This is a genomic window from Streptomyces sp. NPDC085481 (assembly GCF_044541845.1).
Classification (GTDB): domain Bacteria; phylum Actinomycetota; class Actinomycetes; order Streptomycetales; family Streptomycetaceae; genus Streptomyces.
In genome coordinates this window covers 1-54172 of the sequence record NZ_JBITTJ010000001.1, presented here as the reverse complement: position 1 = coordinate 54172, position 54172 = coordinate 1, and the positions used below count along the sequence as shown (strand labels likewise).

Below are 54172 nucleotides of genomic sequence, written 5' to 3'. Positions count from 1 at the left end.
CAGATGTCGGGTGACTCAGCCATCCCGATCACTCCTCTCGATGTGACCTGGATCTCAGTCTCGCAGCCGCCGCCGACAAGTCACCGGAAGGTGTTGCACCGGGCCATGTCACCGGTGCTGTAGCCCTGGTAGAACCACTGCTGGCGCTGGGCGGCCGAGCCGTGCGTCCAGTTCTCCGGCGTCACCCGGCCCTGGAAGCGCTCCTGGATCCGGTCGTCGCCGACCGCCGCGGCCGCGTCCAGGCCGTCGCGGACGTCGTCGTCGGTGAGCCGGGTGAGCAGCGGCCTCCCGGTCTTCCCGTCCGGGGTGGTGGTCGCGTGCCGGGCCCACACGCCCGCGTAGCAGTCGGCCTGGAGCTCCACCCGCACCGCGTTGGAGTTCGCCCCCGTCCGCCCGTCCTGGGCCCTGCCCAGCGTCCCCAGCAGGTTCTGCACATGGTGGCCGTACTCGTGCGCCACCACGTACGCCCGCGCGAAGGGCCCGCCCGTCGAGCCGAACTTGGTGCGCAGCTCGTCGAAGAAGCCCAGGTCCAGATAGACCTGCCGGTCGAGGGGGCAGTAGAGCGGGCCGACCGCCGAGGTGACGTTGCCGCAGGCGGTGGGGACCCGCTGGGCGAACATCACGGTCGACGCGTCCGTGTACCGGCCGCCCCGCCGCGCGTACTCCGAGCGCCAGAAGTCCTGCACGCTGTTGACGACCGCGACGATCCGGCAGTCCTCGCGGGTGTTCGCGTCCCGGCCCTTCTTGCAGGCCGCGCCCACCTGGCCGGCAGGCGAGGAGGTCGCGACCGGCTCGTCGCCGCCGGAGGACAGGCCAAGCTGGTCGGGGCCCACCCCGAAGAGCAGGCCCAGGATCAGGGCGATGAAGCCGATGATCCCGCCGCCGACGGTGGCCCTGCCGCCCGGGATGCGGCTGCCCCGGACGTCCTTGACCTCCGAGGTGTCCAGGTCGGCATCGTCGTCGAACTGCATGGCCACCGCCCTTGGTGTCGCCGCCGCGGCAGTGACCGCCGCCCTGCGCCGAGTATCGAGCACGCCAGACGGATTCACCCCTTTTGAGAGGCATGCGAACGATCTGTGACATGTGACCCAGTTCGCCGCTCCTGTGATCTGTGGCCGAAAACCAGTTGCAAGCGCCCGTTAGACTGGCCGTATGGCCATTCTCCCCGTGCATTAGCGGCGTCGAAGCCCTCCTCAGCCGTCCTTCCGCCGTTCCCCATCGCCCTGGAGTCTGTCCGTGATCACCGCTTCCGGCATCGAGCTGCGCGCCGGCGCCCGCGTCCTCATCGAGTCCGCTTCCTTCCGTGTCGCCAAGGGCGACCGCATCGGCCTGGTCGGCCGCAACGGAGCGGGCAAGACCACGCTCACCAAGTGCCTCGCGGGCGAGGGACAGCCCGCCGGCGGCACCATCAGCCGCTCCGGCGAGGTCGGCTACCTCCCGCAGGACCCGCGCACCGGCGACCTCGACGTGCTGGCCCGCGACCGCATCCTGTCGGCCCGCGGCCTCGACGTCCTCATCCGCAAGATGCGGCAGAACGAGGAGCGCATCGCCACCGGCTCCGGCGGCACCCGGGAGAAGGCCCTCAAGCAGTACGAGCGCCAGGAGACCGAGTTCCTGACCAAGGGCGGCTACGCGGCCGAGGCGGAGGCCTCCACCATCGCCGCCGCCCTCGGCCTGCCCGACCGGGTCCTCGGCCAGCCGCTGCACACCCTCTCCGGCGGCCAGCGCCGCCGCATCGAGCTGGCCCGCATCCTCTTCTCGGACGCGGACACCCTCCTCCTGGACGAGCCGACCAACCACCTCGACGCCGACTCCATCGTCTGGCTGCGCGACTACCTGAAGACCTACCGCGGCGGCTTCATCGTCATCTCCCACGACGTCGACCTGGTCGAGACCGTCGTCAACAAGGTCTTCTACCTGGACGCCAACCGCTCCACCATCGACGTCTACAACATGGGGTGGAAGCTCTACCAGCAGCAGCGCGAGGCCGACGAGAAGCGCCGCAGGCGCGAGCGCCAGAACGCCGAGAAGAAGGCCGCGGCCCTCAACTCGCAGGCCGACAAGATGCGCGCCAAGGCCACCAAGACCGTCGCCGCGCAGAACATGGCCAAGCGCGCCGAGCGCCTGCTCGCCGGCCTGGACGCGGTCCGCGTCTCCGACAAGGTCGCCAAGCTCCGCTTCCCGGAGCCCGCGCCCTGCGGCAAGACCCCGCTCACGGCGGAGGGCCTGTCCAAGTCGTACGGCTCCCTCGAAATCTTCACCGACGTGAACCTCGCCATCGACAAGGGCTCGCGCGTCGTCATCCTCGGCCTCAACGGCGCCGGCAAGACGACCCTGCTCCGCCTCCTCGGCGGAGTCGAGCAGCCCGACACCGGCGAGGTCACCCCCGGCCACGGCCTCAAGCTCGGCTACTACGCCCAGGAGCACGAGACCCTGGACCCCGAGCGCACGGTCCTGGAGAACATGCGCTCCGCCGCCCCCGACCTCGACCTGGTCGAGGTGCGCAAGGTGCTCGGCTCCTTCCTCTTCTCCGGCGACGACGTCGACAAGCCCGCCGGGGTGCTCTCCGGCGGCGAGAAGACCCGGCTCGCGCTCGCGACCCTGGTCGTCTCCTCGGCGAACGTGCTGCTCCTGGACGAGCCCACCAACAACCTCGACCCCGCCAGCCGCGAGGAGATCCTCGGCGCGCTGCGCACGTACAAGGGCGCGGTCGTGCTCGTCACCCACGACGAGGGCGCCGTCGAGGCGCTCGACCCGGAGCGGATCATCCTGCTCCCGGACGGCGTCGAGGACCTGTGGGGCGCGGACTACGCGGACCTGGTCGCCCTGGCCTGACCGGGCGGACCCGGTGATCGTGCCGTGTGATCATGCCGGGCTGGATCATTCGGCTCATGGGTGATCCTTCATCTGAGTGAGTGCGTCTCGTACCCCCGGCGCGGGCCCTGCGGAATCCTTCCGCCTGGACCCGCGCCGTACTGGTGTTCCCCCCGCGCCGCTGACCTGGTACTTCCCGTCCGGGGCGGCTCCCGGCCGGCTTCCCGACCCACCGGAACGATCAATTCCGATCGTGACGGTCGCTTCCGTCCGGACCAAGCTCATGGCACAGACCTTGTCGAATGGGTGGCCAGGACGTCCGAGAGGGGTGATCATGAGAAGTCCAGAGCGCACTTCCCATGAGGAGGCACGGGTGGCCGAGACTCTGAAGAAGGGCAGCCGGGTGACCGGCGCCGCGCGCGACAAGCTCGCGGCAGACCTGAAGAAGAAGTACGACTCCGGTGCGAGCATCCGGGCACTGGCCGAGGAAACCGGCCGGTCCTACGGATTCGTCCACCGGATGCTCAGCGAGTCCGGAGTCGTGCTGCGCGGTCGCGGTGGCGCGACGCGCGGCAAGAAGGCGGCTTCGGCCTGACAGCGGGGCGGCTCGACCGGTCCACCGGATCTTTCGGTGGCCACCCGGTCGGCCGTGCGGCCGGCCGGGTGGTTACTGTGCAGTCACTTAGCATCGGATGCAGTGCTGCACCGGAACCGGAGGCGCCCCATGACTACGCTCGACGACTCCGAGCACATTGAGCTCGTTTTCGACAAGGACGGTGTACGGCTCACCGTCGAGGACGCCGTTGCCACGGTGACCCTGACCAATCCGGCGAAGCGCAACGCCCAGTCTCCCGCTCTGTGGCGGGCGTTGACGGAAGCCGGCCGGTCACTGCCGGGCAGCGTGCGGATCGTGGTCCTGCGCGGCGAGGGCAAGTCCTTCTCCGCGGGCCTCGACCGGCAGGCGTTCACGCCCGAGGGCTTCGACGGAGAGCCGTCCTTCCTCGACCTCGCACGCGGTTCCGACGAGGACCTCGACGCGGTCATCGCCGAGTACCAGGAGGCGTTCATCTGGTGGCGCCGCAGCGACATCGTGTCGATCGCGGCCGTCCAGGGGCACGCCATCGGCGCGGGCTTCCAGCTCGCGCTCGCCTGTGACCTGCGGGTCGTCGCGGACGACGTGCAGTTCGCCATGCGCGAGACCAGCCTGGGCCTGGTCCCGGACCTCACCGGCACGCACCCCCTGGTCTCCCTCGTCGGCTACGCCCGCGCGCTGGAGATCTGCGCCACCGGCCGGTTCGTCCACGCCGAGGAGGCCGAGCGCACCGGCCTGGCCAACATCGCCGTGCCCGCCGCCGAACTCGACGGTGCCGTACGGGACCTGAGCGCCGCCCTGCTCGCCGCGCCGCGCTCCGCGGTCATCGAGACCAAGGCCCTGCTCCAGGCCGCTTCGGGCCGCACGTACGAGGACCAGCGCACCGCCGAGCGGGCCGCCCAGGCCCGGCGCCTGCGCGACCTGGCGGGCCTCGGCGACTGACGGGGACCCGCCCCCGGGCGACCCGGCCGGCCCCGCCGGCCCCGCGGGCACCGGGCCGGCCCCTTCGGCGCAGTACGCGGCCCCCAGCGCAGTCCGGCCCCCTCAGTGTGGACCGGCCCCCCTCAGCGCAGCTCCGACACCAGCACCGTGACCGTCGTCGCCCCCGGGGCGGCGGCGGTCACCGCTGTCCGGACCGCGCGGCACACCTCCACGGCACGGTGGTCCGCGGTCACCGCGAGCTCGACGCGCAGCAGGCCCGGTGCGCGCCGGAGCGGCGCGCCGAACACATCGGTCAGGGCCGCCACGCCCGGCACCGCGAGCGCGGCCATAGCCGCCGGGTCGTCGGGCGTGGGCGGCGAGGTTCGCCCGGGCGGGGGAGCGGCGGGCGCCGGATCGCCCGGGGCGTCGTCGAGCAGCTCCGTCACCCGCAGGTCCACCCCGGCCACCACCAGGCCGAGGCCCTCCGCCGCCCCCAGCAGCGCCGCCCGCAGGGCGTCCGCGAGCTCCGGCAGCGGCCGCCCCGACACCACCGTGAGCCGGGCCGCGAACTCCAGGGCGATCCGCAGCTCCCCGGCCGGCAGTCCGCCGGGCGGCACCGGGAACCGCGGCCCGGCGGCGGCCCCGGCCTCGCCCGCGAGCCGGAACCGCGGCAGGGCCGGCACCACACCCCGTACCCCCCGCGCCGTCTCCGCCAGCAGCGCCCGTACCGCCCGCTCCGCGATCCACGCGCCGTCCGCCGGCCCGCCGAGCGGCAGCAGCCGGTCCGTCGTGCGCCACGCCTCAGCAGTCGTCATTGCTCCAGCCTGCCGCATCCCCGGCGCGAAACCGGGCAACCGCCCTTAATGTGGGCGAATAAGGCAAAACACCCAGGTGTGAGGGAAGGACGGATGGCGATGGCCGACAGCGCGCACTCCGACCAGCAGAACGCGGTGACCAGGCGCGGCGGCGGCGACCCCGCCCTGCGCGGCCGGACCACGATCGCCGACGGCGTCGTGGAGAAGATCGCCGGACTCGCCGCTCGCGATGTCGTCGGCGTCCACGCCATGGGCAGCGGCATCTCCCGCACCCTCGGCGCCGTCCGCGACCGCGTCCCCGGCGGGGGCGGCGGGAAGTCGGGCGTCACCCGCGGCGTCAAGGCCGAGGTCGGCGAGCTGCAGACCGCCCTCGACCTGGAGATCGTCGTCGACTACGGCGTCTCCATCGCCGATGTCGCCGGCGCCGTACGGGAGAACGTCATCGCCGCCGTCGAGCGCATGACCGGCCTGGAGGTCGTCGAGGTCAACATCGCCGTCAGCGACGTCAAGCTCCCGGAGGAAGAGGAAGAAGAGCCGGAGACGCGGCTCCAGTAGCCACGGGCGGCACGGCGGAAGCGGAAAGGGATCGGCATGAGCAACATGGCGGTGGTCGGCCTGGTGGCCGGCATGGCGCTCGGCTTCGCCGGGTACTTCGGCGGCTTCGGCGCGTTCGTCCTGGTGGCCGCGCTCGGCGCGATCGGCTTCGTCGCGGGCAGGTTCCTCGACGGGGACCTGGAACCCGGCGACCTCTTCCGGGGCCGCGACCGCGGCGACCGGCGGCGGTGACCCGGGGTGGCGGAGCTCGTACGCGACCGGGTGGGGGCGGCCGGCCGGGGAGCGACCACGGTCGCCGACCGGGTCGTCGCGAAGATCGCCGCCCAGGCGGCCCGCGAGGCCCTGACCGCCGTACCCAAGGGCGGCTCCGCCCCGCACGCCTCGGTGGTCGTGCACCGCGAGGCCGCCCGCGTCGCGGTGAGCCTCGAACTCGGCTACCCCTCCGACATCGGCCGCCAGTGCGGCGCCGTACGCGGCCGGGTACGCCACCGGGTCGAGGAACTCGCCGGGCTCGAGGTCCACGAGGTCACCGTCCACGTCGAGCGACTGCACTCCCCGCACACCGCACCCGACAAGGCCCGGGAGCGCCTGAGATGACCACCGAACCCGAACCGGAGTCCGCACCGCGACCCGCGCCGGAGACCGGGCCCGGGACCGCGCCCGTGCCGCCCCCCGAGGAGGCCCCGGCCCGGCCCGTACGCCGCTTCTGGTCCGTCCGGCGCATCCCCGCCGCCCTCCTCGCCGCCGTCGTCCTCGGCGGCGCCGGACTGCTCCTGTACGACGTGGCCGCTGTGCGCGCCGACCGCGGCGCCATGGCCTGGCGCCGCTCCCTCGCCGACGACCTCGCGACCCGGCCCCTCGACGACGTCCGGGTCCTCGCCGGCGCGAGCTTCGCCGTCGTCCTCGGCGCCTGGCTGCTGCTCCTCGCGCTCACCCCCGGTCTGCGCGCCGTCCTGCCGATGCGCCGCGAGCACGCCGACGTGCGTGCCGGACTCGACCGGGAGGCCGCCGCGCTCGCGCTGCGCGACCGCGCGATGGAGGTGTCCGGAGTCCGGTCCGTACGGGTCCGGGTGGGCCGGGCCAAGGTCGCGGCCCGCGCCGTCTCCCACTTCCGCGAACTCGACGAGGTCCGCTCCGACCTGGAGAACGTCCTCGCCGCCGGCATCGACGAACTCGGGCTCGCCCACCCGCCGGCCCTGACGGTCCGGGTGGCCAGGCCGCCCAGGAAGGGGTGACGGGGTGACCGTGGTGCTCCGGCGCGTCAACCGGATCGTGCTGGCCCTGGCCGGCCTGCTGCTCGTCGTGGGCGGCGGCGCCGTGCTCGCGGCCGGTTTCGACCTGCCCGTACCAGCCTGGTGGCCCTGGTCGGACCGCGACGACGTGCTGCTCACCCGCTCCCAGCGGCAGCACTGGCGCGCCGAGAGCTGGTGGTGGCCGGTGGTCATCGCCGTGCTCGGGCTCGTCGTGCTGCTCGCCCTGTGGTGGCTGATCGTCCAGTTCCGCCGGGCCCGGCTCCGCGAGGTGGTCGTCGACAGCGGCGACGGCGAGGAGGCCGTGGTGCGCGGCCGGGCCCTGGAGGCGGTCCTGGAGGCCGACGCGGGTGCCCAGGAGGGCGTCGCCCGGGCCCGGGTCTCGCTCACCGGCCGCCGCGCCGCACCCCGTACCCGCGTCGCGCTCCTCCTGGAGCCGTACGCCTCCCCGGCCGACACCCTGACCGCGCTGTCCGCCGAGGCCCTCGGCAACGCCCGTACCTCCGCCGGCCTGCGCGCCCTGCCGACGGAGGCCAGGCTGCGGGCGGTCAAGCACCGGGCCCGCCGGGTCACCTGAGCAGCCCGGGCCGGCGGGCGCGTCCGCGTCGCCTGAGCCGCGTTCAGAAGCCGCTGCGCGCCCCGCCGTCCACCGGCAGCATCACGCCCGTGAGATACGAGGCCGCCGGCGACAGCAGGAACGCGGCCGTGCGCCCGAACTCCTCCGGCGTGCCGTAGCGGCGCAGCGGGATCGCGGCCTCGTTCGCCGCACGGGCCGCGTCCGCGTCGCCGGACAGCGCGTCGAGCGAGCGGACCCGGTCGGTGTCGATCCGGCTCGGCAGCAGGCCCACCACCCGGATGCCGCGCGGGCCCAGGTCGTTGGCGAGGGACTTGGCGAAGCCGGCCAGGCCCGGCCGCAGTCCGTTGGAGATGGTCAGGCCCGGGATCGGCTCGTGCACCGAGCCGGACAGCACGAAGCCGATCACTCCGCCCTCCGGCAGCGTCTCCGCCGCCGCGCGGGCGAGCCGCACCGCGCCCAGGAACACCGTGTCGAAAGCGGCCGCCCACTGCTCGTCCGTGTTGTCCGCGGCGAAGCCCGGCGCCGGGCCGCCCACGCTGATCAGCACCCCGTCGAAGCCGCCGAACCGGGAGCGCGCCTCAGCGATCAGCCGCTGCGGGGTCCCGGGGTCGGTGTTGTCGGCGGCGACACCCGCCGCGTCCGGGCCGAGCGCGGCCGCCGCCTCCGCGACCGTCTTCTCCTCCCGCCCGGTGAGCAGCACCTTCGCGCCCTCCGCGAGCAGCGCCTCCGCCGAGGCCCGGCCGAGCCCCCGCGTCGCGCCGGTCACCACGTACACACGGTCCTTCAGTCCAAGATCCATGGACCTATCCTGCCGCCTCCTCCGCGGCGAGTGCGAGAGCGGTGTTCACCAGACCGATGTGGCTGAACGCCTGCGGGAAGTTCCCCAGCTGCCGGCCCGACACCGGGTCGTACTCCTCCGCGAGCAGCCCCACGTCACTGCACAGCCCGACCAGCCGCTCGAACAGCTCGCGCGCCTCCTTCACCCGCCCGGTCAGCCGGAGCGCGTCCGCCAGCCAGAACGAGCACACCAGGAACGTTCCTTCCTGCCCGGGCAGCCCGTCCACCGAGGTGCTCTGCGTCGAGTAGCGGCGCAGGAACCCGCCCTGCAGCAGCTCCGCCCGTACCGCGTCCACCGTCCCCACCACCCGCCGGTCGTCCGGCGGCAGGAAACCGACCTGCGGGATCAGCAGCGTCGCCGCGTCCAGCTCGAGCGAACCGTACGCCTGCGTGAAGGTGTTGCGCGCCGGGTCGTACCCCTTCTCGCACACCTCCGCGTGGATCTCGTCGCGCATCGCGCGCCAGCGCGCCGCGTCCCCCGGCAGCGACGGATCGGCCTCCAGGGTGCGCACCGCACGGTCCGCCGCCACCCACGCCATCACCTTGGAGTGCACGAAGTGGCGGCGCGGCCCGCGCACCTCCCACAGGCCCTCGTCCGGCTCGCGCCAGGTCGACTCCAGGAAGCCCAGCAGGCTCAACTGGAGGTTCCAGGCGTGCCGCCGCGCCGGGATCCCGGCCTCCCGGGCGCGGTACAGCGAGTCCATCACCTCGCCGTACACGTCGAGCTGGAACTGCTCCACGGCCGCGTTCCCCGTCCGCACCGGCGCGGAGTCCGCGTAGCCGCGCAGCCACGGCAGGGTCGTCTCGGGCAGCCTGCGCTCCCCGGCCGGCCCGTACATGATCTGCAGATCGGCCGGGTCGCCGGCCACCGCCCGCAGCAGCCAGTCGCGCCAGGCCGCCGCCTCCTCGACGTACCCCGCGGTGAGCAGCGCGCCGAGGGTGAGCGAGGAGTCGCGCAGCCAGCAGGCCCGGTAGTCCCAGTTGCGCACCCCGCCCAGCTCCTCCGGCAGCGAGGTGGTCGCGGCGGCGACGATGCCGCCCGTCGGGGCGTACGTGAGCGCCTTCAGGGTGATCAGGGAGCGCACCACGACGTCGCGGTAGGGCCCCTCGTGGGTGCAGCGGGCCGCCCACTCCCGCCAGTCGGCGAGCGACTGGTCGAGCGCCTCGAAGGGGTCGACGAGGTCCGGGCGCGGCTCGTGCGAGGGGTGCCAGGTGAGCACGAAGGCCACCTTCTCGCCCGCGCCGACGGTGAACGCCGAGCAGGTGGCGAACTGCTGGCCCCAGGTCTTCACCGGCGGCTCGCTGCGCAGCCACACCGAGTCGGGCCCGGCGACCGCCACCCGGTGGCCGTCGGCGCGGCGCATCCACGGCACGATCGAGCCGTAGTCGAAGCGCAGCCGCAGCGCCGCGCTCATCTCGACGCTTCCGCTGACGCCCTCCACGATCCGCACGACGTCGGGGGCCTTGTCGCGCTGCGGCATGAAGTCGACGACCTTGACGGTGCCCGTACGGGTCTCCCAGTAGGTCTCCAGGACCAGCGAGTCCTCGGCGTAGCCGCGTCTGGTGCAGCGGGTGGCGCCTTTGGGGGCGATCCGCCAGTGGCCGTTGTTCTCGTCGCCGAGGAGCGCGGCGAAACAGGCGGCCGAGTCGAAGCGGGGCAGACACAGCCAGTCGATCGACCCGTCACGGCCGACGAGCGCGGCGGTCTGGAGGTCCCCGATGAGGGCGTAGTCGTCGATACGTTGCGTCACGCTTTGGGCTGTTCCCGGAAGCGGCGACGGTCAATCAGAGGCGTGGACGCCGAAGGAGCCCTCAGGCCGTCGCACCCGCCGTCGCGGACGCCCCGTCCGTCCCGTCCGCGTCCTCTGGGTCCTCTGGGTCGTCTGCGTCGTCCGTGTCATCTGTGCCGTCTGTGTCTGCGGCGGAGCCCGCGCCGGCCGCTGCCTCCCGGTCGCGCTTCTCGCGCCGGACCAGGATCACCCAGCCGACGGGCACGCCGGCGGAGAACAGCCACCACTGCACGGCGTACGCCATGTGCGCGCCGATCGAGTCGTGGTCGGGCGCGGGGATCAGCTCGGGGGTGTCCCCGGCGGGTTCCGGCGCGGTCTGCTCGATGTACCCGCCGAGGACCGTACGGCCCAGCAGCGCCGCCTGCTGCGCGCTGTTGATCAGCATCACCTGACGGTCCGGCAGGCCCTTGAGGTCCTTGATGCCGCTGGCGCCGGTCGTCTCGTCGGCCATCAGCCGGCCCGTGACGGTGACCTCGCCCTTGGGGGCGGGCGGCACCTTCGGGAAGGAGTGCTGGTCGCCGGCGGCCGGCACCCAGCCGCGGTTGACCATGACGACCTTGCCGTCCGCCAGGACCAGCGGGGTCAGGACGTGCACGCCGACCTGCTCGTCGGAGGAGACGCGGCGCCGTACGACGACCTCGTGCGCGGTGTCGAAGGTGCCGGTGGCGGTCACCTGGCGCCAGTATTCGGCGCGCGGGACGGTGTGCCCGGGGGAGGTCAGCTCCTCGACCGGGACGGGCTTCGCCGCCAGGTTGTCCGCGATCAGGGTGTTCTGGGCGACCCGGCGCTCATGCCGGTGGAACTGCCAGAAGCCCAGCTCGATCATCACGGGGATGAGGACGAGGGCGAGCAGGGTGAGGATCACCCACTGCCGGGACAACAGGAAGCGGTACACCCCATGACCGTACAACTCGGGCCATGGGGTGCACGCACGGGGGTTCCGGTTCCCTCACCGCCCGAAAGGATCGTTTCGTCACACCTTGTCGACGATGCCCGCCTTTCCCTCCGCACGGGCGCAGTGCGCACCGCAGTACCAGTTCCCCTCCACCTCGACGCCCTGCCCGATGATCTGGACCCGGCAGTGCTCACAGATGGGCGCCATGCGGTGGATGGCGCAGGAGAAGCAGTCGAAGACGTGCACGGCGCCCTGCGCGTGCACCTCGAAGGACATGCCGTAGTCGTTTCCGCAGACCTCACAACGTGCCATGCGCCACAGGGTGGCGCCGCGGGCGCGCGAAGGCCGGGCGGCGCGCCCGGCCCGTCACTCGTCTGCCGGGGCCACGTCCCGCAGCAGCTGCGTGTAGGCCGCCTCGTCGACGACGGGCGTCCCGAACGACTTCGCCTTCAGGGTCTTGGAGGTGGCCGCGTCCGGGTCGTTGGTGACGAGCAGGCTGGTGAGCCTCGACACACTGGTCGCCACGTGCAGCCCGGCCTCGACCGTACGGTCCTCGAGGAGCTCGCGGTCGACCGACGTGTCGCCGGAGAACGCCACCCGCATGCCCTGCTTCAGCGGCCGGTCCACCGCGTAGCGCCCCGGGTTCGGGTACGGGCAGGGCGGCCGCTTGCGCGAGGGCCGCCAGCCGTTCGTACGGTACGAGGCCTGGTAGCCGATCCGCGGCTGCGCCGGAGCCGAGGCCCACTCCGTCAGCGGCCGGCACTCCAGGAGCGGCAGCCTTACCCCCCGCTCGGCGGCCGCGTGCAGGCTGGGCCGGAACGCCTCCGCGAGCACCCGGGCGTCGTCGAGCGCGTTGTGCGCCCGCTGCTGCACCACGCCGAAGTGCGCGGCCAGCGACTCCAGCTTGTGGTTGGGCAGCGGCAGCGACAGCTCCTTGGACAGGGCGATGGTGCACAGCCGCTGCCGCACCGGCGCGGTGCGCTCGGCCCGCGCGTACTCGCGGGCGATCATCTGCCAGTCGAACATCGCGTTGTGGGCGACGAGCACCCGCCCGTCGAGCCGCGCCGAGAACTCCTCGGCGATCTCCGGGAACAGCGGCGCGCCCTCCAGCAGGTCGCTGGTGAGCCCGTGGATCCACACCGGGCCCGGGTCCCGCTCCGGATTGACGAGCGTGTACCAGTGGTCCTCGACGTTGCCCTGGGCGTCGAGCCGGTAGACGGCAGCCGACACTATCCGGTCGTCGCGGGCGAGGCCGGTGGTCTCCACGTCGACGACCGCGTACCCCTGTGGGTAGGCGGCCGGCCACGTCACTGCTGTCGTACGGTCGTCGAGCATGGTCACTGAGAATACGGGCCCTCACTGACACCCCTGCTCCCGGTGCCCACTTCCCTGGCCGGAACCGTACGCCGCCGGCGAACGGCGAAGCGGGCCGCGGGCCCACCCGGGCCCGCCCGCACGGGAATTCGCAGGCGGAAGCTCAGCGGGCCCCGGCCGGTTCCGGTTCCTCCTCCCGCAGCAGCCCGGCCACCAAGGCCCGTACCGCCGTCGTGAAGAGCCGCTCCGTGTCGATCGGGGCGGCCAGAGCGCGGGCGAGGGGCGGGTCCGCCTCGGCGGGTCCGGGGGTCGTGTCCGTGGCCCAGAGCTCCGTCTCGGCGGGGGACTGGGCGGGGGCGCGTTCCCGGTTGCGTTCCACCAGGACGTGGCCGACGACCTGGAACTGGACGGCCCGCACCAGTTCCGCCGCCCGGGCGCCGCGCAGGCCTGCCGCGTGGGCCTCGTGGACGAGGGCGCGCTGGGCGGGCAGGAACATGCGCTCGGTCAGGCCCCGTTCGTGGACCATCGCGACCAGATGGGGGCGGTCACGCAGGGCGCCGCGAAGGAGGCGGGCCACCGAGACGATGCGCTCGGCCGGGTCCCCGCCGCTCGGGCGGAGGGTGCCGAGGTCGGCGACGGTGCGTTCGACGAGGGCGTCGAGCAGCGACTCGCGGTTGCCGACGTGCCAGTAGATCGAGGTCACGGCGGTGCCGAGCTCGGCGGCGAGCCGGCGCATGGTGAGCGCCGCCGGGCCGTGTTCCCTGACCAGGGCGGCGGCGGTGTCAAGGACCTGGTCCCGGGTCAGCGCGGTGCGTGCCATCGGATCCCCCAACTCCCGTGCGTGCACGGCTCTTTACCCTTCCGGGCCGTCGGTGTAACTGTGTTACAGGCCGATACGTTCCCGAAAGGTGGTACGTCATGGCACGAGTACGGTACGGGGCGCGCACCGAGGCGGAGATCGCCGCGACGCGCGCCAGGAGCGCCGGGCTTCCCGACATCTGGTCCACCGGAGTCGTCGCCGTCTGGGAGACCGCCCCCGACGTCGTGGCGGCCGTCCTGCCGCCGCCGCTCAAACCCACCGGGCGCCCGCTCGTCCGCGTCAACATCAGCAAGGTCGACCTGCCCGGCTACCCCCTCGGCGCCGGATCCGTCGCCGTCGCCGCCGCCCACGGCGACCAGGAGGGCTGGTATCCGCTGGTCATGCCGATGACCCACGAGCGCGCCCTGACCGGCGGCCGCGAGGTCTTCGGCGAGCCCAAGAAGCTCGGCGAGGTCCTCGTCGAGCGCGACGGCCTCGTCGTCACCGCCTCGCTCGCCCGGCACGGCATCGCCTTCGTCGAGGTGCGCGGCGCCGTCTCCGGCACGCTGCCGCTGCCCGAGCCCGCCGTGAAGACCGACTTCTACTTCAAGTTCCTGCCCTCCGTCGACGGCGCCGGTTCGGGCTTCGACGGCGACCCGGTCCTCGTGCACTGCGTCCGCAACGAGAAGGTGCGCCGCCTGGAGCGGATCACCGGCGACGTCGTCCTGCGCGAGTCGATGTACGACCCGGTCGCCGACCTGCCGGTCCGCCGGCTCGTCGAGATCACCATCGGCGAGAAGACCACCGACCAGCAGGGCCGGGTCGTCGAACGCGTCAGCGCCCAGGACCTGCTGCCCTACCTCCACCAGCGCTACGACGACCCGCAGCAGGCCCTCGACGCGCCGCCCGAAGGAAGTGTCTGATGGAACTGCGTGACGGACAGGTCGCCGTCGTCACCGGCGCGGCGAGCGGCATCGGCCTCGCCATGGCCCGCCGCTTCGCCGCCGAGGGGCTCGCCGTCGTCCTCGGCGACGTCGAGGAGGCCCCGCTCGCCAAGGCCGCCGAGGAGCTGATGGCCGAGGGGGCGCAGATCCTCGCCCGTACCGTCGACGTCAGCGACGCAGGATCCGTACGGGCCTTCGCGGACGCCGCGTACGAGACCTTCGGCGCCGTCCACGTGCTGTGCAACAACGCGGGCGTCGGCTCCGGCGCCGAGGGCCGCATGTGGGAGCACGAGCCGAACGACTGGAAATGGGCCTTCGCCGTCAACGTGTGGGGCGTCTTCCACGGCATCCAGGCCTTCGTCCCGCGCATGCTCGCCGGCGGCGGACCCGGCCATGTCGTCAACACCTCCTCCGGCGACGGCGGCATCGCCCCGCTGCCCACCGCCTCCGTCTACGCCGTCACCAAGTCCGCCGTCGTCACCATGACCGAGTCGCTCTACGCCCACTTGAAGGCGGAACGCGCCGCGGTCGGCGCCTCCGTCCTGTTCCCCGGCCCGCACATGCTGCGCACCGGCCTGTGGGAGTCGCACCGCAACCGGCCCGAGCGGTACGCCAAGCAGCGCCCCCGCAAGACCCCGTACCGCAGCCTCGACCAGTGGGAGTCCGCCATGAAGGAGGCCGGGCACGAGGTCGCCTTCACCCCGGTCGAGGAGGTCGCAGGGCACGTCGTCGACGGCATCCGGGCCGACCGCTTCTGGATGCTGCCCGCGAGCGAGCACAGCGACCGGCAGATCAGGGCGCGCTCGCAGTCGATGCTCGAGCGGGCCAACCCGTCGTACCTGGAGAGCTTCATCCTCGACTGACCCCACGGAGGAGGCTGCACCATGAGCCATGAGGATCCGTATCTGATCATCTCGTCCGACTGCCACGCCGGGCTTCCCACGGAGGAGTACCGGCCCTATCTCGACTCCCGCTTCCACCGCGCCTTCGACGACTTCCTCGCCGGGCGCGACGCCCGCCGCGAGGCCATGACCCGGCTCGGGGTGCGCAACGAGGCCTTCGCGAACAAGTGGTTCAGCGACAACGAGGAGGGGCTGCGGGGCGGCTGGGACGCCGCGCAGCGGATCAAGGAGCTCGACGGCGACGGGGTGGCCGGCGAGGTCGTCTTCCCCGACGCGGACGCCGTCGACAGCCAGACCGCCGCGCCCTTCGGCGTCGGTCTCGGGCTCTCCGGCGACCAGGACCCGGAGCTCGGGATGGCGGGTGCGCGGGCGCACAACCGGTGGCTCGCCGACTTCGTCTCGCAGCACCCCGAACGGCACCGCGGGGTCGCCCTCCTGCCCGTCACCGCCGAGGTCGGCGAGGTCGTCGCCGAGATCCACCGCGCCAGGGAGTCCGGGCTCGGCGCGCTGATGATCCCCTCCATGTGGGTCGACAAGGAGCCCTACCACGACCGGCGTTACGACCCGGTGTGGGCGGCCGCCGCCGAGACCGGGATGCCGGTGGTCACCCACTCGGGCGCCGCACCGCGCGAGGAGTACGGCGATCACCTCGGGATCTACGTCTCCGAGGTCACCTGGTGGCCGGCCCGGCCGCTGTGGTTCCTGCTCTGGTCGGGGGTCTTCGAGCGCCACCCGGGGCTGCGGTTCGGCGTCGCCGAGTCCGGCTGCTGGTGGCTGCCGAACCTGCTGTGGTTCATGGACCGGCTCTATCTGGGGGCGCACGGCGGCAAGAAACTCTCCCCCTTCGCCGAGTTGAAGCGTCCGCCCAGTGAGTACCTGGACCGGCAGATGTTCATCTGCGCCACCAACACCAAGCGGCGCGAACTGGCGCAGCGTTACGAGATCGGCGTCGACAACATCCTGTGGGGATCCGATTTCCCGCACCCTGAGGGGACCTGGCCCAACACCCGGGCGTGGCTGCGGAACACCTTCCACGACATCCCGGTGGGGGAGACCCGGCGGATGCTGGGTCTGGCGGCGGCGGACGTCTTCGGATTCGATGTCCAGAAGTTGGATCCAATATCCCGTCGCATCGGGCCCACCCCCGCGGAGCTCGGCCAGCCGGCCGACCAGTCCGCGGTCGAGGCGTCCTGGGCCCGCTCCCGGGAGGTCGGCCGCCACTGGCTGACGGACCACGACTTCCCGGTCCTGGGGGTCACGCCGTGACCCTCGACGCGACGGACCGCTACACGGTCGTCTCCGCCGACTGCCACGCCGGCGCCGACCTGCTCGACTACAAGCCGTACCTGGAGAAGAAGCACCACGACGACTTCGACGCCTGGGCGGCGACCTACGTCAACCCGTACGAGGACCTGCTCGCCGACACCGCCGACCGCAACTGGAACTCACAGCGCCGGCTGCGCGAACTGGAGGCGGACGGCATCGTCGCCGAGGTCGTCTTCCCCAACACCATCCCGCCGTTCTTCCCCAAGGCCTCCCTGATGGCCCAGCCGCCCACCCGGGCCGAGTACGAGCAGCGCTGGGCCGGCCTCCAGGCGCACAACCGCTGGCTGGCCGACTTCTGCGCGGACGCGCCGGGCCGCCGCGCGGGAGTGGCGCAGATCCTGCTCAACGACGTGGACGCGGCGGTCGCGGAGATCCGCCGCACCCGCGAGGCCGGCCTGACCGGGGGCATCCTGCTGCCCGGGGTCCCGCCCGGCTCGCCGGTGCCCGAACTGTACTCGGAGACGTACGACCCGATCTGGGCGGTCTGCGACGAGCTCGGCGTCCCCGTCAACCACCATGGCGGCTCCGCGTCGCCGCCGCTCGGCGACGAACCGGCCGCCCGGGCGGTGTTCATGGTGGAGACGACCTGGTTCTCGCACCGCGCTCTGTGGCACCTGATGTTCGGCGGTGTCTTCCGCCGCCACCCCGGCCTCAACCTGGTCCTCACGGAACAGGGCTCGGGCTGGATCCCCGGCGTCCTGGAGATGCTGGACTACTACCACCGCCGCCTGGTGGCGGCCTCCGCCAAGGCGAGCACCGCGGAGTCGAAGTTCGGCGCCGGCCTCGCCGAGTCCATGGGCAAGGGCCCGCGCGAGGTGTGGCGCGACAACTGCTTCGTCGGCGCGAGCTTCATGCGCCCGCACGAGGTGCCGCTGCGCGACCGGATCGGCCTCGACAAGATCATGTGGGGCAGCGACTACCCGCACGACGAGGGCACCACCCCGTACTCCCGCGAGGGCCTCCGCATCGCCTACGCGGGCCTGCCACGGGACGAGGTCGCGGCCATGGTGGGCGGCAACGCGGCCCGCGTCTACGGCTTCGACCTGACCCGCCTCGACGCCCTGGCCGCCGTCCACGGCCCGGCCGTCGAGGAGATCGCCGAGCCCCTGAAGGAGGTCCCCGCGGGCGCGACGAGCCCCGCGTTCGCACCGGGCGGGTCGGTCCGCGTGTGGTGACGCGCGGGGTGCGACCCTCCTGGGGTGACTGAAGCCCCCGTACACGACGAGGCCCACGGCGGCGGCCTCGGCACCCGGCTCAACTGGCTCCGGGCCGCCGTGCTCGGAGCCAACGACGGGGTCGTCTCGACCGCGGGCCTCGTCGTCGGCGTCGCCGGGGCCACCGAGTCCCAGGCCGCCCTGCTCACCGCGGGCCTCGCGGGGCTGCTCGCCGGCTCCATGTCCATGGCGGCGGGGGAGTACGTCTCCGTCTCCACCCAGCGCGACTCCGAGAAGGCCGCCCTCGCCCAGGAACGGCGCGAACTGCGCGAACAGCCCGAGGCCGAGCTGGCCGAACTGACCGAGCTCCTCTCGGCCCGCGGCCTGTCCGCGGACGTCGCCCGCGAGGCCGCCGAACAGCTCACCGAACGCGACGCCCTGCGCGCCCACGCCCGCGTGGAACTGGGCATCGACCCGGACGCCCTCACCAACCCGTGGCACGCCGCCGGCGCCAGCTTCCTCGCCTTCACCGTGGGCGCCCTGCTCCCCCTCCTGGCGATCGTCCTGCCCCCACCCTCCTCCCGCCTGTGGATCACGGTCCTCTCCGTCCTCGCCGCCCTCACCCTCACCGGCTGGTGGAGCGCCCGCCTCGGCACCGCGCCCGCCGCCCCCGCGATCCTCCGCAACGTGTGCGGCGGCGCCCTGGCGATGGCCGTGACCTACGGGGCGGGATCGCTGCTGGGTGCGGCCGGGGTCTAGGCCGGATGCGGCGGGGCGCCGCCCTGCTCGCCACCGGCGTCGCCGGTCGGCCCCAGCTGCCCGTCCCGGACCTCTGGCTCATGCTGACCGGGGGAGCCCTGCGCGCGATGTACGGTGAATGTCGTACAAACGTCTGAGCACAGCAAGGAAAGTCCGCCATGCGCGCCACCACCATCCACGCCCCCTTCGACATGCGCGTGGAGGACGTGCCCGACCCCGTCGTCCAGGACGCCACGGACGTCGTCGTCCGGGTGGTGCGTGCCTGCATCTGCGGCAGCGACCTGTGGGCCTACCGCGGCGAGTCCGACCGCCGCCCCGGCCAGCGCATCGGCCACGAGTTCCTCGGGATCGTCGAGGCGGCCGGCTCCGAGGTGACCGGCTTCGCGGCCGGCGACCTCGTCGTCGCCCCGTTCGTCTGGTCCGACGGCACCTGCGCCTACTGCGCCGAGGGCCTGCACACCTCCTGCCCCAACGGCGGCTTCTGGGGCTCGGTCGGCTCCGACGGCGGCCAGGGCGAGGCCGTCCGGGTCCCCTTCGCCGACGGCACCCTCGTCAAGCTGCCGGCCGACGCCGCCTCCGACGACCACCTGCTCACCGCCCTGCTCGCGCTCTCCGACGTCATGGGCACCGGCCACCACGCCGCCCTCGGCGCCGGCGTGCGCAAGGGCTCCACCGTCGCCGTCGTGGGTGACGGCGCCGTCGGCCTGTGCGGCGTCCTCGCCGCCAGGCGGCTCGGCGCCGAGCGGATCATCGCGCTCGGCCGCCACACCGCCCGTACCGACATCGCCCGCGCCTTCGGAGCCACCGACGTCGTCGCCGAGCGCGGCGAGGCCGCCGAGGCCGCCGTACGCGAGCTCACCGGCGGCCACGGCGCGCACGCCGTCATCGAGGCCGTCGGCACCGAGCAGTCCATGCGCACCGCCGTCGCCATCACCCGCGACGGCGGCGCCATCGGCTACGTCGGCGTCCCGCACGGCAGCGGCACCGGCCTCGACCTGTCCGTCATGTTCGACCGGAACATCGCCCTGCGCGGCGGCGTCGCGCCCGTCCGCGCGTACATCCCCGAGCTGCTCCCGGACGTCCTCGACGGCACGATCGACCCCTCCCCGGTCTTCGACCTGACCGTGGGCCTGGACGGCGTGCCCGGCGGCTACCAGGCGATGGACGAGCGCACCGCCCTCAAGGTCCTCGTCAAGCCGTGACCCAGGTCAGGCCGTGACCCGGGCCAGGCCGTGACCCGGGTAAGGCCGTGACCCGGGTCAGGCCGTGACCCAGGCGGGGTCGTCCCCGCCCGGTACGCCCGGCGGGCGCGACCAGCCCGCCGGGCCGCCCTCGTACGCCACCGGCGACAGCGCGTGCCGCAGCCGCCCCAGGGGGCCCTCCGTCTCCGTCAGGTAGCGCTCCGGGTCGTACCGGGGCAGCGCGTGCGTGAGCCAGTGCCCGGTCTGCGCCAGGGCGAGGCGTACGCGGCGGGTGCCGCCGTCGCGGTCCTGCTCGGTCAGCGAGCGCAGCACCGCCGCCGCGAGGAGGTAGCCGGTGCCGTGGTCCAGGGCCTGCGCCGGCAGCGCCCCCGGCTCATCGGCCGAGCCCTCCACGGCCGCGATCCCCGTCGCCACCTGCACCAGGCTGTCGAAGCCGCGCCGGCCGCCCCACGGCCCGTAGTCGCCCCAGGCCGACAGCCGGGCCACCACGAGCCCCGGCCGGTCCAGGCCGAAGCGGTCCAGGGCGCCCGGCCGGTACCCGGTCACCAGCACGTCCGCCGCGTCGAGCAGTTCGCCGAAGGTACGCCGGTCCGACGGCCGCTCCAGATCCAGTGCGGCCGTCCGCTTCCCGACGTCGGTGTCGGCGTGCTGGTCCGGCAGCTCCGGGTTGCCCGGCGGGTCGATCCGCAGCACGTCCGCGCCGAGCAGCGCGAGCGTCCGGGTGGCGACCGGGCCCGCGATGACCCGCGTCAGGTCCAGGACCCGCAGCCGGCCCGAACGCTTCCTCGGCGCGGCCTCGTCGAGCCGCTCCCGGGTCAGCAGCGGGCGCGCCGCCACCTCGCGGCCCTGCTCGCTCGCCGCCCACTCCTCGGGGGTGCGCAGGGCGACGGCGAGGCCCCCAGCCCCGTACACGGCCGTCTCGGCCTCCTGCGCCGTCCGCTCGGCGATGGCGGCGGCCACCGCCTCCACCGACCCGGACGGCACGCCGAGCGCGGCGAGCAACGCTTCCCTGTGGTGCGGATAGTTGGCGTGGGTGCGCACCCAGCCGTCGGCGGCGCGCCAGAACCGCGACAACGGGGCGAAGCTCACCGGGGCCCGCCCGTCCACCCGCAGATGACGCTCGCTCACGAAGGCGGTGGCCACCGCCCCGTCGTCGACCCGCACCGGCCCCGTGAGCCCGGCTCGCTCCACCGCGGCGAGCCCTGCCACGGCGACGGTCGCCCGGGCCAGGTCCATCACCGGCAGCCGGGCCGGGAGCAGCCCCGACGGGCCGCCGTAGGCCACCCGGTGGACCAGGGCGGGATCGCCGCCCAGGGCCGACCACAACAACTCCGTAGCCGAACGCACTGTGTTGTCCATGGACGCATGATGGCACTCGGTGCCACGCGGAAGGGCCCTGGTGTGGCCGACCACACCAGGGCCCCTCGGGCGAATCGGTTACCGGCGGACGGCGGCGAGCGCGTCCACGATGCCGGCCCCGTAGAAGCCGTTCTTGTTCTTGCCGCCCTCGCACACCGCGTCGACCTTGCCGTCGGCGTTGATGTCGTACGGGTTGGTGCACGCGTGCTCGTCCGCCTGCGCGTACAGCAGCGCCTTCAGGGCCGCCGCGCTCGCGTGCGGGTGCGTCGACTTCAGCAGCGCGAGGACGCCCGCCACGTGCGGCGAGGCCATCGAGGTGCCGGCCTTGTAGTTGTAGCCGCCGTTGACCGTGGTCGACAGGATGCGGCCGTTGACCGCGGGGGCGTCCGGGGTCTGGTACTCGGTGCGGTCGCCGCCGGGCGCCGCCACGTCGATGACGCCGAGGCCGTAGTTGGAGTAGGACGCCTTCAGGCCCTTGGCGCCGGTCGCGGAGACCGTCACCACGCCCGGCAGCATCGCCGGGTAGTCGAAGCACTGCTTCGGGTCGATGACGCGGTCGCCCGGAGTGGTGTCGTTCGGGCTGCTGTTGTCGAGGATCGAGTCGGCCGCCAGGTCGAACGTCGAGTTGCCGGCCGCCGCCACGTTGACCGTGCCCCTGCGCTCCGCGTAGCGGGTCGCGCGGGTGACCGCCTCGATGAGGGCCTTCTGGTCCGCGTCGTTCTTGCAGGCGAACATCCACGGGTCGGTGTAGTAGCTGTTGTTGGTGACGTCGATGCCGTGCTCGGCCGCCCACATGAAGCCGCAGACCACGGCCTCGGTGTAGAAGAAGCCGTCGGGCGTCGACACCTTGATGCCGGCGAGCTTCACGCCCGGCGCGACACCGGTGACGCCGATGCCGTTCTTGGCGGCGCCGATGGTGCCGGCGACGTGCGTGCCGTGGTCGCTCTCGCCCGGGTTGGGGCGCCACGAGCCGGGGGTCGTGTCGGCCTTGCCGCTCACGCAGTTGGCGGAGGCCTTGGCGTCGAAGTTCGGCGCCAGGTCGGGGTGGGTGTCGTCCACGCCGGTGTCGATGATGCCGACGGTGACGCGCTTGCTGCCGAGCGTCTTCTCATGCGCCTTGTCGGCCTTGATGGCCGGCAGGTCCCACTGCAGGGGCTCCAGCGGGTCCTGGTCGTCCGCGGCGGCGGCCGTGGCGGCCTTGACCTCGGCGGGGGTCAGCGCCTGGGCGCCCTCGCCCACCGAGTCGTCGGACTGCACGGTCAGCGGAGCCGTACGGGTCGCGCCGGCGGACACCACGCCGCGCGCCGTACGGATCGTCTGCGCGAAGGCGGGGTTCTGCGAGTGGACGACGATCACGCCGATCCGGTCGTAGGTCACGACCACCTCGCCGCCCGCGGCGGCTATCGCCTTCTTCACCGAGGCGGCCGTCCAGCGGCCCCCTTCGATGTTGACGACGTACGACAGCTTCGGGCCGTCGGTCGCCACGGCGGCGGCCGGGGCGTCGCTCAGCTCCGCGGCCGAGGCGGCGCCGGAGGGAAGGAAGCCGAGCGAGGCCGTGAGCGCGAGACCGGCCGGCAGAGCGAGTACTCGGCCGCGCCTCGATCCCAGATGAGCCATGGGTTCTCCACATCATCCGTATGTACTGTCGGCGCGCCGATTGCGCGCCGACAGGTGCATGACGAGTGAAGCTATCGCCGATCTTCCCCGGTCATCAATGAGTTGAGAAGACTTCATGAAGATCCGGAGAAAGAAAACCACCCGCGTGAACCACTTCCCGCCGCGCTCCGTGCCGTTGGGCAGGGGAGGGGCTCCGTCCGGCGGCCCCGTCTCCCCACCCCCAGTGAGGCCCCCTTGTCCATGCCCGCCGTACCCGCGTCACGAGGAGATTCCGTGGCTACCGACGCAGCGCCGCCGCCCCGAAGCGGCACGGCTCCCGCCGCCCCCGCCCAGCCCACGACGGAGGAGTTCGTCGAGGTCCAGGAGAGTGAGGAGTTCGGCGAACTGCGCCGTACCTACCGCTCCTTCGCCTTCCCCCTGACGGTCGCCTTCATCGCCTGGTACCTGCTGTACGTCCTGCTGTCCAACTACGCCGGCGGCTTCATGGGCACCAAGGTCTTCGGCAACGTCAACGTGGCCCTCGTCCTCGGCCTCGGCCAGTTCGCGACCACCTTCCTCATCGCCTGGCTGTACTCGCGGCACGCGGCGAACCGGCTCGACCCGCAGGCCGAGGCCATCAAGAAGCGCATGGAGGCCGACGCATGAGCACTCCCGTCCTGCTGGCCGCCGGCAGCGCCACCAGCGAGCACCGCACCCTGATCGTTACCCTCTTCGCGGCCTTCGTCGTCGCCACCCTCGTCATCACCGTCTGGGCCGGCCGCCAGACCCGCAGCGCCGCCGACTTCTACGCCGGCGGACGGCAGTTCACCGGCTTCCAGAACGGCCTGGCGATCTCCGGCGACTACATGTCCGCCGCGTCCTTCCTCGGCATCGCCGGCGCCATCGCCCTCTTCGGCTACGACGGCTTCCTCTACTCGATCGGCTTCCTCGTCGCCTGGCTGGTCGCCCTGCTCCTGGTCGCCGAACCGCTGCGCAACTCCGGCCGGTTCACCATGGGCGACGTGCTCGCGTACCGGATGCGCCAGCGGCCCGTCCGCACCGCGGCCGGCACCTCCACGATCGTCGTCTCGATCTTCTACCTGCTCGCGCAGATGGCCGGCGCCGGCGTCCTCGTCTCCCTGCTGCTCGGCATCACCAGCGACGGCGGGAAGATCGCGATCGTCGCCCTCGTCGGCATCCTCATGATCGTGTACGTGACGATCGGCGGCATGAAGGGCACCACCTGGGTGCAGATGGTCAAGGCCGTGCTGCTCATCGCGGGCACGCTCCTGATCACCTTCCTCATCCTGTGGAAGTTCCACTTCAACGTCTCCGAGCTGCTCGGCGCGGCCGCCACCAACAGCGGCAAGGGCGACGCCTTCCTGGAGCCCGGCCTCAAGTACGGCGCCACCGGCACCTCGAAGCTGGACTTCCTCTCGCTCGGCATCGCGCTCGTCCTCGGCACGGCCGGCCTGCCGCACATCCTCATCCGCTTCTACACCGTGCCGACCGCCAAGGCCGCCCGTAAGTCCGTCAACTGGGCCATCGGCATCATCGGCGCCTTCTACCTGATGACGATCGTGCTCGGCTTCGGCGCCGCCGCCCTGCTCAAGAACAGCGACATCATCGCCTCCAACAAGGCCGGCAACACCGCGGCCCCGCTCGCCGCCCTGGAGATCGGCGGCGGTGCCGGCTCGACCGGCGGCGCGCTCCTGCTCGCCGTCATCTCCGCCGTCGCCTTCGCCACCATCCTCGCCGTCGTCGCCGGACTCACCCTCGCCTCGTCCTCGTCGTTCGCGCACGACATCTACGCCAACGTCATCCGGCGCGGCCAGGCCACCGAGAAGGAGGAGGTACGGGCCGCCCGCTGGGCCACCGTCCTCATCGGCGTCGTCTCCATCGCGCTCGGCGCCCTCGCCCGCGACCTCAACGTCGCCGGCCTGGTCGCCCTCGCCTTCGCCGTCGCCGCCTCGGCCAACCTGCCGACGATCCTCTACAGCCTCTTCTGGAAGCGGTTCACCACCCAGGGAGCGCTCTGGTCGATCTACGGCGGCCTGATCTCCTCGGTGGTCCTGGTCCTGTTCTCGCCGGTCGTCTCCGGCAAGCCGACCTCGATGTTCAAGACCGTGGACTTCTACTGGTTCCCGCTGGAGAACCCGGGCATCGTCTCCATCCCGCTCGGCTTCCTGCTGGGCTGGCTCGGCTCGCTGCTGTCGAAGGAGGAGCCGGACAAGGGCAAGTACGCGGAGCTGGAGGTCAAGTCCCTCACCGGTGTCGGAGCGCACTGATTCGTATACGTTCCGCTGTGAACCATCGGCCGCGTCGTAGAGTTCTACGACGCGGCCGTCCCGGTCCTCGTGACAATCGGGCCGTGCCCGATGTCGGAGGGGTCACGTAGGCTCGAACGAGAAGCGAACCGGAAGAAGGGGAGGGGCACGAGTGCTCATCGACACGTACGGCCGAGTCGCCACCGACCTGCGCGTTTCCCTCACCGACCGGTGCAATCTGCGCTGTACGTACTGCATGCCGGAGGAAGGCCTGCAGTGGCTGGCCAAGCCCGACCTGCTCACCGACGACGAGATCGTCCGCCTGGTCCGGATCGCCGTCACCGAGCTCGGCGTCACCGAGGTCCGCTTCACCGGCGGCGAGCCGCTGCTCCGCCCCGGCCTCGTCGGCATCGTCGAGCGCTGCGCCGCCCTCGAGCCGCGCCCCCGGATGTCCCTCACCACCAACGGCATCGGCCTCAAGCGCACCGCGGCCGCCCTCAAGGCGGCCGGCCTGGACCGGGTCAACGTCTCGCTCGACACCCTGCGGCCGGAGGTCTTCAAGACCCTCACCCGCCGCGACCGCCACCACGACGTCCTCGACGGCATGGCCGCCGCCCGCGACGCGGGCCTGACCCCGGTCAAGGTCAACGCCGTCCTGATGCCCGGGCTCAACGACGACGAGGCCCCCGACCTGCTGGCCTGGGCCGTGGCGAACGACTACGAGCTCCGCTTCATCGAGCAGATGCCCCTCGACGCCCAGCACGGCTGGAAGCGCGACGGCATGATCACCGCCGGGGACATCCTGGAGTCGCTGCGCACCCGCTTCGAGCTGACCCCCGAGGGCGAGGTCGAGCGCGGCTCCGCTCCCGCCGAGCGCTGGGTCGTCGACGGCGGCCCGCACACCGTGGGCGTCATCGCCTCCGTGACCCGTCCGTTCTGCCGGGCCTGCGACCGCACCCGGCTCACCGCCGACGGCCAGGTGCGCACCTGCCTGTTCGCCACCGAGGAGACCGACCTGCGGGCGGCGCTCCGGTCGGACGCCGAGGACCTGGAGATCGCGGAGATCTGGAAGAAGGCGATGTGGGGCAAGAAGGCCGGCTCGGGCCTCGACGACCCGAGCTTCCTTCAGCCCGACCGCCCGATGTCGGCGATCGGCGGCTGAGGCGGATCAGCCGCCGGAACCCCCGGCCTCGCCGGAACCCCCGGCCTCGCCGGAACCCCCGGCGTCGCCGGACTCCCAGTCGGTCAGCAGGACGACGTCCTTGAGGAAACCCCGTACACCCAGGAACTGGGAGAGGTGCTCGCGGTGCTCCTCGCACGCGAGCCAGGTCTTGCGCCGCTCGGGCGTGTGCAGCTTGGGGTTGTTCCAGGCGAGCACCCAGACGGCGTCGGCCCGGCAGCCCTTGGCGGAACAGATCGGCTTCTCTTCGCTCACCTGATCATTGTCCAGCAAGGGCGATGCCGGGCAGCCACGGGGGGAGCTGCCCGGCATCGGTCCGTCGCTCCGACGGGGGATGCGGAGCGCGTAGGCAGTATGTCACGGCCCATGGGGTGCGGTGCACCGGAACTTCATGATTGATCTGAGCAGTTCTTGAGCTTCGAGCGAGGGCGTGCTCACGGTGCGTGATCAACTCCGGGTGGGCGGAGGTTCCGCTCCGGTCTCCGTCGTGGACTCGCCGGGGGAGAGTTCCGGCCGCGTCGGCGCGGGGACGAAGGTGGCGAGAGGGGGCGGCGCGGACTCCCTACCCGCGTTGGCGATCACGACCGCGATATAGGGGAGCACCGCCCCGAGCACCAGCGCCACGATGGCCACGTGCCGCTCCACGTTCCACAGCACCGCGGCCGCGATGACGGCCAGCGTGCGCACGGTCATCGACACGACGTACCGCCGCTGCCGGCCGCGGACGTCGTCCGCGAGGCCCTGCCGGGCACCGGTGATCCGGAAGACCTCGGCCCCGCCATGCTTCCGCATCACATCCACCACCCGCTTGCCTCACCGGACCCTCCCTGGTCCGGACCTCCTTCCACGGTACGCCCGGCGTGCCATGCCGAGGAGACCGGGGCACGTATGGCGTCGTCCGACATGCGCCGTATGGCCGACGGGCCGAGACTGGGCACACATCCGCACGAGGAGGCGACGATGGGTTGGTTGTGGGCGATCATCGTGGGCTTCGTCCTGGGCCTGATCGCGAAGGCGATCCTGCCGGGCAAGCAGCAGATCCCACTGTGGCTGACGACCGTGTTCGGCATTCTCGGCAGCGTGCTGGGCAACGCGGTCGCCACGTGGATCGGAGTCAACGACACCAGGGGCATCGACTGGACCCGTCACCTGTTCCAGCTCATCGGCGCGGTGGCCGTGGTGGGGGTCGGGGACATGCTCTGGGCCTCGATCAAGGGCGGCAGGCAACGGGCGTGACGCCCCCTGACACGACCGGAGGCCCGGTACGGCGCACAGCGCGCGTACCGGGCCTCCGGTCATGAGCCGGCCGACGCCGGCCGGTCGGTGTCGGCCGCTCGGCGTCGGGCGAGGCGGGCGTCAGCCGGTGACGACCTCGATCGCGGCCAGGTTCTTCTTGCCGCGGCGCAGCACCAGCCAGCGCCCGTGCAGCAGTTCGTCAGCCGACACCTCGGCGTCCTCGGCGGTCACCTTGACGTTGTTCACGTAGGCGCCGCCCTCCTTCACCGTGCGGCGGGCCGCCGACTTGCTCGGCGCGAGGCCGACCTCGGCGAACAGGTCCACCACCAGGCCGAGCTCCGGCACGCGCGCGTGCGGCAGCTCGGACAGGGCCGCGGCCAGGGTCGCCTCGTCGAGCCCGGCGAGCTCGCCCTGGCCGAACAGCGCCTTGGAGGCGTCGATGACGGCCTGGCACTGGTCCGCGCCGTGCACCAGCGTGGTGAGCTCCTCGGCGAGCGCCCGCTGGGCGGTACGGGCCTGCGGCCGCTCGGCCGTCAGCTTCTCCAGCTCCTCCAGCTCCTCGCGGGACTTGAAGGACAGGATCCGCATGTACGTGGAGATGTCACGGTCGTCGACGTTCAGCCAGAACTGGTAGAACGCGTACGGCGTGGTCATCTCCGGGTCCAGCCAGACGGCGCCGCTCTCGGTCTTGCCGAACTTGGTGCCGTCGGCCTTCACCATCAGCGGGGTCGCCAGCGCGTGGACCTGCGCCTCCGGCTCGAGCCGGTGGATCAGGTCGAGGCCGGCCACCAGGTTGCCCCACTGGTCGGAGCCGCCCTGCTGGAGGGTGCAGCCGTGGCGCCGGTACAGCTCCAGGAAGTCCATCCCCTGGAGCAACTGGTAGCTGAACTCGGTGTAGCTGATGCCCTGCTCGGACTCCAGGCGCCGGGCGACGGAGTCCTTGGTCAGCATCTTGTTGACCCGGAAGTGCTTGCCGATGTCCCGCAGGAACTCGATCGCCGACAGCCCGGCGGTCCAGTCCAGGTTGTTCACCATGACCGCGGCGTTCTCCCCCTCGAAGGAGAGGAACGGCTCGATCTGCGAGCGCAGCCGGTTCACCCAGTTCGCGACCGTCTCGGGGTCGTTCAGGGTGCGCTCGGCGGTCGGCCGCGGGTCACCGATCTGGCCGGTGGCCCCGCCGACCAGCGCCAGCGGCCGGTGCCCGGCCTGCTGGAGCCGGCGGACGGTGAGGACCTGGACCAGGTGGCCCACGTGGAGACTGGCCGCGGTCGGGTCGAAGCCGCAATAGAACGTCACGGGACCGTCCGCGAGAGCCTTGCGCAAAGCGTCTTCGTCGGTGGACTGGGCGAACAGCCCGCGCCACTTCAGCTCGTCGACGATGTCCGTCACGTCGTCCGTCTCCTTGTGATGAATGAGGGAGAGAGTTGTCCCGGTCAGTCTAGGCCGGTCAGACCCCCTTGCTGACCGAACTCATGTTGAAGTCCGGCACCCGCAGGGCGGGCATCGCGGCGCGGGTGAACCAGTCGCTCCACTCGCGCGGCAGTGTCTTCTCCGTCCGGCCCGCCTCGGCGGCCCGCGACAGCAGGTCGACCGGCGACTCGTTGAACCGGAAGTTGTTCACCTCTCCGACCACCTCGCCGTTCTCGACCAGGTAGACGCCGTCCCGGGTCAGGCCGGTGAGCAGCAGCGTCGCCGGGTCGACCTCGCGGATGTACCAGAGGCAGGTCAGCAGCAGGCCCCGCTCGGTGGAGGCCACCATCTCCTCCAGGGAACGCTCGCCGCCGCCGTCCAGGATCAGGTTCCCGGCTCCGGGCGCCACGGGCAACCGGGTAAGGCCCGCGGTGTGCCGGGTGGTGATCAGATGCGCCAGCGCTCCGTCCCGTACCCAGTCCACCGGGGACAGCGGCAGGCCGTTGTCGAAGACGGAGGAGTCGTCGCCGGAGGAGTGGGCGATCACGAACGGCGCGGACTCCAGGCCCGGCTCGTTCGGGTCGCTGCGCAGGGTCAGCGGCAGCGGGGAGAGGGTCTCGCCGAGCCGGGTGCCGCCACCGGGCTTGGAGAAGACAGTACGGCCCTCCACCGCGTCCCGGGCCGTGGAGGACCACAGCTGGTAGATCAGCAGGTCGGCCACGGCGGTCGGCGGCAGCAGCGTCTCGTACCGGCCGGCCGGCAGCTCGATGCGGCGCTCGGCCCAGCCGAGGCGGGTGGCGAGCTCGGCGTCGAGCGCGGCCGGGTCGACGTCCTTGAAGTCGCGGGTCGAGCGGCCGGCCCACGCGGAGCGCGAGCGGTCGGGGGACTTGGCGTTGAGCTCCAGGGTGCCGTTCGGCTGGTCGTGGCGCAGCCGCAGCCCGGTGGACGTGCCGAGGTAGGTCGAGGTCAGCTCGTGGTTGGCGAATCCGTACAGTTCCCGGCCGCCCGCCCGGGCCCGGGCGAAGGCCTCGCCGAGTGCGGGCGCGAAGGCGTCGAAGACGGCGGAGGAGGTCTCGGCCGGTGCGTCGGTGAAGTCGGGGGAGGCGGCCACGCCCTCGACCAGCGGCTGGGCGTCCTCGGCGGGACCCGCCGCCCGCGCCGCCTCCTCCGCGGCCCGGACCAGCGGCTCCAGGTCGGCCGCGGTCACGGCGGAGCGCGAGACCACGCCGGAGGCGGTGCCCTGGGCGCCGTCCACGGTGGCGATCACGGTCAGGGTGCGGCCCCGGGTGACGCCGTTGGTGGTGAGCGCGTTGCCGGCCCAGCGCAGATTGGCCGAGGACTCCTCGTCGGCGATGACGACACACCCGTCCGCGCGGGACAGCTCCAGAGCCCGCTCGACGATCTCGTACGGCTTGCTGACGCGGCTCATCGACCGGCCTCCTGCGTCGTGTTCAGAATGTTGACGCCCCGGAAGAGGGCGGACGGGCAGCCGTGCGAGACGGCGGCCACCTGGCCCGGCTGGGCCTTGCCGCAGTTGAAGGCGCCGCCGAGTACGTACGTCTGGGGGCCGCCGACCTGCTCCATCGAGCCCCAGAAGTCGGTGGTCGTCGCCTGGTAGGCGACGTCCCGCAGCTGGCCCGCGAGCCGGCCGTTCTCGATGCGGAAGAACCGCTGGCCGGTGAACTGGAAGTTGTAGCGCTGCATGTCGATCGACCAGGAGCGGTCGCCGACCACGTAGATGCCCCGCTCCACCCCGCCGATCAGGTCCTCCGTGGAGAGTCCGCCCGGGTCGGGCTGGAGGGAGACGTTCGCCATCCGCTGTACCGGCACATGGCCGGGCGAGTCGGCGAAGGCGCAGCCGTTGGAGCGGCCGAGGCCGGTGAGCTTCGCGATCCGGCGGTCCAGCTGGTAGCCGACGAGCGTGCCGTCCTTGACCAGGTCCCAGGACTGCGCCTCGACGCCCTCGTCGTCGTAGCCGATGGTCGCCAGACCGTGCTCGGCGGTCCGGTCGCCCGTCACGTTCATGATCGAGGAGCCGTACGTCAGCTTGCCCAGCTGGTCGAAGGTGGCGAAGGAGGTGCCCGCGTACGCCGCCTCGTAGCCGAGCGCGCGGTCCAGCTCGGTGGCGTGGCCGATCGACTCGTGGATGGTCAGCCACAGGTTCGACGGGTCGACGACCAGGTCGTAGCGGCCGGCCTCGACACTCGGCGCCCGCATCTTCTCGGCGAGCAGCCCGGGGATCTCGTCGAGTTCCTTGTCCCAGTCCCAGCCGGTGCCGGTCAGGTACTCCCAGCCCCGCCCGGCCGGAGGCGCGATCGTGCGCATCGAGTCGAACTCGCCGGTGTTCTCGTCGACGGCGACCGCGGTGAGCTGCGGGTGCAGCCGGACCCGCTGCTGGGTGGTGACGGTGCCCGCGGTGTCCGCGTAGAACTTGTTCTCGTGCACGGTGAGCAGCGAGGCGTCCACATGGGCCACGCCGTCGGCCCGCAGCAGCCGGGCGCTCCAGTCGGCGAGCAGCCCGCTCTTCTCCTCACCGGAGATGGTGAACGGATCGATCTCGTACGAGGAGACCCAGACCCGGTCCGCGTGCACCGGCTCCTCGGCCAGCTCCACACGCTCCTGCGACCCGGCCGCCGCGATCACCTTCGCCGACAGCTTGGCCATGGCGACCGCCTGCGAGGCGACCCGCGCGGCCCCGTCCATGGTCAGGTCGACGCCGGACGCGAAGCCCCAGGCCCCGCCGTGCACCACCCGCACCGCGTAGCCGAGGTCCGTGGTGTCCGAGGAGCCCGAGGGCTTGGCGTCCCGCAGCCGCCACGCGGCGCTGCGCACCCGCTCCAGGCGGAAGTCGGCGTGGTCGGCGCCGAGCGCGCGCGCCCGGGCGAGCGCCGCGTCGGCGAGCGCCCGAAGCGGCAGCGCCGTGAAGGCTTCGTCGAGGGAATGGGGGCCAGATGGCACGTTTGTCTCCTGTCGTGTGAGACCGGTCGTCCCTGATCATGTCGCGCTTTCGGCCGCGATGCCCAGAGCTTTCTGTAGGGACCCGACAGTGACATCCGTACGCCACTGTCAGGGCCCGATTCTCCGTATCGCGGAAGGGACCGATAGGTTTTCGGCATACCAGACCGCTATCGAAAGGGTGATCCGTTGAGCCGCTCGGTTCTCGTCACCGGAGGAAACCGGGGCATCGGCCTCGCCATCGCCCGCGCGTTCGCCGATGCCGGCGACAAGGTCGCCATCACGTACCGCTCCGGTGAGCCGCCGGCCGGCTTCCTGGCCGTGAAGTGCGACATCACGGACGCCGAGCAGGTGGATCAGGCGTACAAGGAGATCGAGGAGACGCACGGTCCGGTCGAGGTCCTGGTGGCCAACGCCGGCGTGACCAAGGACCAGCTCCTCATGCGCATGTCCGAGGAGGACTTCACGTCCGTCCTCGACACCAACCTCACCGGCACCTTCCGGGTCGTCAAGCGTGCCAACCGCGGCATGCTGCGCGCCAAGAAGGGCCGCGTCGTGCTGATCTCCTCGGTCGTCGGCCTGCTCGGCTCGGCGGGCCAGGCGAACTACGCCGCCTCGAAGGCCGGCCTGGTCGGTTTCGCGCGTTCCCTCGCCCGGGAGCTCGGTTCGCGCAACATCACGTTCAACGTCGTCGCGCCCGGTTTCGTCGACACCGACATGACCGCCGTCCTGACCGACGAGCAGCGCGCCGGCATCGTGTCCCAGGTGCCGCTGGGCCGCTACGCGCAGCCCGAGGAGATCGCCGCCGCGGTGAAGTTCCTCGCCTCGGACGACGCCTCGTACATCACTGGAGCCGTCATCCCGGTTGACGGCGGACTGGGAATGGGTCACTGAACCATGGCTGGAATCCTCGAGGGCAAGAAGATCCTCATCACCGGTGTGCTGATGGAGTCCTCCATCGCCTTCCACGCCGCGAAGCTGGCCCAGGAGCAGGGTGCGGAGATCATCCTCACCGCGTGGCCGCGTCCGACGCTGACCGAGCGCATCGCCAAGAAGCTGCCCCAGCCCGACAAGGTCAAGGTCCTGGAGCTCGACGTCTCGAACGACGAGCACCTCGCCCGACTGGAGGGCCAGGTCCGCGAGCAGCTCGGCGACCGCCTCGACGGCATCGTGCACTCCATCGGCTTCGCGCCGCAGGACGCGCTCGGCGGCAACTTCCTGAACACGCCGTTCGAGTCCGTGGCCACCGCCATGCACGTCTCCGCCTTCTCCCTGAAGTCGCTGACCATGGCGCTGCTGCCGCTCATGACCGAGGGCGGCTCCGTCGTCGGCCTCACCTTCGACGCGCAGTTCGCGTGGCCGCAGTACGACTGGATGGGCCCGACCAAGGCCGCCCTGGAGGCCACCAGCCGCTACATGGCGCGTGACCTGGGCGAGCGGAACATCCGCTGCAACCTTGTCTCGGCCGGCCCGCTCGGTTCGATGGCCGCCAAGTCCATCCCGGGCTTCGAGGACCTGGCGAAGGTCTGGGACAGCCGTTCCCCGCTGGAGTGGGACCTGGCCGACCCGGAGCCGGCCGGGCGCGCCATCGTCGCGCTGCTGTCCGAGTGGTTCCCGAAGACCACGGGCGAGATCGTCCACGTCGACGGCGGTCTGCACGCCATCGGCGCCTGACGCTTTCGGCAGCCGTACGAAGGGGCCGGGTGCCCGCCTCCAGGGCGGGCGCCCGGCCCCGCCGTTTTCGCAACTCGGGCCCCGAGTCGAAAAGTCGGCCGAATCGCCCCAGACTGGTCACAGCGTGACACTCCGGCTGCTGATGGGGAGGAGGTACGGGCATGCGCGCGCTGCACCCCAGGGCTCCCGCACTCGTCTCGGCCGCCGCACTCCTCGCGGGTCTGGCCGGCCTCGCCGTCGCCGCCGAGGTCCGCGCCGCTCCCGCCCCCACGGAGGACGCGCCGCTCTCCGTCCCCGCGGCCGCGGAGGACGAGAACGTCGGCGCCTCCTGCCGCACCGTCGTCGAGGGCTCCTCCGTCACCGCGCACTGCCAGAACCCCTTCCCGCGTACGGACCGGGTCCGCCTGCACGTCGAGTGCGCGCGCTGGTGGGACCTGGACAGCGACAGCGCCCCCGTCGACGTCGGTCCCGCCGACTACGCCCAGGTGAGCGGACGCTGCTGGAAGGAGGTCCGCTCCGCCTGGATCACCCACGAACCGGCGGCTCGGGGCTCCTGAGGCACAGGAACGGATAGCTGGCCGCCTCCGCCGCCGCCCGCTCGGCGTCGCCCTCCCGGATCGCCTCCACCAGGCGCGCGTGGTCCATGTGGTTCTCCGGTCGCAGCTCCCGGCCCACGTCGCCGCGCAGCCAGTCCCGCAGCACGTGCCCGAGGTCGGCGTACAGCTCGGTCAGCACGTCGTTGTGCGAGGCGACCACCACCGCGTGGTGGAAGGCCGCGTCGACCGTCACGAACTCCTCCGCGTCGCCCGACTCCCACACCGCCTCGCGGCGCAGCAGCAGCGCGTCCAGCTGCTTCATGTCCCGGTCCGTGCGCCGCTGCGCGGCGAGCCGGGCCGCCGACGACTCCAGGGTGGAGCGCAGCTCCGCGATGTGCCGCGGGTCCGAGCCGGCGAACCTGCGGTGCATCACCCCGGCCAGCTCGCTCGTCGCCACCACATAGGTGCCCGAGCCCTGCCGGATGTCGAGCAGGCCGTTGTGCGCGAGCGCGCGCACCGCCTCGCGGACGGTGTTGCGGGCCACGCCCAGCTGCTCGACGAGCTCCGGCTCCGTGGGGATCCGCGACCCCACCGGCCACTCGCCGGAGGTGATCTGGTTCCGCAGCTCGGCGATCACCTGATCGGAGAGCCCGGTACGCCGGGGATGGCCGAGCGCCATGCTGCACCTACCGTTTCGTTCGGGATTGGACAACCAATCATCCCATGATTCTATGATGGCCCCATGCCTGACGAGCCGCTGACCCTCGACCCCGCCCGCACGGCGACCCGCCCCGTCGCGGGCGCCGCCGATTCTCCCGCACCCGCCGGACCCACCCGCTGGGTCGTCGGGCTCGTCACCGCCGGACTCGTCCTCGCCGCGTTCAACCTGCGCCCCGCCATCACCAGCCTCGGCGCCCTCCTGGAAGAGGTCAGCGAGGGGCTCCACATGAGCGGCAGCGTGGCAGGCGTCCTCACCTCCGTACCGCCGCTCTGCTTCGCCGTCTTCGGCATCGCCGCCCCGCGCCTCGCCCGCCGATTCGGCCCCGCCGCCGTCGTCTGCGCCGGCATGGCCGCGATCTTCGCCGGCCTCGTCCTGCGCCCCTTCGCCTCCGGCACCGCGGGCTTCCTCGCGGCCAGTGCCCTCGCCCTCATGGGCATCGCGGTCAGCAACGTCCTCATGCCCGTCATCGTGAAGAAGTACTTCCCGGACCGCATCGGCTCCATGACCGGCCTCTACTCGATGGCCCTCGCGCTCGGCACCTCCGTGGCGGCCGCCGCGACCGTCCCCATGACCGCGGCCCTCGGCGGCGGTTGGCGGCTCGGCCTCGGTGTCTGGGCGGTCCTCGCCGCCCTCGCCGTCCTGCCGTGGCTCGCGCTGGTGCGCGACCGCGGCGCGGCCGGCCGCGCGGGCGCGCGGAGCGCCGGGCAGGGCGCCGACCCGACCGCCGGGCGGAGCGCCGACCCGACCGCCGGGCAGGGTGCCGCTCCGGCCGTCGCCGAGCCCGTCGCCGCGGCGCCGCGGGTCGTCCGCAGCCGCACCGCCTGGGCGCTCGGTGTCTTCTTCGGGCTCCAGGCCACCGGCGCCTACATCACCATGGGCTGGATGCCGCAGGTCTTCCGCGACGCCGGCGTCCCCGCCTCGACCGCCGGCGTGCTGCTCGCCGTCACCATGGTGATGGGCGTGCCGCTCGCCTTCGTCATCCCCCGGCTCGCGACGCGCATGAAGAACCAGGGCCCCATCGTCGTCGCGCTCGGCCTGTGCGGCCTCGCCGGCTACACCGGCCTGTACGTCGCGCCCGCCGCAGGCGCCTGGATATGGGCCCTGCTCCTCGGCGTCTCGAACTGCGCCTTCCCGCTCGCCCTCACCATGATCGGGATGCGCTCGCGGACCGGCGCCGGAGTCGTGAAGCTCTCCGCCTTCGCCCAGAGCGTCGGCTACCTCATCTCCATCCCCGGACCGCTCGTCGTCGGCATCCTCTACCAGCACAGCGGCGGCTGGGGGCTGCCCATCGCCCTCATGGGCGGCCTGATGATCCCGCAGATGATCGTGGGCACCCTCGCCGGCCGGGACCGCACCGTCGAGGACGAATGCTGAGATGCGAGACTGAGCCCATGCCCGTACTCGAACCGAACCCCCCGAACGGCCAGAAGAAGCTCCTCATCGTGTTCGGCACGATGATGGCGATCACGGCCGTCATCGCCGTCATCGCCTCCCTCGCCTCTCCCTGAGCCCACGTCCCCCTGAGGGGGAGGGTGGGGTTGTCCCCCCGTCCCCTAGGGGGTGAGTGTCAGGGTGAAGTGGGTGGATCACCGGATGGGACGGGCCTTGCCCGATCCGTAGGTTGGAGACGTCGAGGAGATCCCACCCCACGGAGGCGGCCATGACGGCGCGAACCCACACCGGCTCACGCACCGGACCGACCGGCATCGACACCCGGCTGCCCTGGTGGGCCCTCGGTCTGCCCGTGCTCGCCTTCGTCGCCCTCTTCCTGCTGATAGCGGGCCCCGGGGAGGCCCGCGCGGCGGGCGTCGACCCCGCGTTCGGACGCGTCCTGGAGCGGGTCCAGCAAACGCTCTCTCTCTGAGTCAACCCGGCCTGATTCATGCGAAGCTGTGGAGCATGAGCGTCGACACACCCCGCAGGATCGTGCTGCTCCGACACGCAAAGGCGGACTGGCCGCAGACCTCCGACCACGAGCGGCCGCTCGCCGAGCGCGGCCGCACGGACGCCCCGGTGGCGGGCCGCAGGCTCGCCGACACCGGCATCGACCTCGACCTGGCCCTCTGCTCGACCGCCGCGAGGACCCGGGAGACCTGGAAGCTGGCCGTCCAGGAGCTGCCCGAGCGCCCCAGGACGGTGTACGAGGACCGGCTGTACGAGGCCTCCCTCGGCGAGCTCATCGCCCTCGTCAACGAGACGCCCGACACGGTGAACGGCCTCCTGCTCATCGGCCACAACCCGGGAATGCACGCGCTCGCCGACGCCCTGGCCGGCGAGGCCGAGGGCGACCACCTCGCCCGGATGACCCGCAGCGGCTTCCCCACCGCCGCCTTCGCCGTCGTCACCTTCGACGGCAGCTGGAAGTCCGTCGAGCACGGGGTGGGCAAGCTGGTCGAGTTCTGGGCCCCGCACTCCTGACGCGTACGCCTGCCCCGCACTCCTGCCCGCACGCCTGACGCGTTCACCTGACCCGTACGCGCGAGGGCCCGGCCGTCGCGAGACAGCCGGGCCCTCGCACGTACGCCGTCTCAGTGCAGCAGGTCCTCCGCGCCGCCGTCCGCGGCCTCGACCTCCTCGCGGGTGATCCCCAGGAGGTAGAGCACCGTGTCCAGGAACGGCACGTTGACCGCGGTGTCCGCCGCCCGGCGCACCACCGGCTTGGCGTTGAACGCCACCCCGAGCCCGGCCGCGTTCAGCATGTCCAGGTCGTTGGCGCCGTCGCCGATCGCGACCGTCTGCGCCAGCGGCACCCCGGCCTCCGCCGCGAAACGGCGCAGCAGCCGCGCCTTGCCCGCCCGGTCCACGATCTCGCCGGTCACCCGGCCGGTCAGCCTGCCGTCCACGATCTCCAGGGTGTTCGCCTGGGCGAAGTCGAGCCCGAGCTTCCCCCTGAGGTCGTCGGTGACCTGGGTGAAGCCGCCGGAGACGACCCCCACCTGGTAGCCGAGCCGCTTGAGGGTACGGATCAGGGTGCGCGCCCCTGGGGTCAGCCGCACCTCGGCGCGGACCTTGTCCACCACCGACGCGTCCAGACCCGCGAGCAGCTCCACCCGCGCGTGCAGCGACTGCTCGAAGTCCAGCTCGCCGCGCATCGCCGCCGCCGTCACCTCGGCGACCTTGTCCTCACAGCCGGCGTGCGCCGCGAACAGCTCGATGACCTCGTCCTGGATCAGCGTCGAGTCGACGTCCATGACGACCAGACGCTGGGCACGGCGGTGCAGCCCGGCGGAGACCACGGCCACGTCCACGCCGACCGAGTGCGCCTCGGTGGCCAGCGCGGTCCGCAGCGGCTCCGTCTCGCAGCCCGAGACGGCGAACTCGACCGCCGTCACCGGATACTTGGCGAGCCGGAAGATCCGGTCGATGTTGCCGCCGGCCCCGGCGATCCTGGCCGCTATGGCGGCGGTCTGTTCCGCGGTCAGCGGGTGCCCGAGCACGGTGACGTGCGAGCGGCCCTCACCACGGGGACGGTTGTCGCCGGTGCCCGAGATGATCTCGGCCTGCAGCTTCATGGACTCGGCCCAGCTGTGCACGGTGGCCCGCAGCTCGCCCTGGGAGGCGACGGTGGGCTCGGTGACGAGCGCGCACAGCACGAGACGGCCGCGCGAGACGACCTGCTCGATGTCCACGACGTCGACGGAGTAGGCGGCGAGGGTGTCGAAGAGTCCGGCGGTGATCCCGGGACGGTCCTTCCCGAAGATCTTGACGAGAAGAGTGGGAACGTCCTCGGCGGGAACGTCCGATGTCTGCGATGCGCTCATGGTGCTTCCACCGTATCGGGCACCGGGTGCCACCCGACCCCCCGTCCCGCCTGCCGGACACCCGCCCGGCCGCACTCTTGCCACGCGGGCGTGCCCCGTGCAGGCGTACGCAAGCTCTTCACGCGGCCCGACTTTCGGATACGGCTTCCGGCCTGAAATAGTTCCCCAGGATGTTCACCATCCCTGGGCTCCCAACGACGGGGGTACATCGGGGGACAAGTAGTGGGGCATGGAGTGCCAGAACTCGTACTGGAATTGAATGGAAGGACCTGGACTCTCGATCCGTCCAGGTCGTACACCCTGGGCCGTGATCCCCAGGGCGACCTGGTGATCGACGACGCCAGGGTCTCGTGGCGACACGCCACCATCAGCTGGGGCGGCCGGAGTTGGGTCATCGAGGACCACGGCTCCACCAACGGCACGTTCGTGCAGGGCCAGCGGGTCCACCAGGTGGAGATCGGGCCGGGCTCGGCCGTCAACCTCGGCAACGCCACCGACGGCCCGCGGCTCAACCTCGCCGCCGCCGGCGCGCAGGCGGCCCAGCAGCAGCCTCCGCAGGCCGCGCACCAGGCCGCCGGGCACGCCGCCCAGCAGCACGCACAGCAGGCCGCCGCCCAGGCGGACTGGGCCACCCACCAGGCCCCGCCGCAGCAGGCTCAGCAGCAGGGCTGGCAGCAGCCGCAGCAGCACGCGGTCCCGCAGCAGCAGGCGCCGCAGCACCCGCAGCAGCCGCAGGTCCCGCACCAGCAGGCAGGGCCGCAGGGCGCGCAGCCGGTCTACGGCGACCGCAGCCCCACCACCTTCCACCAGCTGAACCTCGGCCACGTGATGCGCCTCGGCCGTGCGCTCGAGAACGAACTGGTCGTCTCCGACCTCCAGGTCTCGCGCTACCACGCCGAGTTCCACGCGACGCCCGACGGCCGCTTCGAGATCCGCGACCTGGGCTCGCACAACGGCACGTACGTCAACGGCCAGCCGATCCCCAAGAACGGCTCCGTCCTCCTCGGCCCCAACGACATCGTCGGCGTCGGCCACTCGACGTTCCGCATCGTCGGCAACCAGCTCGAGGAGTTCGTCGACACCGGCGAGGTCTCGTTCTCGGCCCGCCACCTCACGGTGACGGTCGAGGGCGGCAAGCAGATCCTCAAGGACGTCACCTTCGGCGTCCCCGAGAAGTCGCTCATCGGCGTCATCGGTCCCTCCGGCTCCGGCAAGTCGACCCTCCTCAAGGCGCTCACCGGCTACCGGCCCGCCGACCAGGGCGACGTCCTGTACGACAACCGCAGCCTGTACAAGCAGTTCGCCGAGCTGCGCCAGCGCATCGGTCTGGTCCCGCAGGACGACATCCTGCACAAGGAGCTGACCGTCCAGAAGGCGCTGCGCTACGCGGCCAAGCTGCGCTTCCCCGGCGACACCGCCGAGGCCGAGCGCGAGGCCCGGATCGACGAGGTGCTGCGCGAGCTCAAGCTCGACATCCACCGGGAGAAGAAGGTCACCTCGCTCTCCGGCGGCCAGCGCAAGCGCGTCTCGGTCGCCCTTGAGCTGCTGACCAAGCCCTCGCTGATCTTCCTGGACGAGCCGACCTCCGGTCTCGACCCGGGCATGGACCGCGACGTCATGCAGCTGCTGCGCGGCCTCGCCGACGACGGCCGTACGGTCCTCGTCGTCACCCACTCGGTGGCCGAGCTCGGCCTGTGCGACAAGCTGCTCGTGATGGCGCCCGGCGGCTCGGTGGCGTACTTCGGCCCGCCGGAGGAGGCACTGAACTTCTTCGGCTACTCCACCTGGGCCGATGTCTTCTCCGCCTTCGAGAACTACCGCGACTACGACTGGGCGGGCCGCTGGAAGGGCTCGCAGCACTACCAGATGTACGCCGCGGAGATCGACGCCGTCGCCGCACAGCCGGTCCAGCTGCCGCACCAGGCCCAGCAGGCGCTGACCCGCCCGCCCAAGCCGCAGGGCTGGGGCTCCCAGCTGTGGACGCTGATCCGCCGCTATGTGTCGGTGATCGCCTCCGACAAGGGCTTCCTGGCCCTGATGGTGATCCTGCCGGCCGTCCTCGGCGCGGTCTCGGTGGTCATCCCGGCCGACTTCGGCCTGGCCCCGCCCAAGCCGCCGTCCCGCTTCAACGGCGACGCCGGCACGATCATGCTGATCCTCGCGGTCGGCATGTGCTTCTCGGGCGCCGCCAACTCCGTACGAGAGCTGATCAAGGAACGGGTCATCTACGAGCGGGAGCGCGCCACCGGCCTGTCCCGCTCCGCGTACCTGATGTCCAAGGTCATCGTCCTCGGCGTGATCACCGCCTTCCAGGGCGTGATCATCTGCGGCATCGGCTTCTCCACCCGCGACCTGCCCGCCGAGGGCCTGTTCATGCCGCCGGCGGTCGAGCTGTGCGTCCAGGTCATCGCGCTCGGCCTGACCTCGATGATGGTCGGCCTGGTCATCTCGGCCCTGGTGAAGACCGCCGAGAAGACCATGCCGCTGCTCGTCATGTTCGCGATCATCCAGGTCGTGTTCACCGGCATCCTCTTCCAGGTGTACGGCTCGCCCGGCCTGGAGCAGTTCGCCTGGCTGATGCCGTCGCGCTGGGGCATCGCCGGCGCGGGCACCACGCTCGACCTGGCGCACCTGATGCCGCCGTGGGACCACAAGGACCCCACGAACACCGACCCGCTGTGGGAGCACACGGTCGGCCAGTGGAGCCTCGACCTCGGCATCCAGCTGCTCATGGCGACCCTCTGCTGCGTCCTCGTGGCGCGGTTGCTGCGCCGCCACGAGCCGGAGGTCATGCGCAAGTAAGGCCGTGAGGCCGTGAGGCCTGCGCCGAAGGGCGGCACCCCTGCACGGGGTGCCGCCCTTCGGCATGTGCGCAGCCGACCAGGCCGGTCAGGCCGATCAGTACGCGCTGTTGACGTTGTCGATCGAGCCGTAGCGGTCGGCCGCGTAGTTGCAGGCGGCGACGATGTTGGCGACCGGGTCGTACTGGTCGAACTTGGTGCCGGGGATGTGGTACGCCTTGAAGGTCGGGTAGATGACCTGCAGCAGACCCTTGGACGGGACGCCGTTGATGGCGTTGATGTCCCAGTTGTTGATGGCCAGCGGGTTGCCGCTGGACTCGCGCATGATGTTCCGGTGGATGCCGTTGTAGGTGCCCGGAATGTTGTGCTTGTCCATGATGAACATGGCCTCGCGGATCCAGCCGTCGAGGTTGTTCGCGAAGACCGGCTTGCGGACGGCGGCGCGGCTCGCGGCCGCCTTCGCCGCGGCACGCTTCTTGGCCTCGGCCTTGGCCTTGGCGGCGGCCTTCGCCTTCGCCTCGGCGGCGGCCTTGGCCTTGGCGGCGGCGTCGGCCTTCGCCTTCGCGTCAGCGGCGGCCTTCGCCTTGGCGGCGGCCTCCTGCTTGGCCTGCAGGCCGATGACGCTCTGCTGCTGGTCGAGCGAGGCGGCCAGGGCCTTCGCCTGCGGGCTGGCGGCGTCGTAGGCCCAGGCGACCTGCTGGGTGTGGGCGAGGGCCTGCGGCTCGGTCTCGGTGGAGCCGCCGCCCGGGATGAGGGTGAAGCCGAGCGCCGCGGCGCTCAGAGCGGCGACGCCGGCGATGGTGGCCTTGTGGGTCTTCTTCAGACCACGACTGTGGCCAGGGGTCTTCGCAGACATGCAGGAATACCTCTTCGAATCGCTGGGGGTCGCTCAGGCCGGGGCGGCGCTGCGCCTTGCTCGGCGGCGACGGACGCAATTCTTAGCGGCAGCAAAATCCTGTGGCAAAGGTGTGACGTACGATCCCGGGTAGTGGATCAGGGCCCGCGCGAGGGTGCCGCCGGACCCGGCATCGACCAGCCCCGGCAGTACTCATCTGTCCTTTACGTGTCCACTAGGGGGATTCGTAAGTGACCTGCGTCCTATGCGCGGGCTCACATCGGGCGTGTAACAACCTCACCAAGCGTTGCATCAGCAATGCATACGGTGAGGGCCCTCCTCCGGAAGGATGAGGTGGACGTCCCCGAACTCGTGCCAGAGGTAGCGCTCCCGCACCGCCTCGGCGTACGCCCGCCGCAGCGCCGGCCGCCCGGCCACCGCCTCCAGCATCAGAAGATGCGAGGCCTCCGGCTCGTGCAGCCCGGTGAGCAGCCCGTCCACCACCCGCACCCCCCGCTCGGGCGTGACCACCAGGTCCGTCCACCCGGCGGCACCCCGCACCCCGCACTCCGCCACGGCCGACTCCAGCGCCCGCACGGCCGTCGTGCCCACCGCGATCACCCGGCCCCCGCCGGCCCGCGCCGCGTTCACCAGCCACGCCGTCGTCGCCGGCACCTCGAAGCGCTCCGGATACGGCGGCTCGTGCGCCTCCGCCGACGCGACCCCGGTATGAAGGACCACCGGAGCGAACTGCACCCCCCGGCTCACCAGCTCCGCCACCAGACCGGCCGTGAAGGGCCGCCCCGCGCTCGGCATCTCCGCCGACCCCGCACCGTCCGGCGAGGGCAGCGCGAACACCGTCTGGTACGCCGCCACCGGCTGGTCCCGCTCCGTGTATCCGTAACGGATGGGCCGCCCGTACCGGGCGAGCAGCCCCGCCACGTCCACCTCCGGCCGCGCCCACCACAGCCGCACCGCCCCCGGCGCCAGCGGCTCCTCCAGGACGAGCCGCGAGCCGCCCGGCAGCCGCACCACCGCCCCCACCGGCCCGCCCGGCCGCGGCAGCGTCGTCCCGGCCCCGTCCGGCGCACGCAGCTCCACCGCCCACCGGCCGTCATCACCCCGGGTGGAGAAGTGCACGACCACCCGCTCCCCGCCCGGCTCCGCCCCGAGCCGCCCGTTCACCGCAGCGGCCAGCGTCGCCGACGTGTTCACCACGAGCACGTCCCCGGCCCGCAGCAGCCCCGGCAGCTCCCGGAACGCCCGGTGCGCCACCTCCCCGCCCCGCGACACCATCAGCCGTACGTCGTCCCGGCCGCGCCCCGGCCCCCGCTGCTCGGCCGGCACCCGCGCCGACAGCTCCTCGGGCACCCTCAGTCCCTCCAGGAGGACGGTCACCTGCCCACCCCCACCAGCGCCGCCGCCGCGTACCGCCCGCTCGCCGGCCGCCGCTCCACCAGGCTCAGGAACCCCGGCACCACCACCGCGGGCTCGGGACGCGGGTCGGTGTCGTCCGGCACGGCCGCCGCGTACAGATCCGTCGCCATGTCGCCCGGATCCACCGCCCACACCCGCAACCCCGGCTCCTCCACCGCGAGCACCGCCGCCAGCTGGTCCAGGGCCGCCTTCGACGCCCCGTAGCCGCCCCAGGTCTCGTACGCCTCCGCCGCCGCGTCCGAACTCACCAGGACCACCGCCCCCGCCGCGCTCTCCCGCAGCAGCGGCAGCCCCTCCTGTACGAGCCCGAGCGCGGCCACCGCGTTCGTCTCGAACGCCGCCCGCAGCCCGTCCAGCGGCAGCGCCTCAAGGCGGACCAGCGGCTCCGCTCCCAGCGCGCTGGCGTTGCTCACCAGGAGGTCGAGCCCGCCGAGCCCCCGCGCCGCGGCCACCAGCTCCGCCCGGTGCGCCGCGTCCGTCACGTCCCCGGCCACCGCCACCACCCGCGCTCCCCGCTCCCGCGCCGCCCGGGCGCTCTCCTCCAGAACCCCCGCCGTACGGGCGTCGAGCACCAGGTCCCAGCCCCGCTCGGCGAGCCCGGCGGCCAGCGCCCGGCCGAGCCCCTTCGACGCCCCCGTGACGATCGCGACAGGCATGATCCATCCCCTCATCTCCACGTCCGCGTCCGACATCCGCGGGCCACATCCGCGTCCGGTGTCCCGCGTGCGAACCGATGCCGTCCAGCCTCGTCACCCGACCCACCCCGCCGCCTCGTCCGCGGGCCCCGACCGACCAGGGCACTTCGACCTAGGCCCCCGGTCCCGGCCGACCGCCGTCCACAGGCGGATACGGACCGTCACCCCCGCCGGTACGGTGAACACATGAGCCACCGACCGAGCTCCGGCCTGGCCGCCGTGAGCAGCGCCCTGCTGGCGATGAGCCGCCAGATGGAGGTCCGCGACGTCCTCAAGACGATCGTCACCTCCGCGCGCGAGCTGCTCGACGCCGAATACGCGGCGCTCGGCGTCCCCGACGACCACGGGGGCTTCGCCCAGTTCGTCGTCGACGGCGTCAGCGACGAGCAGTGGCGTGCCATCGGCCCGCTGCCCCGCCAGCACGGCATCCTGGCCGCCATGCTCCACAAGGCCGAGCCCGAGCGTCTCGCCGACGTCCGCGAGGACCCCCGCTTCGAGGGCTGGCCCGCCGCCCACCCGGACATGTCCGACTTCCTCGGACTGCCCATCCGCGACGGCGACGAGATCCTCGGCGCACTCTTCCTCGCGAACAAGCGCTGCCCCAAGCCGTGGGGGTCCCCCGGGACGGAGTCCGGGGAAGGCTGCCGCTTCACCGCCGAGGACGAGGAGCTCCTGACGATCCTCGCCCAGCACGCGGCCATCGCCCTCACCAATGCCCGGCTGTACGAGCGCAGCCGCGAGCTGACCATCGCCGAGGAGCGCTCCCGCCTCGCCCACGAGCTGCACGACGCGGTCAGCCAGAAGCTCTTCTCCCTGCGCCTCACCGCCCAGGCCGCCGCGGCCCTCGTCGACCGCGACCCGGCCCGCGCCAAGGGCGAGCTCCAGCAGGTCGCCGAGCTCGCCGCGGAAGCGGCCGACGAGCTGCGCGCGGCCGTCGTCGAGCTGCGCCCGGCCGCCCTCGACGAGGACGGCCTCGTGCACACCCTGCGCACCCAGATCCAGGTCCTGGACCGCGCCCACTCCGCCCGGGTCACCTTCGCGAGCCCCGGCATCCGCGCGCTGCCCGCCGCCCAGGAGGAGGCCGTGCTCCGGGTCGCCCAGGAGGCCCTGCACAACGCGCTGCGCCACTCCGGCGGGGCCCTCGTCTCCGTCACCCTCACCCGCAGCGGGCAGGGAGCACGGCTCACCGTCACCGACGACGGCAAGGGCTTCGACCCGAAGACCGTCCGGCGGGCGGGCCGCCACCTCGGCCTGGTCTCGATGCGCGACCGGACCGGCGGCGTCGGCGGCAGACTCACCGTGACATCGGCCCCGGGGCGGGGCACCACGATCGAGATGGAGGTCCCCGGTGGCTGAGAATCCCATCCGCGTGCTGCTGGTGGACGACCACCAGGTCGTCCGCCGCGGCCTGCGCACCTTCCTGGAGGTGCAGGACGACATAGAGGTGGTGGGGGAGGCCGCCGACGGCGCCGAGGGCGTCGCCGCCGCCGAGCGGCTGCGGCCGGACGTCGTCCTCATGGACGTCAAGATGCCCGGCACCGACGGCATCGAGGCGCTGCGGAAGCTGCGCGAGCTGGCCAACCCGGCGCGCGTCCTCGTCGTCACCAGCTTCACCGAGCAGCGCACCGTCGTCCCCGCGCTGCGCGCCGGCGCGAGCGGATACGTCTACAAGGACATCGACCCCGACGCCCTGGCCGGCGCCATCCGCTCCGTCCACGCGGGCCACGTCCTGCTCCAGCCCGAGGTCGCCGGCGCCCTGCTCAGCCAGGACGACCACGGGCAGGGCGGCGGCTCGGGTCGCGGCTCGGCGCTGACCGAGCGGGAGCGGGAGGTGCTCGGCCTGATCGCGGACGGCCGCTCCAACCGGGAGATCGCCCGCGCGCTCGTCCTCTCGGAGAAGACGGTGAAGACCCACGTCTCGAACATCCTCATGAAGCTGGACCTCGCGGACCGTACCCAGGCCGCGCTCTGGGCCGTACGGCACGGCCTGACCTCGTAGGCACGGCCGTTCCCCTTTTCATACCGTCGTGTGTATGTCCCCCGTTCGGCGCAACCGAGCGGGGGTGGCGGCGTTCTCCATGGCGTGCTGCGGCGGACCGGCCGCAGCGATGACCAGGAGGATCCTGAAGTGAACAACCTCAAGAAGGCCGCTGCCCTCACCATGGTCGCCGGTGGCATCGTCGCCGCCGGTGCCGGTGTTGCCTCCGCGAACGCGGACGCCCAGGGGCAGGCCCTCCACTCGCCGGGCGTCGGCTCCGGCAACCTGGTGCAGGCCCCGGTCCACGTTCCCGTGAACGTCTCCGGCAACACGGTCAACGTGATCGGCCTGCTCAACCCCGCCTTCGGCAACGGCGCCGTCAACCACTGACGCCCCCGCTGAACCACCGGCCCCCGGACGATCCCCCGGGGGCCGGTCCTTTTTCCTCCAGGGCGCCGGCCTCCAGAGCGTGGCCGGCGCCGTGGACCGTCTGGCCCCTGGTCCCCTGACCCGCTAGAACCCGTGCTCCCGCTCCCTCTCCTCCACATACGCGTTGTACGCCGCCACCTGCGCCCGCCGTGCCACCCGCTCCACCGGCCGCAACGCAGCCCCCCGCGCCGCCATCTCCGCCGCGCTCACCGCGCCGCCGTGGCCGTGGTCGTACGCCAGGTCGACCAGGAGGCCGATGCGCTGGGCCAGTTCGAGCACCCGTGCCGCGCGGGCCGGATAGCCCGGGGCCAGGACCTCGCGGCCGGTCTCCGCGCGGGCCCGGTAGGCGTCCCGGCCCGCGTCCGCGGCGGGACCCGAGGCCGCCACGTCCAGGCGGGTGAGGACCGTCGTCGCCTCCCGCAGGGCGTCCGCGAGCTCCCGCTCCGCCTCGCCGAGCGACGGCACGTCCGCCGGCGGCGCCTCCCGGACCGCCAGACAGTGCCATATGACCTCCACGTGCACGTCGCCCGCCGGCCCCGCCTCCGTGACCTCCGGCACGAGCCCGTACGGTGCGCCGAACCCGACCGCGGCCTCCTCCGCGTCGAGCGCCCGCGCGTTGAACTCCGGCGGACCGCTCAGCCCCAGCGGGTGCCCCGGTGCGGGCAGCGCCACCCGCCACCCGGTCACCCCGAGCCGCCGCAGCCGCCCCAGCGCCAGCGTCAGGCCCACCGGCCCCGCCTCGCCCGGCAGCCCCTCCACGCGGTGCACCGCGTCCTGTCCGACAATCGCGAGCGCCGCGTCATCCGGCGACACCGCCCCGGCCAGCAGGGCATTGCCCCAGGCGGCCAGACGTCCTGAGCGTGGTTCCGAAAGCATGCCCCCCAGCGTAGGGACTAAAGGACGCCCTAAGGACCGGCCCGGCCCCCCGGTGGCGTAGGTTTTCCCTGGACGCCGCGTCCACAGGCGCAAGGCGACGACACGACTCGACCGCAAGGGGAGACAACGCGCTCATGAGCGATGTACTGGAGCTGCTGGACGTATCCGTGGTCCGCGACGGACGGGCTCTGGTGGACGAGGTCTCGTGGTCGGTCAAGGAGGGCGAGCGCTGGGTCATCCTCGGCCCCAACGGCGCGGGCAAGACGACCCTCCTCAACATCGCCTCCAGCTACCTCTTCCCGACCAGCGGCACCGCCACGCTCCTCGGCGAGCGCCTCGGCGGCGTCGGCACCGACGTCTTCGACCTGCGCCCCCGCATCGGCATGGCCGGCATCGCCATGGCGGAGAAGCTGCCCAAGCGCCAGACCGTCCTGCAGACCGTCCTCACCGCCGCGTACGGCATGACCGCCACCTGGCACGAGGACTACGACCCGGTCGACGAGGAGCGCGCCAAGGCCTTCCTCGACCGTCTCGGCATGACCGACTACCTGGACCGCAAGTTCGGCACCCTCTCCGAGGGCGAGCGCAAGCGCACCCTCATCGCCCGCGCGATGATGACCGACCCCGAGCTGCTGCTCCTCGACGAGCCCGCCGCCGGCCTCGACCTCGGCGGCCGCGAGGACCTGGTCCGCCGCCTCGGCCGGCTCGCCCGCGACCCGTACGCCCCCTCCATGATCATGGTCACCCACCACGTCGAGGAGATCGCGCCGGGCTTCACCCACGTCCTGATGATCCGCCAGGGCAAGGTCCTCGCCGCGGGCCCCATGGAGACCGAGCTGACCTCCCGCAACCTCTCCCTCTGCTTCGGCCTGCCGCTCGTCGTCGAGCACGTCGGCGACCGCTACACCGCCCAGGGCCTGCCGCTGAAGTAGTCGCCGGGGCGTCGCTACCGCACAGAGCCGCGCCCTGTCCCGAAGGACCCCACCGCCCTACCATGACCACGTGGACTTCGACGCATGGATCTGGTGGCTGATCGGCGCGGTGGGGCTCGGCATTCCCCTCGTCCTCACGGCGATGCCCGAGTTCGGCATGTTGTCCGCCGGCGCGGTCGCCGGGGCGGTGACCGCCGCCCTCGGCTTCGGCATCGTCGCCCAAGTGGTCGTCTTCGCCGTCGTCTCCGTCGCCCTGATCGCCGTGGTGCGCCCCGTGGCGGCCCGCCACCGCGACGGCCGCCCCCAACTCGCCACCGGGATCGACGCCCTGAAGGGCCGTCAAGCCGTCGTCCTGGAACGGGTGGACGGCAACGGCGGCCGCATCAAGCTGGCCGGCGAGATCTGGTCCGCCCGCGCACTCGACACCGGGCAGAGCTTCGAACCGGGCGAACAGGTGGACGTCGTCGACATCGACGGAGCCACCGCGGTCGTCATGTGACCGAACCTCGCCCATGACGCTCCGAGGTCTGGGAAACTCGATCATCATCTGGTTATTCAACCGGCAGCGAAGGGCACAGGGAGCGCGATGTCAGCAGTCATCATCGTCCTGATCATTCTGGTGGTGCTTGTCTTCATCGCCCTGATCAAGACCATCCAGGTCATCCCGCAGGCGAGCGCCGCGATCGTGGAGCGCTTCGGCCGCTACACCCGCACGCTCAACGCCGGCCTGAACATCGTCGTCCCGTTCATCGACCGCATCCGCAACCGCATCGACCTCCGCGAGCAGGTCGTGCCCTTCCCGCCCCAGCCGGTGATCACCCAGGACAACCTGGTCGTCAACATCGACACCGTCATCTACTACCAGGTGACCGACGCCCGCGCCGCCACTTACGAAGTCGCCAGCTACATCCAGGCGATCGAGCAGCTCACCGTCACCACCCTGCGCAACATCATCGGCGGCATGGACCTCGAGCGGACCCTCACCTCCCGCGAGGAGATCAACGCCGCCCTGCGCGGAGTCCTCGACGAGGCCACCGGCAAGTGGGGCATCCGCGTCAACCGCGTCGAGCTGAAGGCGATCGAGCCGCCCACCTCCATCCAGGACTCGATGGAGAAGCAGATGCGCGCCGACCGCGACAAGCGCGCCGCCATCCTCACCGCCGAGGGCATCCGGCAGTCCCAGATCCTCACCGCCGAGGGCGAGAAGCAGTCCGCGATCCTGCGCGCCGAGGGCGAGGCCAAGGCCTCCGCGCTCAAGGCCGAGGGCGAGGCCCAGGCCGTACGCACGGTCTTCGAGGCCATCCACGCCGGCGACCCCGACCAGAAGCTGCTCTCCTACCAGTACCTCCAGATGCTCCCGAAGATCGCCGCGGGCGACGCCAACAAGCTCTGGATCGTGCCCAGCGAGATCGGCGACGCCCTCAAGGGCCTCTCCGGCGCCTTCGGCAACCTCGGGCCCGGCGGCACCCCCGGCTTCAACACCAAGGGCGGCGCGGCGAACGACGGCGCCGAGCGCCGGGAAGAACCCCGGGTTGACTGACACGTACACGTAATTTTCGTGCATGATCGGTGCGAGCCCCTCGACCCTGGCGATCCCAGAGCGGGGAGGCGACTCACTGACCATGTAAGGAGATGGCGTTGTCCATCTGGGAAGCCCTGGCAGTCTTCGGCGCCGGCACCGCCGCCGGCGCCATCAACACGATCGTCGGATCGGGAACGCTCATCACGTTCCCCGTCCTGCTCGCGACCGGCCTGCCACCGATCACCGCGAACGTCTCCAACGCCCTCGGCCTCGTCCCCGGCTCCATCAGCGGAGCCATCGGCTACCGCAGCGAACTCAAGGGCCAGACCGCCCGCATCCTCCGCCTCGGCACCGCCGCCCTCCTCGGCGGACTCGTCGGCGCCATCCTGCTCCTGGCGCTGCCCTCCGACGCCTTCGACGCGATCGTCCCCGTCCTCATCGGGCTCGCTTTGGTCCTCGTCCTCCTCCAGCCCCGCATCGCCGCCGCCGTCAAGCGGCGCCGCGAGGCCAAGGGCACCGAGGCCCACCCCCACGGCGGCGCGGCCCTCCTCGTCGGCCTCTTCCTCGCCAGCATCTACGGCGGCTACTTCGGCGCCGCCCAGGGCGTCCTCTACATCTCGCTCATGGGACTGCTGCTCAGCGACAGCCTGCAACGCATCAACGCCGTCAAGAACATCCTCGGCGCCGTCGTCAACGGAGTCGCCGCCGTCTTCTTCCTCTTCGTCGCCGACTTCGACTGGACCGCCGTGCTCCTCATCGCGGTCGGCTCCACCATCGGCGGCCAGATCGGAGCCAAGGTCGGACGGCGCCTGTCACCCACCGTCCTGCGCGGAGTGATCATCGCCGTCGGCATCGTCGCCATCCTCCAACTCACCCTGAAATGACGGCGGGGCCCGCCCCGTGACCGGGGCGGGCCCACACGACCTGCTCACGACGCCTCGATTACGCGGCCTGGCCGGCCAGCCAACCGGGGAGCTCCGACCGCTCACCGGCCCGCATCGCCAGGAGCATCGCGTCCGCCGGCGTCGGCACGAACGGCTCGTGCAGCAACGGCATCCCCGCCTGCTCCGGCGTCCGGTCCGCTTTGCGGTGATTGTCCTCCGCGCACGAGGCGACCGTGTTCAGCCAGTTGTCCCCGCCCCCCTGCGCCCGCGGCACCACGTGGTCCACGGTCGTCGCGCGCCTCCCGCAGTACGCGCACCGGTGCTGGTCCCTCACCAGCACCCCCCGCCTCGACCACGGGGCCTGTCTTCGGAACGGCACCCGGACGTACCTGCAGAGCCTGATCACCCGGGGCACCGGCATGTCCACGGCCGCCGCGCGCACACGAAGACCGGGGTGCGCCTGCTCCACGACGGCCTTGTCCTGCAGGACAAGGACCACCGCACGGTTGAATGTGACCGTCGAAAGCGGCTCGAAGCTCGCGTTCAGAACCAGCGTGTCCCGCATGATGCCCACCTCCCGTGTGCCGGCCCACCCCCGTGGCGGGCTTGGATCAACTCTGGCCGGGCGCGCCGGGTAGGACAACGCAATATCCGCGCAAAGAAAGATGCCCGCTTCTGATCTCTCCAAGACCAGAAGCGGGCAAACAACAAACGAACGCTCAGCTGTCCGCGGGACCCGTGTACTCGGCGATCAGCTGCGCACGCCCCAACGTGTGGAAACGCAGGTTGAAGCCGACCGCCGCGGGCGACGCGTCCGCGTCGGGCCCCAGCTTCTCGGTGTCCACCGCATACACCGTGAAGAGATAGCGGTGGTTCTCCCCGGCCGGCGGCGCGGCCCCGCCGAAGTCCTTCGAGCCGTAGTCGTTACGCGCCTGCACGGCACCCGCCGGCAGCCCGTCGAACGACCCCGTACCGGCACCCGCGGGCAGCTCCGTCACCGACACCGGGATGTCGAACAGCACCCAGTGCCAGAACCCGCTGCCCGTCGGCGCGTCCGGGTCGAAGCACGTCACGGCGAAGCTCTTCGCCCCCGCCGGGAAGCCCTCCCAGCTCAGCTGCGGGGAGGTGTTCCCCGCCGCGTACACCTGAGCGTCCTTCAGCACACCACCCGGCACGATGTCGTCGCTCACCACCGTGAACTCCGCCACCGGCGGATGGAAGTCATGGGGGAGCGGCGCCCTCTTGGCATCGGCCACGTCTGAACCTCCGTATCGCTGACCAGTCCTACGCAAGCGACACTAGAGCCAGTTGCGACGGCCGCCGACCTCGGCGAGCCACTGGTTCAGGTACGCCGCCCAGTCGGTGGTGTGGAAGTCGTCCAGACCCACCTTGAACGCGCGGAACGAGTCGCTGCCCTCGGTGAACAGACCCGGCTTCTTGTCCATCTCCAGGACGACGTCCATCTCCCGGTCGTCCGCGACGAAGCTGACCTCGACCTGGTTCAGACCCCGGTACTGCTGCGGCGCGAAGAACTCGATCTCCTGGTAGAACGGCAGCTTCTGCCGCGTCCCGCGGATGTGGCCACGCTCCATGTCCGCGCTCTTGAACCGGAAGCCCAGCTGGATGAAGGCGTCCAGGATCGCCTGCTGCGCCGGCAGCGGGTGCACGTTGATCGGGTCCAGGTCACCCGAGTCCACGGCACGGGCGATCTCCAGCTCCGTCGTCACCCCGATGTTCATCCCGCGCAGCTGCTGCCCCGCGATCGCGGTGACCGGCGTCTCCCACGGGATCTCGAGCCCGAACGGCACCACGTGCACCGCCCCGGCCTGCACCTCGAAGGCCCCGCCGAGCCGCACCTTCACGAACTCGATGTCCTGCTTGTGCTCCTGGTCCCCACCCTCGACCTCGACCCGCGCCTGCAGGCCGACCGAGAGACCCTCGATCTGCTGGGCGACCGAACCGCCCTGGATCCGCACCTCACCCTGGACGACACCACCCGGGACGACGTTCGCCTCGGTGAGCACCGTCTCCACCGAAGCGCCGCCGGCACCGAGGCTCGCGAGCAGCTTCTTGAATCCCATGACGACTCCCTCTATGTCGTGCGATCTGTCCTGCGCAGTCCTGACCCCTACATACGCGTGACGACCGTAGCCGGTTCCGCACCCCGCCCGGTTGCACCCCCACTACGCTCGGACTCCATGAGCGAGAGCCCCGACCGTACGCCGCTCCCGCGGGCCTTCTTCGACCGTCCCGTCCTCGAGGTCGCCCCCGACCTACTGGGTCGCACCCTTGTACGGAACACGACGGCCGGCCCCATCGAGCTCCGCATCACCGAGGTGGAGGCCTACGCCGGCGCCATCGACCCCGGCTCCCACGCCTTCCGTGGCCGCACCGCCCGCAACGCCGTCATGTTCGGCCCACCCGGACACGCGTACGTCTACTTCACCTACGGCATGTGGCACTGCCTCAACCTGGTGTGCGGCCCGGAGGGCCACGCGAGCGGAGTCCTGCTGCGCGCGGGGGAGATCCTGAAGGGAGCGGAACAGGCCAGGAAGCGTCGACTCTCGGCCCGATACGACTCCGAGCTCGCCAAGGGCCCGGCCCGCCTGGCCACCGCCCTGGACGTCGCCCTCTCCCTGAACGGCACCGACACCTGCGCCGGCCCGGACGCCCCGCTCTCCCTGCTCATGGGCACCCCGCCCCCGCCCGACCGGGTCCGCAACGGCCCCCGCACGGGAGTCGGCGGCGACGGCGCTCCCCACCCCTGGCGCTACTGGATCGACGGCGACCGCACCGTGAGCCCGTACCGGGCCCACGTCCCCCGGAAGCGTCGCCTTGACTCGGGCGCAGCAGATGCGTAATGTGGCCCGAGCCGCTTGAGACGGGCAGCGCTTACTCAAGCCTCCCGAAGCGGCCATCCACTTCCTTACGACGAATCCCAACGGGGCTCATTTCGGCATGCCGAAATTTGTTTCGAAAGGCTCGATTTGAGTCTCCAGGGAAATCGGCTAAAGTAGTGGACACGCCGGAAGGGCCCGAAAGCGAAAGCGAAAAGGGACCGGAAAGCGCCGAGGAAATCGGATCGGAAAGATCTGATAGAGTCGGAAACGAAGGAAGCGCCCGGAGGAAAGCCCGCGAGGGTGAGTACAAAGGAAGCGTCCGCACCTTGAGAACTCAACAGCGTGCCAAAAATCAACGCCAGATTAGTTGATACCCCGTCCATCTTCGGATGGTCGAGGTTCCTTTGAAAAAGTCCACCCCACGGGGTGGCACACAGCGAGGACGCTGTGAACGGATCGGACTATTCCTCCGATCTGTTCCGCTCTCGTGGTGTTCGACCGGATTACCGGTAAACATTCACGGAGAGTTTGATCCTGGCTCAGGACGAACGCTGGCGGCGTGCTTAACACATGCAAGTCGAACGATGAAGCCCTTCGGGGTGGATTAGTGGCGAACGGGTGAGTAACACGTGGGCAATCTGCCCTTCACTCTGGGACAAGCCCTGGAAACGGGGTCTAATACCGGATAACACCGGCTTCCGCATGGAAGCTGGTTGAAAGCTCCGGCGGTGAAGGATGAGCCCGCGGCCTATCAGCTTGTTGGTGAGGTAATGGCTCACCAAGGCGACGACGGGTAGCCGGC

Annotated in this window: 59 protein-coding genes and 1 rRNA gene (1 of these 60 cut by a window edge); 35 read left to right on the top strand and 25 right to left on the bottom strand. The window is 71.9% G+C overall.

Annotated elements, in window-relative coordinates; genetic code table 11:
• A protein-coding gene (locus ACIGEZ_RS00300) for a VOC family protein (protein ID WP_399824240.1) crosses the window boundary here: on the bottom strand, positions 1–23 show its 5' end (the start). The gene continues 385 nt to the left of window position 1, outside the view; 23 of the gene's 408 nt are visible here — the first part of the coding sequence; it begins with the start codon at positions 21–23; its stop codon lies off the left edge, out of view.
• A 57-nt stretch (positions 24–80) separates the two neighbouring features.
• Positions 81–971: a neutral zinc metallopeptidase gene (locus ACIGEZ_RS00295; RefSeq protein WP_399824238.1), complete on the bottom strand. Its 891-nt coding sequence runs from the start codon at positions 969–971 to the stop codon at positions 81–83.
• A gap of 265 nt (positions 972–1236) precedes the next feature.
• Here ACIGEZ_RS00295 and ACIGEZ_RS00290 point away from each other — a divergent pair, with 265 nt between their 5' ends.
• From ACIGEZ_RS00290 to ACIGEZ_RS00280, 3 genes are all read left to right on the top strand, one after another.
• On the top strand, positions 1237–2835 hold the full coding sequence (locus ACIGEZ_RS00290) for an ABC-F family ATP-binding cassette domain-containing protein (RefSeq protein WP_399824236.1): 1599 nt from the start codon (positions 1237–1239) through the stop codon (positions 2833–2835).
• 352 nt (positions 2836–3187) lie between these two features.
• Positions 3188–3409 (top strand): helix-turn-helix domain-containing protein, encoded by a 222-nt coding sequence (locus ACIGEZ_RS00285; RefSeq protein WP_005319113.1) that lies wholly within the window; start codon positions 3188–3190, stop codon positions 3407–3409.
• Between the two features lie 129 nt (positions 3410–3538).
• Complete coding sequence (locus tag ACIGEZ_RS00280) at positions 3539–4348, top strand: enoyl-CoA hydratase/isomerase family protein (RefSeq protein ID WP_399824235.1); 810 nt, start codon at positions 3539–3541, stop codon at positions 4346–4348.
• 122 nt (positions 4349–4470) lie between these two features.
• Here ACIGEZ_RS00280 and ACIGEZ_RS00275 read toward each other — a convergent pair whose 3' ends face one another.
• Entirely contained in the window at positions 4471–5142 is a 672-nt protein-coding gene (locus tag ACIGEZ_RS00275; RefSeq protein WP_399824233.1) for a hypothetical protein, read from the bottom strand.
• 99 nt (positions 5143–5241) lie between these two features.
• Between ACIGEZ_RS00275 and ACIGEZ_RS00270 the strand changes: the two genes are divergently transcribed.
• Genes ACIGEZ_RS00270 through amaP form a run of 5 tightly spaced genes read left to right on the top strand, consistent with a single transcriptional unit; the run spans position 5242 to position 7524 of the window.
• Positions 5242–5697 (top strand): Asp23/Gls24 family envelope stress response protein, encoded by a 456-nt coding sequence (locus ACIGEZ_RS00270; protein ID WP_399824232.1) that lies wholly within the window; start codon positions 5242–5244, stop codon positions 5695–5697.
• Between the two features lie 36 nt (positions 5698–5733).
• The gene (locus ACIGEZ_RS00265) at positions 5734–5928 is read left to right on the top strand and encodes a hypothetical protein (RefSeq protein WP_399824230.1); all 195 of its coding nucleotides are present in this window, start codon (positions 5734–5736) and stop codon (positions 5926–5928) included.
• Between the two features lie 6 nt (positions 5929–5934).
• Positions 5935–6294: an Asp23/Gls24 family envelope stress response protein gene (locus tag ACIGEZ_RS00260; protein ID WP_399824229.1), complete on the top strand. Its 360-nt coding sequence runs from the start codon at positions 5935–5937 to the stop codon at positions 6292–6294.
• On the top strand, positions 6291–6932 hold the full coding sequence (locus tag ACIGEZ_RS00255) for a DUF6286 domain-containing protein (protein ID WP_399824227.1): 642 nt from the start codon (positions 6291–6293) through the stop codon (positions 6930–6932). Before ACIGEZ_RS00260 ends, ACIGEZ_RS00255 begins: the two co-directional genes overlap by 4 nt.
• 4 nt (positions 6933–6936) lie before the next feature.
• Positions 6937–7524, top strand: coding sequence for an alkaline shock response membrane anchor protein AmaP (gene amaP, locus ACIGEZ_RS00250; protein WP_399824225.1), 588 nt, complete (start codon positions 6937–6939; stop codon positions 7522–7524).
• Positions 7525–7567: 43 nt separating this feature from the next.
• On the opposite strand, the gene ACIGEZ_RS00245 is transcribed toward amaP, so the two are convergent.
• The 6 genes from ACIGEZ_RS00245 to ACIGEZ_RS00220 form a co-directional block, all read right to left on the bottom strand.
• Entirely contained in the window at positions 7568–8323 is a 756-nt protein-coding gene (locus ACIGEZ_RS00245; RefSeq protein WP_399824223.1) for an SDR family oxidoreductase, read from the bottom strand.
• A 4-nt stretch (positions 8324–8327) separates the two neighbouring features.
• Positions 8328–10112 carry a glycoside hydrolase family 15 protein gene (locus ACIGEZ_RS00240; RefSeq protein WP_399824221.1) on the bottom strand — a complete coding sequence of 595 codons (1785 nt, stop codon included), beginning with the start codon at positions 10110–10112 and terminating at the stop codon, positions 8328–8330.
• Between the two features lie 61 nt (positions 10113–10173).
• Entirely contained in the window at positions 10174–11046 is an 873-nt protein-coding gene (locus ACIGEZ_RS00235) for an SURF1 family protein (RefSeq protein ID WP_399824219.1), read from the bottom strand.
• 78 nt (positions 11047–11124) lie between these two features.
• Entirely contained in the window at positions 11125–11358 is a 234-nt protein-coding gene (locus tag ACIGEZ_RS00230; protein WP_329419513.1) for a hypothetical protein, read from the bottom strand.
• Between the two features lie 54 nt (positions 11359–11412).
• A complete protein-coding gene (locus ACIGEZ_RS00225) occupies positions 11413–12387 on the bottom strand; it encodes a DEDDh family exonuclease (protein ID WP_399824217.1) in 975 nt (324 codons plus the stop codon).
• A 136-nt stretch (positions 12388–12523) separates the two neighbouring features.
• Entirely contained in the window at positions 12524–13180 is a 657-nt protein-coding gene (locus ACIGEZ_RS00220) for a TetR/AcrR family transcriptional regulator (protein WP_399824216.1), read from the bottom strand.
• A 98-nt stretch (positions 13181–13278) separates the two neighbouring features.
• On the opposite strand from ACIGEZ_RS00220, the gene ACIGEZ_RS00215 reads away from it, so the two are divergent.
• The 6 genes from ACIGEZ_RS00215 (at position 13279) to ACIGEZ_RS00190 (ending at position 19446) form a co-directional block, all read left to right on the top strand.
• Positions 13279–14082, top strand: coding sequence for an acetoacetate decarboxylase family protein (locus ACIGEZ_RS00215; protein ID WP_399824214.1), 804 nt, complete (start codon positions 13279–13281; stop codon positions 14080–14082).
• Entirely contained in the window at positions 14082–14966 is an 885-nt protein-coding gene (locus ACIGEZ_RS00210; protein WP_399824213.1) for an SDR family NAD(P)-dependent oxidoreductase, read from the top strand. Before ACIGEZ_RS00215 ends, ACIGEZ_RS00210 begins: the two co-directional genes overlap by 1 nt.
• A gap of 21 nt (positions 14967–14987) precedes the next feature.
• Complete coding sequence (locus ACIGEZ_RS00205; protein WP_399824212.1) at positions 14988–16271, top strand: amidohydrolase family protein; 1284 nt, start codon at positions 14988–14990, stop codon at positions 16269–16271.
• Positions 16268–17506 carry an amidohydrolase family protein gene (locus ACIGEZ_RS00200; protein ID WP_399824211.1) on the top strand — a complete coding sequence of 413 codons (1239 nt, stop codon included), beginning with the start codon at positions 16268–16270 and terminating at the stop codon, positions 17504–17506. The genes ACIGEZ_RS00205 and ACIGEZ_RS00200 overlap by 4 nt, the downstream gene beginning before the upstream one ends.
• 24 nt (positions 17507–17530) lie before the next feature.
• Positions 17531–18244, top strand: coding sequence for a VIT family protein (locus ACIGEZ_RS00195; protein WP_399824210.1), 714 nt, complete (start codon positions 17531–17533; stop codon positions 18242–18244).
• Positions 18245–18402: 158 nt separating this feature from the next.
• Entirely contained in the window at positions 18403–19446 is a 1044-nt protein-coding gene (locus ACIGEZ_RS00190) for a zinc-dependent alcohol dehydrogenase family protein (protein ID WP_399824208.1), read from the top strand.
• Between the two features lie 57 nt (positions 19447–19503).
• On the opposite strand, the gene ACIGEZ_RS00185 is transcribed toward ACIGEZ_RS00190, so the two are convergent.
• Together ACIGEZ_RS00185 and ACIGEZ_RS00180 are read right to left on the bottom strand one after the other, a co-directional pair.
• On the bottom strand, positions 19504–20805 hold the full coding sequence (locus tag ACIGEZ_RS00185) for a CoA transferase (RefSeq protein WP_399824206.1): 1302 nt from the start codon (positions 20803–20805) through the stop codon (positions 19504–19506).
• Between the two features lie 78 nt (positions 20806–20883).
• The gene (locus ACIGEZ_RS00180; RefSeq protein ID WP_399824204.1) at positions 20884–22422 is read right to left on the bottom strand and encodes a S8 family peptidase; all 1539 of its coding nucleotides are present in this window, start codon (positions 22420–22422) and stop codon (positions 20884–20886) included.
• 273 nt (positions 22423–22695) lie between these two features.
• Here ACIGEZ_RS00180 and ACIGEZ_RS00175 point away from each other — a divergent pair, with 273 nt between their 5' ends.
• From ACIGEZ_RS00175 to moaA, 3 genes are all read left to right on the top strand, one after another.
• Complete coding sequence (locus tag ACIGEZ_RS00175; protein ID WP_399824202.1) at positions 22696–23067, top strand: DUF485 domain-containing protein; 372 nt, start codon at positions 22696–22698, stop codon at positions 23065–23067.
• The gene (locus tag ACIGEZ_RS00170; RefSeq protein ID WP_399824201.1) at positions 23064–24689 is read left to right on the top strand and encodes a cation acetate symporter; all 1626 of its coding nucleotides are present in this window, start codon (positions 23064–23066) and stop codon (positions 24687–24689) included. Before ACIGEZ_RS00175 ends, ACIGEZ_RS00170 begins: the two co-directional genes overlap by 4 nt.
• A gap of 151 nt (positions 24690–24840) precedes the next feature.
• A complete protein-coding gene (gene moaA / locus ACIGEZ_RS00165; RefSeq protein ID WP_399824199.1) occupies positions 24841–25830 on the top strand; it encodes a GTP 3',8-cyclase MoaA in 990 nt (329 codons plus the stop codon).
• Positions 25831–25836: 6 nt separating this feature from the next.
• Here moaA and ACIGEZ_RS00160 read toward each other — a convergent pair whose 3' ends face one another.
• Both ACIGEZ_RS00160 and ACIGEZ_RS00155 read right to left on the bottom strand, forming a co-directional pair.
• Complete coding sequence (locus ACIGEZ_RS00160; protein WP_399824197.1) at positions 25837–26103, bottom strand: hypothetical protein; 267 nt, start codon at positions 26101–26103, stop codon at positions 25837–25839.
• A gap of 192 nt (positions 26104–26295) precedes the next feature.
• Positions 26296–26640, bottom strand: coding sequence for a DUF3099 domain-containing protein (locus ACIGEZ_RS00155; RefSeq protein ID WP_399824196.1), 345 nt, complete (start codon positions 26638–26640; stop codon positions 26296–26298).
• A gap of 168 nt (positions 26641–26808) precedes the next feature.
• Between ACIGEZ_RS00155 and ACIGEZ_RS00150 the strand changes: the two genes are divergently transcribed.
• A complete protein-coding gene (locus ACIGEZ_RS00150; RefSeq protein ID WP_399826120.1) occupies positions 26809–27084 on the top strand; it encodes a GlsB/YeaQ/YmgE family stress response membrane protein in 276 nt (91 codons plus the stop codon).
• A gap of 120 nt (positions 27085–27204) precedes the next feature.
• Here the strand turns inward: ACIGEZ_RS00150 and tyrS are convergent, their stop codons facing one another.
• From tyrS to ACIGEZ_RS00135, 3 genes are read right to left on the bottom strand one after another with little or no spacing between them, the layout of a single operon-like run.
• Positions 27205–28473, bottom strand: a complete 1269-nt coding sequence (tyrS, locus tag ACIGEZ_RS00145) for a tyrosine--tRNA ligase (protein WP_399824195.1) — start codon at positions 28471–28473, stop codon at positions 27205–27207.
• 58 nt (positions 28474–28531) lie between these two features.
• Positions 28532–29923 carry a metallopeptidase TldD-related protein gene (locus ACIGEZ_RS00140; protein ID WP_399824193.1) on the bottom strand — a complete coding sequence of 464 codons (1392 nt, stop codon included), beginning with the start codon at positions 29921–29923 and terminating at the stop codon, positions 28532–28534.
• Positions 29920–31452: a TldD/PmbA family protein gene (locus ACIGEZ_RS00135; protein WP_399824191.1), complete on the bottom strand. Its 1533-nt coding sequence runs from the start codon at positions 31450–31452 to the stop codon at positions 29920–29922. The genes ACIGEZ_RS00140 and ACIGEZ_RS00135 overlap by 4 nt, the downstream gene beginning before the upstream one ends.
• Positions 31453–31638: 186 nt before the next feature.
• Between ACIGEZ_RS00135 and fabG the strand changes: the two genes are divergently transcribed.
• The 3 genes from fabG (at position 31639) to ACIGEZ_RS00120 (ending at position 33680) form a co-directional block, all read left to right on the top strand.
• Entirely contained in the window at positions 31639–32343 is a 705-nt protein-coding gene (fabG, locus tag ACIGEZ_RS00130) for a 3-oxoacyl-[acyl-carrier-protein] reductase (RefSeq protein ID WP_399824189.1), read from the top strand.
• A gap of 3 nt (positions 32344–32346) precedes the next feature.
• Entirely contained in the window at positions 32347–33123 is a 777-nt protein-coding gene (gene fabI / locus ACIGEZ_RS00125; RefSeq protein WP_399824188.1) for an enoyl-ACP reductase FabI, read from the top strand.
• 161 nt (positions 33124–33284) lie between these two features.
• Positions 33285–33680 carry a hypothetical protein gene (locus tag ACIGEZ_RS00120; RefSeq protein ID WP_399824187.1) on the top strand — a complete coding sequence of 132 codons (396 nt, stop codon included), beginning with the start codon at positions 33285–33287 and terminating at the stop codon, positions 33678–33680.
• Here ACIGEZ_RS00120 and ACIGEZ_RS00115 read toward each other — a convergent pair.
• Positions 33649–34338 (bottom strand): FadR/GntR family transcriptional regulator, encoded by a 690-nt coding sequence (locus ACIGEZ_RS00115; protein WP_399824185.1) that lies wholly within the window; start codon positions 34336–34338, stop codon positions 33649–33651. The genes ACIGEZ_RS00120 and ACIGEZ_RS00115 overlap by 32 nt on opposite strands.
• Before the next feature lie 63 nt (positions 34339–34401).
• On the opposite strand from ACIGEZ_RS00115, the gene ACIGEZ_RS00110 reads away from it, so the two are divergent.
• From ACIGEZ_RS00110 to ACIGEZ_RS00095, 4 genes are all read left to right on the top strand, one after another.
• Entirely contained in the window at positions 34402–35754 is a 1353-nt protein-coding gene (locus ACIGEZ_RS00110; protein ID WP_399824184.1) for a CynX/NimT family MFS transporter, read from the top strand.
• Positions 35755–35771: 17 nt separating this feature from the next.
• Positions 35772–35888 (top strand): SGM_5486 family transporter-associated protein, encoded by a 117-nt coding sequence (locus ACIGEZ_RS00105; RefSeq protein WP_399824183.1) that lies wholly within the window; start codon positions 35772–35774, stop codon positions 35886–35888.
• Between the two features lie 152 nt (positions 35889–36040).
• Positions 36041–36244: a hypothetical protein gene (locus ACIGEZ_RS00100; RefSeq protein ID WP_399824182.1), complete on the top strand. Its 204-nt coding sequence runs from the start codon at positions 36041–36043 to the stop codon at positions 36242–36244.
• Between the two features lie 35 nt (positions 36245–36279).
• Complete coding sequence (locus tag ACIGEZ_RS00095) at positions 36280–36798, top strand: SixA phosphatase family protein (protein WP_399824180.1); 519 nt, start codon at positions 36280–36282, stop codon at positions 36796–36798.
• A 110-nt stretch (positions 36799–36908) separates the two neighbouring features.
• Here ACIGEZ_RS00095 and serB read toward each other — a convergent pair whose 3' ends face one another.
• The gene (gene serB / locus ACIGEZ_RS00090) at positions 36909–38141 is read right to left on the bottom strand and encodes a phosphoserine phosphatase SerB (RefSeq protein WP_399824179.1); all 1233 of its coding nucleotides are present in this window, start codon (positions 38139–38141) and stop codon (positions 36909–36911) included.
• A gap of 222 nt (positions 38142–38363) precedes the next feature.
• Here serB and ACIGEZ_RS00085 point away from each other — a divergent pair, with 222 nt between their 5' ends.
• A complete protein-coding gene (locus tag ACIGEZ_RS00085) occupies positions 38364–40943 on the top strand; it encodes an FHA domain-containing protein (RefSeq protein ID WP_399824178.1) in 2580 nt (859 codons plus the stop codon).
• Positions 40944–41039: 96 nt separating this feature from the next.
• On the opposite strand, the gene ACIGEZ_RS00080 is transcribed toward ACIGEZ_RS00085, so the two are convergent.
• The 3 genes from ACIGEZ_RS00080 to ACIGEZ_RS00070 form a co-directional block, all read right to left on the bottom strand.
• Complete coding sequence (locus ACIGEZ_RS00080) at positions 41040–41798, bottom strand: transglycosylase SLT domain-containing protein (protein WP_399824177.1); 759 nt, start codon at positions 41796–41798, stop codon at positions 41040–41042.
• Between the two features lie 291 nt (positions 41799–42089).
• A complete protein-coding gene (locus tag ACIGEZ_RS00075) occupies positions 42090–43175 on the bottom strand; it encodes an S-adenosylmethionine:tRNA ribosyltransferase-isomerase (RefSeq protein ID WP_399824175.1) in 1086 nt (361 codons plus the stop codon).
• On the bottom strand, positions 43172–43870 hold the full coding sequence (locus ACIGEZ_RS00070) for an SDR family NAD(P)-dependent oxidoreductase (protein ID WP_399824174.1): 699 nt from the start codon (positions 43868–43870) through the stop codon (positions 43172–43174). The genes ACIGEZ_RS00075 and ACIGEZ_RS00070 overlap by 4 nt, the downstream gene beginning before the upstream one ends.
• 225 nt (positions 43871–44095) lie before the next feature.
• On the opposite strand from ACIGEZ_RS00070, the gene ACIGEZ_RS00065 reads away from it, so the two are divergent.
• From ACIGEZ_RS00065 to ACIGEZ_RS00055, 3 genes are all read left to right on the top strand, one after another.
• Complete coding sequence (locus ACIGEZ_RS00065; RefSeq protein ID WP_399824173.1) at positions 44096–45265, top strand: GAF domain-containing sensor histidine kinase; 1170 nt, start codon at positions 44096–44098, stop codon at positions 45263–45265.
• The gene (locus ACIGEZ_RS00060) at positions 45258–45908 is read left to right on the top strand and encodes a response regulator (RefSeq protein ID WP_399824172.1); all 651 of its coding nucleotides are present in this window, start codon (positions 45258–45260) and stop codon (positions 45906–45908) included. The genes ACIGEZ_RS00065 and ACIGEZ_RS00060 overlap by 8 nt, the downstream gene beginning before the upstream one ends.
• Positions 45909–46037: 129 nt before the next feature.
• Positions 46038–46277 carry a chaplin gene (locus ACIGEZ_RS00055; protein ID WP_399824171.1) on the top strand — a complete coding sequence of 80 codons (240 nt, stop codon included), beginning with the start codon at positions 46038–46040 and terminating at the stop codon, positions 46275–46277.
• Positions 46278–46400: 123 nt separating this feature from the next.
• Here the strand turns inward: ACIGEZ_RS00055 and ACIGEZ_RS00050 are convergent, their stop codons facing one another.
• Positions 46401–47192: a hypothetical protein gene (locus tag ACIGEZ_RS00050; protein WP_399824169.1), complete on the bottom strand. Its 792-nt coding sequence runs from the start codon at positions 47190–47192 to the stop codon at positions 46401–46403.
• A gap of 134 nt (positions 47193–47326) precedes the next feature.
• On the opposite strand from ACIGEZ_RS00050, the gene ACIGEZ_RS00045 reads away from it, so the two are divergent.
• The 4 genes from ACIGEZ_RS00045 to ACIGEZ_RS00030 all read left to right on the top strand — a co-directional run bounded on the left by ACIGEZ_RS00045 (position 47327) and on the right by ACIGEZ_RS00030 (position 50530).
• Entirely contained in the window at positions 47327–48124 is a 798-nt protein-coding gene (locus tag ACIGEZ_RS00045) for an ABC transporter ATP-binding protein (protein WP_399824168.1), read from the top strand.
• Between the two features lie 70 nt (positions 48125–48194).
• On the top strand, positions 48195–48623 hold the full coding sequence (locus ACIGEZ_RS00040) for an NfeD family protein (RefSeq protein WP_399824166.1): 429 nt from the start codon (positions 48195–48197) through the stop codon (positions 48621–48623).
• A gap of 87 nt (positions 48624–48710) precedes the next feature.
• The gene (locus ACIGEZ_RS00035; protein ID WP_399824165.1) at positions 48711–49664 is read left to right on the top strand and encodes an SPFH domain-containing protein; all 954 of its coding nucleotides are present in this window, start codon (positions 48711–48713) and stop codon (positions 49662–49664) included.
• Positions 49665–49756: 92 nt separating this feature from the next.
• Positions 49757–50530, top strand: a complete 774-nt coding sequence (locus ACIGEZ_RS00030; protein ID WP_399824163.1) for a sulfite exporter TauE/SafE family protein — start codon at positions 49757–49759, stop codon at positions 50528–50530.
• A 58-nt stretch (positions 50531–50588) separates the two neighbouring features.
• Here ACIGEZ_RS00030 and ACIGEZ_RS00025 read toward each other — a convergent pair whose 3' ends face one another.
• The 3 genes from ACIGEZ_RS00025 to ACIGEZ_RS00015 all read right to left on the bottom strand — a co-directional run bounded on the left by ACIGEZ_RS00025 (position 50589) and on the right by ACIGEZ_RS00015 (position 52611).
• Positions 50589–51095 carry an HNH endonuclease gene (locus ACIGEZ_RS00025; RefSeq protein ID WP_399824161.1) on the bottom strand — a complete coding sequence of 169 codons (507 nt, stop codon included), beginning with the start codon at positions 51093–51095 and terminating at the stop codon, positions 50589–50591.
• A 154-nt stretch (positions 51096–51249) separates the two neighbouring features.
• The gene (locus ACIGEZ_RS00020; RefSeq protein ID WP_399824160.1) at positions 51250–51786 is read right to left on the bottom strand and encodes a YbhB/YbcL family Raf kinase inhibitor-like protein; all 537 of its coding nucleotides are present in this window, start codon (positions 51784–51786) and stop codon (positions 51250–51252) included.
• A gap of 42 nt (positions 51787–51828) precedes the next feature.
• Positions 51829–52611: a sporulation protein gene (locus ACIGEZ_RS00015; protein WP_399824159.1), complete on the bottom strand. Its 783-nt coding sequence runs from the start codon at positions 52609–52611 to the stop codon at positions 51829–51831.
• A gap of 117 nt (positions 52612–52728) precedes the next feature.
• Between ACIGEZ_RS00015 and ACIGEZ_RS00010 the strand changes: the two genes are divergently transcribed.
• Both ACIGEZ_RS00010 and ACIGEZ_RS00005 read left to right on the top strand, forming a co-directional pair.
• Complete coding sequence (locus ACIGEZ_RS00010; protein WP_399824158.1) at positions 52729–53391, top strand: DNA-3-methyladenine glycosylase; 663 nt, start codon at positions 52729–52731, stop codon at positions 53389–53391.
• 495 nt (positions 53392–53886) lie between these two features.
• A 16S ribosomal RNA gene (locus ACIGEZ_RS00005) occupies positions 53887–54172 on the top strand; the annotation flags it as partial.

Excerpts from the sequence above, each read along its gene's own strand:
- ACIGEZ_RS00010 (WP_399824158.1), top strand. The coding sequence starts at position 52,729 with ATGAGCGAGAGCCCCGACCGTACGCCGCTCCCGCGGGCCTTCTTCGAC.
- ACIGEZ_RS00215 (WP_399824214.1), top strand. The coding sequence starts at position 13,279 with ATGGCACGAGTACGGTACGGGGCGCGCACCGAGGCGGAGATCGCCGCG.
- ACIGEZ_RS00230 (WP_329419513.1), bottom strand. The coding sequence starts at position 11,358 with ATGGCACGTTGTGAGGTCTGCGGAAACGACTACGGCATGTCCTTCGAG.
- ACIGEZ_RS00095 (WP_399824180.1), top strand. The coding sequence starts at position 36,280 with ATGAGCGTCGACACACCCCGCAGGATCGTGCTGCTCCGACACGCAAAG.
- ACIGEZ_RS00245 (WP_399824223.1), bottom strand. The coding sequence starts at position 8,323 with ATGGATCTTGGACTGAAGGACCGTGTGTACGTGGTGACCGGCGCGACG.
- ACIGEZ_RS00275 (WP_399824233.1), bottom strand. The coding sequence starts at position 5,142 with ATGACGACTGCTGAGGCGTGGCGCACGACGGACCGGCTGCTGCCGCTC.
- ACIGEZ_RS00015 (WP_399824159.1), bottom strand. The coding sequence starts at position 52,611 with ATGGGATTCAAGAAGCTGCTCGCGAGCCTCGGTGCCGGCGGCGCTTCG.
- ACIGEZ_RS00280 (WP_399824235.1), top strand. The coding sequence starts at position 3,539 with ATGACTACGCTCGACGACTCCGAGCACATTGAGCTCGTTTTCGACAAG.
- ACIGEZ_RS00110 (WP_399824184.1), top strand. The coding sequence starts at position 34,402 with ATGCCTGACGAGCCGCTGACCCTCGACCCCGCCCGCACGGCGACCCGC.
- ACIGEZ_RS00180 (WP_399824204.1), bottom strand. The coding sequence starts at position 22,422 with ATGGCTCATCTGGGATCGAGGCGCGGCCGAGTACTCGCTCTGCCGGCC.
- ACIGEZ_RS00115 (WP_399824185.1), bottom strand. The coding sequence starts at position 34,338 with ATGGCGCTCGGCCATCCCCGGCGTACCGGGCTCTCCGATCAGGTGATC.
- ACIGEZ_RS00185 (WP_399824206.1), bottom strand. The coding sequence starts at position 20,805 with ATGGACAACACAGTGCGTTCGGCTACGGAGTTGTTGTGGTCGGCCCTG.
- ACIGEZ_RS00210 (WP_399824213.1), top strand. The coding sequence starts at position 14,082 with ATGGAACTGCGTGACGGACAGGTCGCCGTCGTCACCGGCGCGGCGAGC.
- ACIGEZ_RS00205 (WP_399824212.1), top strand. The coding sequence starts at position 14,988 with ATGAGCCATGAGGATCCGTATCTGATCATCTCGTCCGACTGCCACGCC.
- fabI (WP_399824188.1), top strand. The coding sequence starts at position 32,347 with ATGGCTGGAATCCTCGAGGGCAAGAAGATCCTCATCACCGGTGTGCTG.
- ACIGEZ_RS00050 (WP_399824169.1), bottom strand. The coding sequence starts at position 47,192 with ATGCTTTCGGAACCACGCTCAGGACGTCTGGCCGCCTGGGGCAATGCC.
- ACIGEZ_RS00150 (WP_399826120.1), top strand. The coding sequence starts at position 26,809 with ATGGGTTGGTTGTGGGCGATCATCGTGGGCTTCGTCCTGGGCCTGATC.
- ACIGEZ_RS00295 (WP_399824238.1), bottom strand. The coding sequence starts at position 971 with ATGCAGTTCGACGACGATGCCGACCTGGACACCTCGGAGGTCAAGGAC.
- ACIGEZ_RS00070 (WP_399824174.1), bottom strand. The coding sequence starts at position 43,870 with ATGCCTGTCGCGATCGTCACGGGGGCGTCGAAGGGGCTCGGCCGGGCG.
- ACIGEZ_RS00045 (WP_399824168.1), top strand. The coding sequence starts at position 47,327 with ATGAGCGATGTACTGGAGCTGCTGGACGTATCCGTGGTCCGCGACGGA.
- ACIGEZ_RS00120 (WP_399824187.1), top strand. The coding sequence starts at position 33,285 with ATGCGCGCGCTGCACCCCAGGGCTCCCGCACTCGTCTCGGCCGCCGCA.
- ACIGEZ_RS00190 (WP_399824208.1), top strand. The coding sequence starts at position 18,403 with ATGCGCGCCACCACCATCCACGCCCCCTTCGACATGCGCGTGGAGGAC.
- ACIGEZ_RS00080 (WP_399824177.1), bottom strand. The coding sequence starts at position 41,798 with ATGTCTGCGAAGACCCCTGGCCACAGTCGTGGTCTGAAGAAGACCCAC.
- ACIGEZ_RS00100 (WP_399824182.1), top strand. The coding sequence starts at position 36,041 with ATGACGGCGCGAACCCACACCGGCTCACGCACCGGACCGACCGGCATC.
- ACIGEZ_RS00220 (WP_399824216.1), bottom strand. The coding sequence starts at position 13,180 with ATGGCACGCACCGCGCTGACCCGGGACCAGGTCCTTGACACCGCCGCC.
- ACIGEZ_RS00065 (WP_399824173.1), top strand. The coding sequence starts at position 44,096 with ATGAGCCACCGACCGAGCTCCGGCCTGGCCGCCGTGAGCAGCGCCCTG.
- serB (WP_399824179.1), bottom strand. The coding sequence starts at position 38,141 with ATGAGCGCATCGCAGACATCGGACGTTCCCGCCGAGGACGTTCCCACT.
- ACIGEZ_RS00255 (WP_399824227.1), top strand. The coding sequence starts at position 6,291 with ATGACCACCGAACCCGAACCGGAGTCCGCACCGCGACCCGCGCCGGAG.
- ACIGEZ_RS00155 (WP_399824196.1), bottom strand. The coding sequence starts at position 26,640 with ATGCGGAAGCATGGCGGGGCCGAGGTCTTCCGGATCACCGGTGCCCGG.
- ACIGEZ_RS00105 (WP_399824183.1), top strand. The coding sequence starts at position 35,772 with ATGCCCGTACTCGAACCGAACCCCCCGAACGGCCAGAAGAAGCTCCTC.
- ACIGEZ_RS00265 (WP_399824230.1), top strand. The coding sequence starts at position 5,734 with ATGAGCAACATGGCGGTGGTCGGCCTGGTGGCCGGCATGGCGCTCGGC.
- ACIGEZ_RS00030 (WP_399824163.1), top strand. The coding sequence starts at position 49,757 with ATGGCGTTGTCCATCTGGGAAGCCCTGGCAGTCTTCGGCGCCGGCACC.
- ACIGEZ_RS00140 (WP_399824193.1), bottom strand. The coding sequence starts at position 29,923 with ATGAGCCGCGTCAGCAAGCCGTACGAGATCGTCGAGCGGGCTCTGGAG.
- ACIGEZ_RS00025 (WP_399824161.1), bottom strand. The coding sequence starts at position 51,095 with ATGCGGGACACGCTGGTTCTGAACGCGAGCTTCGAGCCGCTTTCGACG.
- ACIGEZ_RS00270 (WP_399824232.1), top strand. The coding sequence starts at position 5,242 with ATGGCCGACAGCGCGCACTCCGACCAGCAGAACGCGGTGACCAGGCGC.
- ACIGEZ_RS00035 (WP_399824165.1), top strand. The coding sequence starts at position 48,711 with ATGTCAGCAGTCATCATCGTCCTGATCATTCTGGTGGTGCTTGTCTTC.
- ACIGEZ_RS00170 (WP_399824201.1), top strand. The coding sequence starts at position 23,064 with ATGAGCACTCCCGTCCTGCTGGCCGCCGGCAGCGCCACCAGCGAGCAC.